A 55,263-nucleotide genomic window follows, 5' to 3' on the forward strand; every position below is an offset into this window, starting at 1 on the left:
GAAAATCCGGTCCCAGTGCGGGGATGAGGCGCGCCCGGCGGCGTTCATAGAACCTCCGCAAGGAAACCCGCGATTTCAATCGCGGGAGGAATTGCGGTTGGGCGAAGCGCACCCTGTGGTAAAATCAAGCCACTTGCATTCAAGTCGCTGTGCATGGCTCCCAATCCAATGGTGCGCACCAGGGTTCCCGGTGGCCGGCATCCCAGGTTACCGCAAAGCGGTGGGAGTACAGGATCTGTAGCCGCTCTCCACCGAGGCGCCAATATCGGCGGATTGGCGAGACTGCCGTCTCGCCAAGGGCTGCTGTAAACCGGCCTAATGTCGGGGATAGGCATTGTCTCGTCCTACGATAAAACCTGCGACTTCAGTCGCGGGTTGTTTACGAGGGGGAATCTCCTTCAATGGGTGGCGGAAGGCTGTCATGGAACGCCTCCCTGACGGCCTCTTCGGCCGCCCGGGACAAGCCGCGACGATCCGTGCCGTCGACAGGGATCGGCGGCATGAAACTGAGCGCCACGTCGACCCGCGGCATGGCCAGCAGGCGCAGGGCATGAGTGAGGAAATTCTGGTTATCCACGAAGGCCGCGGCATCATCCACCGGAGGCAGGTAGCGGATGGACACCGGCTGTACCGGACAGCCCGCGCTCTGGGCCGCCTGGAACAGCCGGGGATGAAAGCGTCGCACCTCCTTGCCCAGGGTGGTCGTCCCTTCCGGAAACACATGCACCGAGTGGCCGCCACCCAGATGCCCGGCCATCTGATCAGACACCTGGGAGGCGGCGCCGTTGACGCCGCGATGGATGAAGAGGGTGCCGTTACGCCCGGACAGCCAGCCGATCAGCGGCCAGCGCCGCACCTCCGACTTGGACAGGAAACCCACCGGGGCATACGCCCCCAGCACCGGGATGTCCAGCCAGGAGATGTGATTGGAAACGGACAGCACCGGTCCGTCGGAGGGTTGGCCGCGCACATGGATACGGACGCCGAAAAGACGACAGAAAACCCGGTACCACCACTGAATGACGCGCCGGAACCGCTGATCGGGCATCCCGGCCTCGTTGGGCCGTCCCAGCAGCAGGGTCAGGATCACGGCAATGAACAGGTGGAGGACCAAGGGGATCAGCCTATAGATGCATCTGAAGGTTTTCATGACATTCCGCGGTTAAGGGTGTCCGCAGAAAATGCCGCTGGTAGCGGGCGGGCACAAGCCCCGCATCCAGAAAAATGAACACGTCATCATCACTGGCGGCCAGGGACACGCTCAGCCCTGGGCGTGATACATTCCAGTCATTGGTCACGAGCGTGTCGGCGGTCTGCATGGCCTTGCGGTTCTCCATCGTCATGCGGCCATGCTAGGCGGCCCGCCTTTCAGGGATGTGAAGACACGGTGACGATTCCGTGACCCGGACAGGGCACGCAACCCAGGGGATAACGCGGATGGCCGTGGAGAAGAAAACCTGCCTCATGATCCTCCTCACCCTGCCGTTCTGGATCACGGCAACCGGCTGCCGTGCCCCGTGCATCCAGGGATCAATGGAGGTCGCCGCCGTGCGGGTACTGGCTGCCGGTACCCATTGCGGCCACGACGACCCCGCCCCGCGTGTCCGGATGGCCGATACCCTGGCCGACCTGGAGCGACTGCTGGCCGACACCGGCCTCGGACTGGCCGGCTCGCAACCCGATCCGGCCCGGGAACGGTTCATCCTGGTTCATCAGGGGCTTCGGCCCACCCTGGGCTATCGCTTGGAACTGGCCGGGGATCATGCCCGGCTGGAAGGGGAAACATGGGTCATCCGTGTCATCCACCATGAACCACCCCCGGATGCCGTCACCGCCCAGGCCCTGAGCAGTCCCTGCCTGCTGCTGGGCATGGAACGGACGCAAGACCGGCCGGTTCGCGTCGAGGACCAGGACGGCAATCCCATGCACGGCCCGTCGAAGTGAAGTCCGCGGACAACGGCTATAATGGGCGTTTTGCCGGAGTCCCCATGGAAACCCTCGACTACGTCCCCCTGCGCCTGAAGAAAAACGAAGAACGGCGCCTGCTGGCCGGCCACGCCTGGATCTTCAGCAATGAAGTGGACGTGGAGGCCACCCCCATCCGCCCCCTGGAACCGGGCCAGCCGGTGACCCTCCAGGACAGCCGGGGGCGCACCCTGGGCACGGGCTACGCCAACCCCAATTCCCTCATCTGTGCCCGCCTGGTGACCCGGGACGCGGATCACCCTTTCGGCCCCTCCCTGCTGGTCCACCGCCTCAAGGTGGCCCTATCCCTGCGGGAGCGTTTGTTCGAGGAACCCTTCTACCGACTGGTTCACGGCGAGAGCGACGGCCTGCCGGGTCTGGTGGTGGACCGCTACGGCGACGTGCTGGTGGCCCAGATCACCACCGCCGGCATGGAACGCCTGCGGGATGCCCTGCTGAGCGCCTTCGAGAAGGTGCTGCGCCCGAGCGCCGTGCTCTGGCGCAACGACAGCCCGGTGCGCAGCCTGGAAGGCCTGGACCTCTATGTGCAGCCCGCCACCGGTCCCATCCCGGAGACCGTGGAGATCACCGAAAACGGCGCCCGCTTCCAGGTCCCCCTGCTGGCGGGCCAGAAGACCGGCTGGTTCTATGACCAACGGGACAACCGGGTCTGGCTGCGGCGCCTCTCCACCGGGGCTCGGGTGCTGGACCTGTTCAGTTACGCGGGGGGCTGGGGCATCCAGGCGGCCATGCACGGGGCTGAACAGGTCACCTGCGTGGACGCCTCCGCCGATGCCGTCGCCCAGGTGGAAGCCAATGCCCGCCTGAACCGGGTGGATGACCGGGTGCAGGCCCTGGCGGGAGATGCCTTCGAGGTGCTGCGCCGACTGCGGGAGGAACGGGCCCGTTTCGATCTGATCATCGTCGACCCGCCGGCCTTCATCAAACGCCGCAAGGACCTCAAGGAAGGGACCGCCGCCTACCGGCGCATCAACCAGATGGCCCTGCAGGTCCTGGCCCGGGACGGCTTTCTCATCGCCTGTTCCTGCTCCCAGCACATGGCGGCCGATGCCCTGGAAAAACAGGTTCATGCCGCCGCCCGCCACGTGGACCGACAGATGCAGATCCTGTCCCGCGGCGGTCAGGCCAGTGATCACCCCATCCACCCGGCCATGCCGGAGACGGCCTATCTCAAGGCGATCCTCTGTCGCTGTATCGGACAATAACCACAGGTTAGAATCCACCGATGACGCCTACACATCCCTTCATCGATCCCGTGGCCCTGAGCCTGGGTCCCCTGCAGATCCACTGGTACGGCCTCATGTACCTGCTGGGCTTTGCCGCCTTCTGGGCCCTGGGCTGGCTGCGGGCCGGCCAGCCCTGGAGCCCCCTGAACCGGGAGCAGGTCTCCGACCTGCTCTTCTACGGCGTCATCGGCGTGATCGTGGGGGGGCGACTGGGTTATGTCCTGTTCTACAACCTGGACGCCCTGGCCGGTGATCCGCTGATGCTCATCCGGCTCTGGGAAGGGGGCATGAGCTTCCACGGCGGTCTGATCGGGGTGCTGGTCACCTGCTGGCTCTATGCCCGCAAGCTGGGTTGCCGCTTTTTGCAACTCACCGACTTCGTCGCCCCCCTCATCCCCATCGGCCTGGGGGCCGGACGCATCGGCAACTGGATCAACGGCGAACTCTGGGGCAAACCCACGGACCTGCCCTGGGGCATGATCTTCCCGGCCGCGGACCTGCTGCCCCGTCACCCCACCCAGCTCTACCAGGCGGCCCTGGAGGGGCTGGCCCTGTTCCTGATCCTGTGGTTCTTCTCCCGACGCTGGCGACCGGTGGGGGCGGTGTCCGGCCTGTTCCTGGCGGGTTACGGGGTGTTCCGCTTCCTGGTGGAATTCTGGCGCCTGCCCGACGCCCACATCGGTTATCTGGCCTTCGGCTGGCTCACCCTGGGTCAACTCCTCACCCTGCCCATGATCCTGGCCGGCGTCATCCTGCTGGCCTGGGCCCGACGGCGGGAGAAAGCACGTCATGCATAGTTATCTTCAGCTCCTGCAACAACTGCTGGAACAGGGCACGGAGAAATCCGACCGCACCGGCACCGGCACCCGTTCCCTGTTCGGTCACCAGATGCGCTTCGACCTGGCCCGGGGCTTCCCCCTGGTGACCACCAAGAAGCTGCACCTGAAGTCCATCATCCACGAACTGCTCTGGTTCCTCAAAGGTGACACCTCCACCGCCTATCTGCAGGCCAACGGGGTGCGCATCTGGGATGAATGGGCCACGGCGGACGGCGATCTGGGGCCGGTCTACGGTCGGCAGTGGCGGTCCTGGCCCCTGCCCGGCGGCGGTCACGTGGATCAGATCAGCCAGGTGGTGGAACAGATCCGCACCCGGCCCGACTCCCGGCGCCTGATCGTCAGTGCCTGGAACGTGGCGGACCTGCCGGACGAGGGAGTCTCTCCTCAGGACAATGCCCGCGCCGGACGCATGGCCCTGGCACCCTGCCACTGTCTGTTCCAGTTTTACGTGGCCGACGGGCGGCTGTCCTGCCAGCTCTATCAGCGCAGCGCCGACATCTTCCTGGGGGTGCCGTTCAACATTGCCTCCTACGCCCTGCTCACCCTCATGGTGGCCCAGGTCACGGATCTGGAACCGGGGGAGTTCATCCATACCTTCGGTGACGTGCACCTGTATCTGAACCACCTGGATCAGGCCCGTGAGCAGCTGGCCCGCGAACCCTATCCCCTGCCCCGGATGGCGCTCAATCCGGCGGTGAAATCCCTGTTCGACTTCCGTTACGAGGACTTCACCCTGCTGGATTACCAGGCCCATCCCCACATCAAGGCCCCGGTGTCCGTATGACCGATTCCCAACCGCTGCTCACCGCCGTGGTCGCCATGGACCGCAACCGGCTCATCGGCGCCGACAACCGCCTGCCCTGGCACCTGCCGGCGGATCTTGCCCACTTCAAGCGTCTGACCATGGGCGGCTGCATGCTCATGGGGCGCAAGACCTTCGAGTCCATTGGTCGCCCGCTGCCGGGCCGACGCAGTCTGGTGATGACGAGGGATCCGGATTTCCAGGCCCCCGGCTGCACGGTGGTCCACGACCTGGACCAGGCCCTGGCGGCCGCCGGGGCGGTGGAGGAGATCTTCGTCATCGGCGGGGCGGACCTGTTCCGGCATCTTTTGCCGTTGTGCCGGCGGATGCACCTGACGGTGATCGAGCATGCCTTCGAGGGAGACACCTTCCTGCCCCAGCTCAACGAGACCTGGCAGGAAGTGGCCCGGGAAGCCCATGATGCCGATGACAAAAACCCCTATCCCTACACCTTCCTGACCCTGGAGCGCCGCCTCTAGCCGGCTAGGACGGCGTACGGAGCCGACGCAGCAGGGCAGCCCCCGGCAGACTGAAGATCACGGCAAACAGCAATGCCGCCGCCACCACGATGGAAGGTCCGGCGGGGGTATCCCAGGTCAGGGACCCCCACAAACCGCCGGCCACGGCCAGACAGCCGATCAGGGCCGCGAACAGGGCCATCCGCTCCGGCGTGGACGACAACCGCCGGGCCGCCGCCGCCGGAATGATCATCAACGAGGTGATCAGCAAAATGCCCACCACCTTCATGGCCACGGCAATGACCAGGGCCATGAGCAGCATGAAACCCATGCTCACCAGGGTCACCCTCACCCCCTCCACCCGGGCCAGATCCTCATGCACCGTGATCGCCAGCAGGGGTCGCCACAGGGCCGCCAGCATCCCCAGGGCCAGCACGCCACCGAGGAAGATCCATATCAGGTCCTCATGGGACACCGCCAGGATGTCGCCGAACAGGTAGGCCATCAGATCAATCCGGACCCCTTCCAGAAAGGCCACCGCCACCAATCCCAGGGACAGACTGCTGTGGGCCAGGATGCCCAGCAGGGTGTCCGTGGCCAGCCGTCGCTGCCGCTGCAGCAGCATGAGCACCAGGGCCAGGGTTACACAGAGGATGACCACTGTCAGATTCACGTTCAGACCGATGAGAAAACCCAGGGCGACTCCCAACAGGGCGGAATGGGCCAGGGTATCGCCGAAATAGGCCATCCGGCGCCAGACCACGAAGGAACCCAGCGGCCCCGCCACCAGGGCCACGGCCATGCCGCCGAGCAAGGCCCGGACAATGAAATCATCCATGGTGCCGATGGGCCTCCGACCCGGGGCAGCCGCGCCCGGGCGGCCCTTCCCCCTCAAACGCCACCACGTCGCCGTGCAGATCATGGCGGTGATCGTGATGATGGGTGTACAGGGCCATGCCCGCCGGCATGGTCTTGCCGAACAGTTTGAGATAGGCGGGATCGCGGCTCACCACGTCCGGCTTGCCGGTACAGCACACATGCTGATTCAGGCAGATCACCGAATCGGCGGCGGCCATGACCAGGTGCAATTCGTGGGACACCATCAGCACCCCGCAGCCGTAGCGGTCGCGCAGGCGGGCGATGAGCTGGAACACCTCCCCCTGCCCGGCCACGTCAACCCCCTGGGCGGGCTCATCCAGCACCAGGAGATGGGGTTCCCGCAACAGGGCGCGGGCCAGCAGGATACGCTGCATCTCCCCGCCGGACACCGACTGTACGGGCTGTTCCAGCAGATGGGCGCAGCCCACTTCCGCCAGCACCCGGGCCAGTCGGTCCCTGGGGAAGCGCCCCCCCAGCCCAAGGAAGCGACGCACGGTGATGGGCAGGATCTCATCCACCTGGATGCGCTGGGGCATGTAGCCGATACGCAGCCCCGGCCGGCGCAGGACCTGGCCGCCGGTGGGTGAGAGCAGCCCCAGCAACACCTTGAGCAAGGTGGTCTTGCCGGCGCCGTTGGGACCGATGAGGGTGACGATCCGGCCGGCTTCCACCGCCATGTCCACCCCGTCCAGAATGCGCCGCCCCCCCGCCACCAGACCCACCTGCCGCGCCGCCACCAGGGCGCCGCGAGCCGGCACGGCATCATCACGGGATCGGATCAGACGGGACAGAGGGAACATGGCAACCGGACTCGGCGCAGAGAAAGGATGGAAGTGTTTTCCGGGAAGATTGTTATAGTATTACATAACCCACATCAACCATGGAGTCCATTCACCCATGCGCAGCCGCCGATTGCTTGCGGGCCTCACGGCCCTGGTACTGGTCATGCTCCTGCCGACGGTATTGCAGGCAGCCCCTCGGGTCGTGGTCAGCATACCCCCGATCCACAATCTGGTCAGCGGGATCATGGAAGGCGTGGCAGAGCCGGTGCTGCTGGTGCCCGGCGGGGCCTCTCCTCATGACTACGCCCTGCGTCCTTCGGACATGCGGCATCTGCAGTCGGCCCAGGTGGTGATCTGGGTGGGCCGCGACCTGGAAGGTTTTCTGGAGCGGCCTCTGGCCAGACTGCCGGAATCCGTGACAAAAGTCACCCTGCTCAAGGACGCCGACCTGGTGCGTCATGAACTACGGGAGGGAGGCATCTGGGATCGTCATGACCACGGCCACGGTCATGACCACAACCATGGTCACAGCCATAGCCATAGCCATAGCCATAGCCATAGTCACAGCCATGGTCACGATCATCACCATGACGTGGACAGCCATGTCTGGTTATCGCCCGAGAACGCGGCCCGTATCGTCCGCCATGTGGCCGACGTCCTGGCCGACAAGGACCCCGACCATGCTGACCGCTACGGGGAAAACCGGGATCGCATCCTGGCCCGCCTGGAGACTCTGGATGCCACGCTTCAGGCCCGGCTGGAGCCGGTGCGGGGACATCCCTTCATCGTGTTCCACGATGCCTATCAGTACTTTGAAAGACACTTCGGCCTGACCCCGGCGGGTTCGGTGACGGTGGATCCGTCCCGCCCGGCGGGTGCGCGCCGGATCCAGGAGATCCGTCAGCGGATTCAGGATTCCGATGCCATCTGCGTCTTCAGCGAACCCCAGTTCCGGCCGGCCATCGTGGAAACCCTGATCGACGGCACCGGGGCACGCACCGGCGTGCTGGATCCGCTGGGCGCGGACCTGCCGGCGGGCGTGGAAAGCTATTTCCACCTGCTGGAAAACCTGGGGCAGAGCCTGGTGGACTGCCTGAGTCGCTAAGCAACCCGGTCTTCAGGGGACGGCGACACCGATCCGGGCCGCCAGCGGCAGATCCGCCGCGGCGGCCTTGGACGGCACCGGGTGGATGACCTCGGTGCGGATATGGTCCGACCAGTGCAGCAGATGCAGATTGCCCTGGAAATCCTCGGTCAGGGCGGTGCAATGCTCCACCCAGTCGCCGTCGTTGCAGTAGAGCACCCCGTCGATGGACTCGATACCGGCCTTGTGGATGTGGCCGCAGATATAGCCATCGTAATCGCGATGCACCGCCTCGCGGGCCGCGGCCTCCTCGAAGTGACGCATGTAGCGCCGGGCCCTGGTCACCCGGTTCTTCACATGGGCGGACAGGGACCAGTAGGGATGCCCCATGTATCCCCGCCAGCGATTGTAATGCCGGTTCAGTCGCAGCAATACCTGATAGGCGCCGTCCCCCAGGGTCTTCACCAGCCGGTTGTGCCTGACCAGGGCATCGAACTCATCCCCGTGGCTGACCAGGAAGCGACGACCGTCGGCAGTCAGATGCTCCGCTTCCAGACGCACCTGGATGCCCTGGAATTCCGTCCCGGCAAAGACGCGCAGGGCGCCGTCATGGTTGCCCGGGATATAGATCACCCGGGTGCCCGCGTGGGCCTTGTCCAGGATCGCCTGGATCACGGCACTGTGCTCGGCGCTCCAGTACACCCGGCGGCGCATGCTCCACAGGTCGAAAATGTCTCCGACCAGATAGAGATGATCGCAGTGGGAGGATTCCAGAAAATCCAGCAGGTACTCGGCGCGACACTCCCGGGTACCCAGGTGGACGTCGGAAATGAAGATGCTGCGGCATTCGATGGCGGCCATGGCGGTGCTGTCCCCTGTTCGACACAGGGGACAGGGTGACCCGGCCGGATGACAGGACGATCACGGCACGGTGAAGGAAACATGGCACGGTGACTACGTGACCGGCCCCGGGCTCAGGGCTGGACCATTTCCAGATCCATCCGGATCTCGTCCAGCCCCTTGCGGGCGCACATCTCGTCGGTCTCCCCGGACGGGGCGCCGCTCACGCCGATGCCGCCGATGATCCGGCCCGCCGCATGGATCGGCAGTCCGCCGGCGGAGAACACCACACCGTCCACCTTGCCCACCTGGAAGGGCTTGGTAAAGCGGTCCTCCATCTCCGACAGGGGGCCATTGAAGGACATGGCCGTATAGGCCTTCTGTCGGCTGATCTCCAGGGTGAGATCCACCGCCAGGGTATCCCGCAGGACCACCTGGGTGTTGCCGCCACGGTCCACCACCGTGACCGCCACGTTGACGCCCGCCTCGCGGCAGGCCTCCAGGGTGGCCCAGGCCAGCCGCGAGGCGGTATCCAGGGTCATGACCTTGATGTTCATGGTCACCGGGGCCTCATCGGCCTGAAGGGGGGCGGCAACCAGGCCGAGGGTCAGGGCGGTGGCGGCCAGGGTGGCGGGCAGTTTCATCGACATCGGCTTTCACTCCATGGTGGTGGCAAGGACCGGCGGGGCCGGTCGGATGCCGGCCCCTTGTTGTGATGTCCTTGAGTGTAGACCCGAACGGCGGGAAATACCCAGTCGCCGGCAGACCGGCTCCCGTGGAGGCTTACAGGAGTACCAGCAGCCACACCACCACGGCATGGAGGATGGACAACAGCACCGCCGCCGACCCCATGTCCTTGGCCCGGGCCGAAAGATCATGGTAATCCCGACCGATGCGGTCGATGGCCGCCTCGATCCCGGAATTCAGCAACTCCACGATGAGGATCAGGAACAGGCTGCCGATCAGCAAGGCCCGCTCCACGCCGTTGTCCCCCAGCCACAGGGCCAGGGGCACCAGGACGATCATCGCCAGCAACTCCTGACGAAAGGCGGCCTCGTGGCGGAAGGTGCTGCGCAGCCCCTTCCAGGAATATCCGGCCGCCTTGATGATCCGGGTCAGGCCCCGGTTGCCGCTGTAGGCCATCAGCCGGCCTCGGGTTGCCAGGCCACATCCAGTTCCCTGGCGGCCCGTACCTCGTCAAAACGCCGGTTGGGCTGGGTATAGGGGGCACCCTTCACCTTCTCGGGCTCGGCTGCCGCCTCTTCCAGGATCTTCGCCATGGCCTCCACGTAGGCGTCCAGGGTCTCCTTGCTTTCGGTCTCGGTGGGCTCGATCAACAGGCACTCGGGCACCAGCAGGGGGAAATAGGTGGTGGGCGCATGGAAGCCGTAGTCCAGCAGACGCTTGGCCACGTCCATGGCGGTCACGCCCTGCGCCTTGGCCTGACGTCGCAGGGTGACGATGAACTCGTGGGTGGCACGACGTTCCGGGAAGGCCAGGTCATAGCCCAGTGACCGCAAACGGGCCATCACGTAGTTGGCGTTCAGGGTGGAGTAGTCCGCCACCTTGGGCATGCCCTCCCGACCCAGCAGACGCATGTAGACGTAGGCCCGCAGCAGCACCCCGGCATTGCCGGCGAAGGCGGACAGGCGGCCGATGCTCTGGGGCAGGTCCCGCTCCGTGAGCCAGCGATAGCGTTCCCCTTCCCGGCCCACCACCGGGATGGGCAGGAAGGGCTTGAGCCGCTCGCTCACACCCACCGCGCCGGCGCCGGGACCACCGCCCCCATGGGGGGTGGAGAAGGTCTTGTGCAGGTTCATGTGGATGACGTCGAAGCCCATGTCGCCGGGACGCACCTTGCCCAGAATGGCGTTCAGGTTGGCGCCGTCGTAGTACAGCAGGCCACCGGCGTCATGGACCACCTTGGCAATCTCGTGAATGCGGCGCTCGAACACCCCCAGGGTGGACGGGTTGGTGAGCATGATCCCCGCGGTGGCGGGCCCCACGGCGGCCTTGAGGGCCTCCATGTCCACGTCGCCGGAGGCGTCGGTGGGGATCTCGCGCACGGCGTAGCCGCACATGGTGGCGGTGGCCGGGTTGGTGCCGTGGGCGGCGTCGGGGACCAGGATCTCGGTCCGACCTTCATCCCCACGGGCCTTGTGATAGGCGTGGATCATGGCCACCCCGGCGAACTCGCCCTGGGCCCCGGCCATGGGGGTCAGGGACACAGCCTGCATGCCGGTGACGTCCTTGAGCATCTCCTGCAGTTCGAACATGCAGGACAAAAAGCCCTGACTCACCGACTCGGGGGCGTGAGGATGGCGACGCAGGAAGCCCGGCAGCATGGCCAGGCTGTTGCACACCCTGGGGTTGTACTTCATGGTGCAGGACCCCAGGGGATAGAAATGGGTGTCGATGGAGAAGTTCTTCTGGGACAGGCGGGTGTAGTGACGCACCACGTCCAGTTCGGACACCTCCGGCAGCGGCGCCGGACGACGGCGCCGGAAGCGCTCGGGCAGCGCGGCGACATCCGCGCGACCGGCCGGGGCCTGGCTGGGGGTCCGGCGACCGGGACGGGAACGTTCAAAGATCAGCATTGCCTGGCTCCTGCAAAGACATTCGATATGAGTTCAAAATTCCTTCCCCCGGGAAAACCGCCGACGGCCACCGTCTGCAGAGCACGCGTCGACAGCCCCTCCCCGAGGGAAGTTAAAAAAAGCCGATTGCCGTCATTCCCGCAAAGGCCCCCTTGGTCGTCACTCCCGCGAAAGTTCCCTTAGCCGACACTCCCGCGAAAGCGGGAGCCCAGGGGGGGCACCTCGCCACTGGATTCCCGCTTGCGCGGGAATGACGGGGGCAGACGCGGCAATCGCGGGTACACACGCGGGAATCACCGGCCCGGGACGGATCAGCCCAGTTTCGCGTAAGCCGCGTCGTAATCCGGTTCCTGGGCGATCTCGGGCACCAGCTCGGCGTGGACCACGTGATCATGGGTGTCCAGCACCAGCAGGGCCCGGGCGGTGATGCCCGCCAGGGGACCGTCCACGATCAACACGCCGTAATCCTTGGCAAAGTTGCGGGACCGCATCATGGACAGGGTCTTCACCTTGTCCACGTCCTCGGCACCGCAGAAACGACCCTGGGCAAAGGGCAGGTCCGCGGAGACCACCAGCACCACCACGTCATCACGATCGGCCACCCAGTCGTTGAATTTCTTGGTGGACAGGGCACAAACCCCGGTATCCAGGCTGGGGACCATGTAGAGGATCTTCTTCTTGCCGCCGAAGTCGCTCAAGTTGACATCGTTGAGTTCCTTGTCCACCAGGGTGAACGCGGGGGCGACACTGCCTACCTTCGGCAGATCACCGCAGGTATTGATGGGATTGCCTTGCAGGGTAATTCGGGCCATCGTTTTGACTCCTCGTGCTGGTTGGTCACATGACTGGATTCCCGCTTTCGCGGGAATGACTGCTTTGGAACATCCAGAGTGTAGCTGCCCGACATCGACATCCGGTGAATTCCGGGCCGATGCCGAATCAGCCCGCCAGGTCCGCCCGCGCCTGCTCCAGCACCGCCACATAGCGATCCAGGTCCGCCGCGGTCTTGGTCTCGGTGACACAGACCAGGATGGCATCGGACAGTTCGGGATAGTCACGCCCCAGGGCATGACCACCGAGCACGCCGGCCGCCGCCATGCGCTCCAGCAGGGCTTCGCCGTCCACGCCCACCCGCAACACGAACTCGTGGAAGCGCTCGTCGGTGAACGGGATTTCGAAGCCCCGCTCCCTGAGTCGAGCCACCAGCGACCCACAACCCTCGACGCAGGCCCCGGCCACCCGCTCCAGCCCTTCCGGACCCAGCAGGGCCATGTGGATGGTGGCGGCGGTCACCACCAGTCCCTGGTTGGTGCAGATGTTGGAAGTGGCCTTGGAACGGCGGATATGCTGTTCACGGGCCTGGAGGGTGAGCACGAAACCAGGGCGGCCGTCCGCATCCACGGTGCGGCCGACAATACGACCGGGCATCTGGCGCACGTGCTCCTTGCGGCAGCACAAAAAGCCGAAGTAAGGCCCGCCGGAGGACAGGGGCGCCCCCAGGGGCTGACCATCACCCACCGCCATGTCCACGCCCTGACGTCCCCACGCCCCGGGCGGGGTGAGCAGGGCCAGACTGACGGGATTGACCACGCCGATGGCCTGGGCGCCGTTGGCATGGGCCCAGTCGGTGAGGGCATCCACCTCTTCCAGCACACCGAAGAAGTTGGGCTGGGGAATCACCAGGGCGGTGATGTCCTCACCGGCAAAGGCCTCCAGGGCGGCCGGGTCGACCCGACCGGTGACCGGATCGAACGGGACATCCACGATCTCGATGCCCTGACTGGCCACGATGCTACGGGTCACGCTGCGGTAGGCCGGGTGCACCGTCAGGGGCATGAGCACCCGCTGGCTCTTCGAGCGGCGGTTGGCGCGCACGGCCATGAGCACCGCCTCGGACAGGGCGGAGGCACCGTCATACAGGGAGGCGTTGGAAATGGGCAGCCCCGTCAGGCCGGCCATCATGGACTGATATTCGTAGATGACCTGCAGGGTGCCCTGGCTGGCCTCGGCCTGGTAAGGGGTGTAGGCACTGTAGAACTCGCCCCGGGTGACGATCTGCCAGACCGCCGCCGGGATGTGATGTTCGTAGGCACCGGCGCCGATGAAGTTCAGACCCATGACATCCTGGGCGGCCCGCGCCTCCATGAGCCGGGTGATCTCCATCTCGCCGACGGCCGGCGGGATGGCGTTGAGTCCGTCCACCCGCAGGGCGGCGGGGATCTCGTCGAACAGTGTCTCGATGCTGTCGGCACCGATGGCCGCCAGCATCTCGCGCACGTCGGTGTCGGTGTGGGGAATGAAGGGCATGGTGATTCCGCTGCTGTCTGGGTGAAGGGGATCAGGGAAGGCCTGGATCAGCCTTCCGCTTCCAGGTGGGCGGCGTAGGCGTCGGCGTCCATGAGGGCTTCCACGGCAACGGCATCGGTAGGCTTGATGCGGAAAATCCAGCCATCACCATAGGCGTCGCCATTGACCAGTTCGGGGCTGTCGGCGAGTTGTTCATTGACGGCCACCACTTCACCGGCAACGGGGGCGTAGACGTCGGAAGCGGCCTTGACGGACTCCACCACGGCACAGGCACCGCCGGCATCCAGGTGGGCACCCACTTCCGGGGTTTCCACGAACACCAGATCACCCAGCAGTTCCTGGGCATGGTCGGAGATGCCGATGGTGAGGGTGCCGTCGGCTTCCTTGCGGACCCACTCGTGGGACGGGGCGTATCTGAGTTCTGCGGGGATGTTGCTCATGGGGACTCCTGATGAAGGGTTCGGGGGTTCGGAAAAATTGGGTTCGGGTTCGACGGAACACCGTCGGGATCAAAGATCGATCAGGGCCTTGCCGTGGCGCACGAACGGCGGCTTGACCACCTTCGCCGGGACCAGCTTGCCACGGATGTCCACCGTCACCCGCTCGCCGGCATCCGCCGGGATCCGGGCCAGGGCGATGGACACGCCCAGGGTGGGGGAAAAGCTGCCGCTGGTGGTCTCGCCCTGCCCGGCCTCGCCGGCGCTGACGCTCATGTGGCCACGCAGGACGCCCCGCCCTTCCAGCACCAGCCCCACCAGGCGCCGGTGCGCGCCGTCGGCCTGCTGCCGCTCCAGGGCCTGACGGCCGATGAAATCCCGGTCGGCGGGCGTCCAGGCCACGGTCCAGCCCAGGCCGGACTCCAGGGGACTGATCTGCTCGTCCATGTCGGTGCCGTAGAGATTCATGCCGGCTTCCAGGCGCAGGGTATCCCGGGCGCCCAGACCGATGGGACGCACACCGGCCACGGCCAGGGCCTGCCAGAAGCTCAGGGTGGCGGTCGCGGGCAGGATGACTTCAAAGCCGTCCTCGCCGGTGTAGCCGGTCCGGGCCACGAACCAGTCCCCGTCTTCCGTGGCGGTAAAGGGAGTCAGGGCCTCGGCCGGCGCCCGCAGGGACTCCGGCAGCAGGGGCAGGCACAGATCTCGGGCCGCCGGTCCCTGCACGGCGATCATGTCCAGATCGTCCCGCTCGCGGATCTCCACCGGGGCAAGGGTGCCGGAGAGCCTGGCGGCCACGTCGCGCATCCAGGCCAGGTCCTTGTCCCGGGTGGCGGCATTGACCACGACCCGGTAGCCGTCGGCGCGACGATAGGTGATGAGATCGTCCAGCACGCCCCCTTCCGGATTGAGCATGCAGCTGTAGAGGGCGCGTCCGGCGGCCTTGAGCTTGTCCACGTCATTGGCCAGCAGGTGGCGCAGGTAATCGCGGGCACCGGGGCCGTCCACGTCGACCACGGTCATGTGGGAGACATCGAACATGCCGGCCTGGCGGCGCACGGCGTGATGCTCGTCGATCTGGGAACCGTAGTGAACGGGCATGGACCAGCCGGCAAAATCCACCATGCGGGCACCAGCGGCCTCGTGGGTGGCGTGCAATGTGGTGCGGCGTAATGTCATCTTCGACTCCCGGTCAAAATGAAAAAGGGGCGGCCGACACCCTGTCTCGGGTATCGGCCGCCCCTCTGTCCTGAAACCTGAGAGATTAAACCCGTGCCGGGTTATCCCCTTCGGTGGGTCTGTCGGACCACTCTCCAGAGTCGATATCGGGCAGCGCGGTCCTTTTGCCTGAGCGTTTCCGGGCGGAAGTTGCGCCTTCGGCGCCTCCGGTGAGGGAGGTCTCTCCCACGCTGCCGAGGATGCCGGGGGGCATCCCTATCAAGGGGTGAACTATACCCCAGGCGTGCCGGAACCGGAACTGCCTTTTCGGCCCCTGTGTCAGACATCCGGTCGCCGGATCAGGGCGCGGGTCACCGCCGCGCGGCCCCGATGCCCCGGCCCCTCGTCCAGTTCGACGGCCAACTCCGCCAGTTCCATGAACTCGCCGCCGACAAAATCCTCCCGCAGCATCACCCCGTTGTAGAGCATGCCCGGGTCTCGGGGACCGCCGCTGTGATAATCCATCTGCTCCGGGTGAAAGGCCTCCATCAGCAACAGGCCACCGGGCTTGAGGGCCTCCAGCATGGCCTGATGCACCTGGCGCCGCTGGGTCGGGGGCAGGTGCAGATAGATGGAAATGATGTGGTCGTACCGCGCCCTGGGCCACTTCCAGCCCACCAGATCGGCCCAGATCGTCTCCAGGGTCACCCCCTGGTGCTGGGCCAGGGCCTGGGCCTTGGCCAGGGCCTGCTGGGAAAAATCCACCGCCGTCACCGACAGCCCCCGACCGGCCAGCCAGACCCCGTTGCGCCCTTCCCCATCCCCCACGGCCAGCACGCTCTGGCCCGGCTGGTAGAGGGGGTGATGGGCCAGCAAATAGGCATTGGGCGCGGTGCCGTAGACATACTCCGTTCCCGAATAGCGGTTATCCCAGAATTCTCTCATGGCAGCACGCCCCTGAAGGTTGAAACAGCAAAACGGATGCTCGCGATCGGTCCACCGTAGGGTAGCCTAACCAGGCGAGTACGGCAGGTCCGGTGAATCCAGCCCCAGGGCCCGTCTGGCCAAGGTCCTTTTCAGCGGGCCGGCGCGATCCGCCAGCATCAGGCCCAGATTCCGCCCCAGGGCCAGCGGCGGCAGCGCGCTGCCGAAGCCGTAGCGGAAGCACTCCATGGCACGCATCATGATGACATTGTCTCCCCGCCGGGCGCGCTCGTAACGACGCAGCACGCGGAATTCCCCCGGATCCCCCACCGCTCCATGCAGCAGCACCCCGGCCAGGGCCCGGGCATCCTGGAACCCCAGATTCACCCCCTGTCCGGCCAGGGGATGAATGGTGTGGGCCGCATCCCCCACCAGTGCCAGCCGGGGACGCACATAGTGACGGGCCTGGGAGCCCCGCAGCGGAAAGGCCGCCCGCTGACTGCTCTCCACCACCGCCCCCAGACGATGGTCCAAACCTTCCGCCAAGGCCTCGCGGAAGGCGACGTCATCCAGATCCCGCAACTGCTCGGCCCGTTCATCATCGGCCGACCAGACGACGGAGCAGCGGCCGTCCGACAGGGGCAGGAAGGCCAGCGGGCCGGTGGGCAGGAAACGCTGCCAGGCGGTCTCCTGATGGGGTAAGGCGGTGCGCACCGTGGCCACCAGGGCCTGCTGACCGTAGCGCCGACTGTCCAGATCGATCCCTGCCATCTCGCGGATGCGGGAGCGGGCGCCGTCGGCGCCCACCACCAGCGATGTCGTGATCCGGGCCCCGCTCTCCAGCGTCACCCGGGCCTCACGGGCACCGATGTCCAGGAGGGTCACGGCATCCGGGCAGAATCGGGTCACCCCCGGCGCCGCGTCCAGGGCATCCCAGAGTGCGCGCTGAACCACCCGGTTCTCGATGATGTGTCCCAGATCCGGCTCCCCCAGCTCCCGGGCCTCGAAACGGATGCAGCCACTGCCGCCCGCATCCCAGACCTCCATGGCCTGATAGGGGCTGATCCGCATGGCCCGCATCCCTTCCCACACTCCCAGCGCCCGGAACAGGCGCTGGGAGGCGCGATTGATGGCGGATACCCGCAGGTCATGCCCGCTGTCCGGGACAAAGGGGGGCGGTGGGCGCAGTTCCACCAGGGCCACGGCAAGACCGCCGCGGGCCAGGCTCAGGGCCAGGGCGGCTCCCACCATGCCGCCGCCGGCGATGAGGACGTCACAGGAGGTTGCCGACATGGAGGCTCCTTGTTCATCGGTTCCGGACATCTACAATCCCATCCCCGCCCGCGCCACCCCGTGCCGCAGCGGGCCGCACAGGTTCAGGGCCACCAGGGCCGCTCCCCGGACATGCCCGAACCCCGGCGTGGTGAAGAGCCGGGCCAGGGCATCGGTCACGCCCGTCACCCGGTCCAGGTCCGGCCGGCGTCGGACGGCATAGCGCTGCAACAACCCCGCGTCACCGGGGTCCGAGGCCTCCCGTCCGGCCCGGCACAGCAGATCCGCCAGGGTATCCACGTCCCGCAGTGCCAGATTGAAGCCCTGACCGGCCACGGGGTGGATGGTGTGGGAAGCATTGCCCACCAACACCAGCCGGGTGTCCGTATCCCGGACGGCACGCACCCGGGTCAGGGGATAGGCAACCCGCGCGCCCACCCGGCGCAGGCGTCCGAGGCGATGACCGAAACGGTCCTGAAGGATCCGCAGAAAATGCCCGTCATCCCAGGCCAGCGTCTCATCGAGCCGATGGACCGGACGGACCCAGACCAGGGCGCAGCGGGGACTGCCGTCCTCGGCGGGCGCCAGGGGCAGCAGGGCCACCGGCCCCTCGTCGGTGAAACGCTCGAAGGCCGTTCCCCGATGATCCAGCTCGGTGGAGAGATTGGCGATGATGCCCACCTGACCATAGTCACTCTCGTGGATGTCGATGCCGGCCAGGTTGCGAACCACGGACCGGGTGCCGTCCGCGCCCACCAGCAGGCGGGTCCGTATCGGCACGAGGGCCTGATCCAGACGGATCTGTACCCCCAGATGGTCGTCATGGCCGGTGTATCCGGTCACCCGCGCCGGCGTCATCAGGGTGACGGGCGCCGCGGCCAGGGCCGTCTGCAGGACCTGCCCCAGCACCCGGTTGACGATCACGTAACCCAGTGCCTCCACGCCTTCTTCCCGGTGGTCCAGGCGCACGTTGCCGAAATACCCCCGCTGGGAGACGTGGATGCGACGGATCGGTTCGGCATGGGGCGCCAGATCCGCCCACAGGCCCAGACGCTCCAGGATACATCGGGAACCCCAGGACAGGGCCGTGGCCCGCTCGTCATAACTGGGTTGCACCGGAGCGCCGGGAGGCTGCGCCTCGATGATGCCCACCCGGTAACCGCTGTCCGCCAGGCCCAGCCCCAGGGTGGCGCCCACCATGCCGCCGCCGGCGATCAGGATATCGAAATCGCTGTTCTGCACCGCGTCCTCCGCGTGCCGATCCCGGCACCCGATTATTTCAGTTGCCTGAACCCACCAGGGCCTGAACCTCGTCGACGCCCTTGGGGCAATCTTCGGTGAGGACCTGATGCCCGGCCCGGGTCACCGCCACGTCATCCTCGATGCGGATGCCGATATTACGGAATGGCTTGGGCACGCCCTTCTCCGTGGCCGGCAGGTACAGGCCCGGCTCGATGGTCATCACCATGCCCGGCTCCAGCAAACGCCAGGCCTCGCCCACCTTGTAGTCCCCCACGTCATGCACGTCCAGCCCCAGCCAGTGGCCGGTGCGGTGCATGTAGAAGCGACGATAGGCGCCGTCCTTGATCAGGCGGGAAGGCCGCCCCTTGAGCAATCCCAGGTGCACCAGCCCCTTGGTAAGCACCTTGACCGCCGCCCCATGGGGATCATCCCAGTGATTGCCGGGGACCACCTGGGCGATGGCCGCCGCCTGGGCCTCCAGCACCACCTCGTAGACCTGACGCTGATGCTCGGTGAAGCGTCCGTTCACCGGAAAGGTGCGGGTGATGTCCGCCGCATAACCCTGGTACTCGCAGCCGGCGTCGATCAGGACCAGATCACCGTCCCTGAGCCGCTCGTTGTTTTCGGTGTAGTGCAGGATGCAGCCGTTGACACCGCCGCCCACGATGGAGGCGTAGGCGGGTTCGGTCCCCGCCCGGCGGAACTCGTACAGCAGCTCCGCTTCCAGCTGATACTCCCACAGCCCCGGCCGGCAGGCGGCCATGGCGCGCTGATGGGCACGACTGGTGACCCGGGCGGCCTCCTTCATGGCCTTGAGTTCGGTGGCCGACTTGAACAGGCGCATGTCATGGAGCAGGTATTCCAGAGCCACGAACTCATGGGGGGGGTGGACGCCGGTGCGGGCCCGTTCACGGATGCCGTTGACCCAGTCGATCAACTTGCGGTCGAACTCCGGATGGCGACCCAAAGTGGTGTAGACCCGCTCACGGTTCTCCAGCAGCCCGGGCAGGATCTCGCCGATGTCGCCGATGGGGAAGGAATCGTCGGCACCGAAGCGCTCCACCGCCCCTTCCTGTCCGGCCCGGCGGCCATGCCAGGTCTCCTTTTCCTTGTCCCGTTCCCGGCAGAACAGGATGTACTCCCCCTGGGGTCGGCCGGGCACCAGCACCGCCACCGCCTCCGGCTCGGTAAAGCCGGTGAGATAGAGAAAATCGCTGTCCTGACGGTAGGGATATTCCACGTCATGATTGCGCACCCGGACCGGTGCGGCGGGGATGACGGCGATGCCGCCCTCCCCCATGGCACGCATGAGCTGGCGACGGCGACGGGCGAATTCTTTCATGGCGATGGCTTTGGGTTCCGGGTCATCAACAGGGGGGTCACTGCAGGCGGGAGGGGCCCTTGAGGGGCTGCAGTTCCTCGCTCACCAGCAGCACGCCCACCCGCACGTATTCCAGGATCTCCACATAGGCGGTCTCGCTGGCCTCGTCGTCGTCCACCTCGAAACCGGCGCCGGCAATATCGGAAAGATCCTTGAGGATTTCCGCCGAATCGGCGGGCAGCTTGGCCGGGTCGGTGACGCCGGCCACCGCCAGGCCATAGAGGAAGCCCTGGCACCAGTGCCCCAGGGCGTCCACCCGGGTGGAAAGGGCATCGTCCTCGTCCGGCAACAGCATCTGGAACCCGAGCAGGGCATCGGCCAGTTGGGTGCGGGTTTCGGCAAAGACTTCATCCAGCAGGCGCCGAGCCTCCCCTTCCGGCGGCGGCGTCTCGCCGGCCTCGGGAAAGATCTCCTGCAGCCAGCGCACCTCGCCGGACCCCAGATTGGCACTGAGCATGCCGCAGAGCGTGCCGTGGGCCTCGGCGGCATCGGCCGTGGCGCCCGCCCCCCGCAGGGCATCCTGTAAGGCTTGATAATCGGGCATCATGGGGCAAGGCTCTCCAGTCGTGGTGGCCGGACCTCCGGGGCCGGGATCCGATACATGGACGCAGTCTAGCAAGCCCGACGGCGCCAGCACCATGCCGCCGCCGATCCTTGTTGACGGCCCCGAGGCGGAGTCCTAGTATTGAGCCCATGACATACACCGCTCACAATGCCTCGGCGGATTCCGCCCTGAAAGACCTGGAGTCCCGGGTCGAGGCGTTGCTGCGGGTCTGCGAACTGCTGCGGGACGAGAACCTCAGGCTGCGCCGCCAGAACGAACTGCTGCTGGCGGAACGGGCCCAGCTCTCGGAACGGGGTGAGCAGGCACGCATGAAGGTGGAGTCGATGATCAACCGATTGAAGTCCATGGAGCAGGCGGTATGACGGAACCCCGCTCTGAACCGGTCACGGTTCAGATTCTGGGCAAGGAATACCGGGTGGCCTGCCCTGAAGATGAGCGCAATGCCCTGATTGCCTCGGCCAGCCTGCTGGATCGCCGGATGAAGGAAATCCGCGATGGCGGCAAGGTCGTGGGCGGAGACCGGATCGCCGTGATGGCGGCCCTGAACATTGCCCATGAACTGCTGGCCCTGAAGCGGCAGAACGCCGGCCTGGATCAGCGCATGCGCGCCCTGCAGGAACGGGTGGATTCGGTCCTGCAACACGAACGATCGACGGATTCATGATGTACGGTCCCGGCGGCGGGGCCACGAAAAAAAGGTTTTACGGTTTGGGCACCTCTGAGGTGTGCGTGAGCGGCTGGGTAATATCCTTGAGCCTAATCAACTACCCCGGGAGCCATTCTGCGATGTCTTGTTGTGCATGTCCGCCCCGTAGCGGAAAGCCTGTAGAGATCGCGTCGGCCCCCACTTGAACCCCTGGTTCAAGGTCGAAAGCTCGCCACGGCACTCTCGGAGCGTGCCCTCTTCATTTCCATGACACGCGCCGACCTACGCAGACAGCTTCGCGCCCGGCGTCTGGCGCTCTCCCCGGCCGAACGGGCCCGGCATGCCCGTGCCATGGCCAGGCACCTGATCCACCACCCCCTGTTCAGCGCCGCCCGGCGCATCGCCGTCTACCTGCCCGACCGGGGCGAGGCCGACCCCGGCCCGCTGGTCCGGGCCGCCCGCGCCGCCGGCAAGGACCTCTACCTGCCGGTGCTGGCACCACTTCACCCCCGGCTGCTCTGGTTCGTGGCCTGGGAACCCCATACGCCCCTGATTCCCAATCGCTTCGGCATTCCCGAACCCCCCGTTCGCCGCCGCCGCTGCCTGCCGGCCCGTCACCTGGATCTGGTCATCACCCCCCTGGTGGGCTTCGATCGCCGGGGAAACCGGCTGGGCATGGGTGGCGGCTTCTATGACACCACCTTCCGCCATCTCAACCGCCACCGTCACTGGCGCCGCCCCCATTTGGTGGGAATGGCCTATGCTTTTCAGGAAGTGACGGCGCTACCCCATGCGTCCTGGGACGTGCCCCTGCACGCGGTGGTGACCGAACAGGGCCTGATCACCTGCCGGCCCCACCCCGAATTGAACACCAAGGATTGCCCATGTCCTACTGGCTGATGAAGTCCGAACCGGATGTCTTCGGTATCGACGACCTGGAACGGGTGCGGGTGGAACCCTGGGAAGGGGTGCGCAACTACCAGGCCCGCAACATGATGCGGGACGAGATGCAAGAAGGCGACCTGGCCTTTTTCTACCATTCCAACTGCAAGGTCCCCGGCATCGTCGGCATCCTGAGGATCGTGCGGGCCGGCTATCCGGACGACAGCGCCTGGGACCCGGAACACACCTACCATGACCCGCGCAGTACCCCGGACAACCCCCGCTGGTATCGGGTGGACGTGGGCTTTGAACGCAAGTTCAGGGACGTCATTCCCCTGGCGGACCTGAAGGCGGCCCCCGCGCTGAGCGACATGCCCCTGGTCAGGCGGGGCAACCGGCTCTCCATCATGCCGGTGACCGAGGCGCAGTGGGAATTCATTCTGTCCATGGCGGACTAACATCCTGCTGTTCTCACAACCTGCTTGCCCTCTCGTCCCCGGCCCTTCATTTCTCCCCCGGGAAACAGAAGATCGACATGACCCATTCAGGAGGCCGATGCCCATGACCCTGAACGAACTCATCATCTACCTGGACGCCCACGCGGGATTCGATCTGCTGGACGGCATGCCCGAGGACACCCTGGAACGGGCGCGGCGCGGGACGCACAGGCACGCCATCGCCGGGGAGATCATCGCCGCCCTGGGCACCCTGGACGCGGCGGGCACGGGACAGGGGGAGGTGGAACGCAGCGCCGCCGTGAAGGTGCTCAGCCCCCTGCGCCTGAAATACATGGCCGACGACGCCCCGGTGGCGGGCTTTCGCATGGTGGAGAAGATCATCACCACCATCGATGAGGCCTTCAACGAGGAGGCCCTGGGCAAGCGCGGGTAAGACCCGGCCGGCGGATCAGCCCAGGAACAGCCGGTAGACCGGGTTATCGGTCTCCTCCCAGTGGACATACCCCAACTCCTTGAGGAACCCCTCAAGCCGGGCCTTGTCCTGGTCCGGCACCTGCATGCCCACCAGCACCCGGCCGTAGGCGGCGCCATGGTTGCGGTAATGGAACAGACTGATGTTCCAGTCCTGCCCCATGTGGGCGAGGAAGTTCATCAGTGCCCCCGGGCGCTCGGGAAACTCGAAGCGGTAGACGATCTCGTCCCCTGCCCGGGCCGAGTGCCCGCCCACCATGTGGCGCAGATGGACCTTGGCCACCTCGTTGTCGCTCAGATCCTCGATGGGGTAGCCCTTGTCGCGCAGATCCTGCAGCAGGGTGCGGCGTTCCGTCTCGCCGCCGCTGAGTTGGACCCCGACGAAAATATGGGCCTGCTCGGTATCCGCGTAGCGGTAGTTGAACTCGGTGATCCCGCGCTTGCCGATGGCCTTGCAAAAGGCCCGGAAACTGCCCGGCCGCTCCGGAATGGTGGCGGCGAACAGGGCTTCCCGCTGCTCCCCCAGTTCGGCCCGTTCGGTCACGTGACGCAGACGATCGAAGTTGATGTTGGCACCGCTGAGCACCCCGGCCAGACAGGCGTCCTTGAGCCCTTCCCGTTCCACGTATTTCTTGATGCCCGCGATGGCCAGGGCACCGGCCGGCTCGGCCATCACCCGGGTGTCATCGAAGATGTCCTTGATGGCGGCACAGATCTCGTCGGTGGACACCAGCAGCATCTCGTCCACATGGTCCCGGGCCAGGCGATAGTTCTCCTCACCCGCCTGACGCACGGCCACCCCGTCGGCGAAGATGCCCACCTGGTCCAGTATCACCCGCTGCTGTTTTTCCAGGGCCTGCTGCATGCAGGGGGCGTCGTGGGGTTCGACCCCGATCACCCGGATATCGGGGCGCAGGGCCTTGATATAGGCCGCCATGCCGGCGATCAGGCCGCCGCCGCCCACGCTGACGAACACCGCCTCCAGGGGGTCGGGATGCTGACGCAGCAGTTCCATGGCGATGGTGCCCTGGCCGGCGATCACATCGGGATCATCGAAGGGATGGACGAAGGTGTAGCCGTGCTTCTCGATCAGTTCCAGGGCATGGGCATAGGCATCGTCGTAGGAATCCCCGTGGAGGATGGCCTTGGCCCCCAGAGCGCGGACCGAGTCCACCTTGATGGAGGGGGTGGTGGCGGGCATGACGATCACCGCCTTGATGCCCAGGGTCTTGGCCGACAGGGCCACCCCCTGGGCATGGTTGCCGGCGGAGGCGGCGATGACCCCCTTGCGGCGGGCTTCCTCGGACAACTGGACGATCTTGTTATGGGCGCCGCGCAACTTGAAGGAGAAGACCGGTTGCAGGTCCTCGCGCTTGAGCAGGATGCGGTTGCCCAGGCGCCGGGAAAGCGTGGGCATCAGGTCCAGTGGGGTTTCCCGCGCCACGTCGTAGACCCGGGCGGTGAGTATCTTCTGCAGGTAGGGATAGGCTGACATCATCTGAAGATACAGGGGCGAGTCCATCCCCGGCAAGATGCATGCCTTGCAGTGGGTTTTACAGCCTCAAGGACCGCTCCCCGGGGAGTGGTTCTCGCGCCATGGCCCTGGCAGACGTGCGACACCGCCTGTCTCATGTAGAATCCCCCCCGACAACCAAGGAGGCATCCTCATGAGCAATCAAGATCAGATGAAGAAGGCCGCCGCCGAAGCGGCCCTGGAATACGTGGAAGACGGCATGGTCGTCGGCATCGGCACCGGCTCCACCGCCAATCATTTCATCGACCTGCTGGCGAAGATGAAGGGCCGCATCGACGGCACCGTGGCCTCCTCCGAGGCCAGCGCCGAGCGCCTGCGCGGTCACGGCATCCCGGTGCTGGACCTGAACGCCGTCGGCCCCATTCCCCTGTACGTGGACGGTGCCGACGAGGCCACCCGGCACCTGCACCTGATCAAGGGGGGCGGCGGCGCCCTCACCCGGGAAAAGATCGTGGCGGCCGCCAGCGAACGCTTCGTCTGCATCGCCGACGACTCCAAACTGGTGAACGTGCTGGGCACCTTCCCCCTGCCGGTGGAGGTCATTCCCATGGCCCGCAGCCACGTGGGCCGGGCCATGCTCAAGCTGGGCGGGCAACCGGAACTGCGTCACGGCTTCACCACCGACAACGGCAACCTGATCCTGGATGTGTTCAACCTGGACATGACCGATCCGGTGGCCCTGGAGACGGAGATCAACCAGATTGCCGGCGTGGTCACCGTGGGCATCTTTGCCCGGCGCCCGGCGGATGTGCTGATTCTGGGCGGCAAGGACGGGGTGAAGACCCTGACCTGAGGGGGGTTCCGTTTTCCCCTCACCCCAACCCCTCTCCCGCAAGGGGAGAGGGGCTTTTTTGTCAGAGCAGTACCTTCTCGATACCCCCGCTGCGGGCCTGCTCGATGAAGCGGGCCTGCCACTGCTCTCCCAGCAGGGCATTGGCCATCTCCACCACGATATAGTCCACCTCCGTCCCGGTATCTTCCCGGTAGCGGGACAACCCCTGCTGACAGGCCGGGCAGGAAGTCAGCAACTTCACATTGCCGCCGGCGGCCACCGGCGCGCCGGTCAGCGACGTGATGCCCTTGTGGATTTCCTCCTGCTTGCGGAACCGCACCTGGGTGGCCACATCCGGGCGACTCACCGCAAAGGTCCCCGCCTCGCCGCAGCAGCGGTCCGACAGGGTCACCGGCCGGCCCAGCAGATTCCCCGCCACCTGCAGCGGCGCGTGGGTCTTCATGGGGGAATGGCAGGGATCGTGATACAGGTATTCCACCCCCGGCGCGGCCTCCAGCGTCACCCCCTTCTCCATCAGATACTCATGGATGTCCAGCAACCGACAACCGGGGAAGATGCGCTCGAACTCGTATTTCAGCAACTGATCCATGCAGGTGCCGCAGGACACCACCACCGTCTTGATGTCCAGATAGTTCAGGGTGTTGGCCACCCGATGGAACAGTACCCGATTCTCGGTGGTGATCGCCCTGCCCTTGGCCTCCTCGCCGGCGGATTCCTGGGGGTAGCCGCAGCACAGATACCCCGGCGGCAGCACCGTCTGGGCACCGGTGCGGTAGAGCATGGCCAGGGTGGCCAGGCTCACCTGGCTGAACAGGCGCTCCGAGCCGCAGCCGGGGAAATAGAACACCGCCTCGCTCTGCTCCGGCGCCACCGCCGGGTCCCGTACGATGGCTACGTGACTGGGGTCTTCCAGCCCCAGCATGGCCCGGGTGGTGCGCGAGGGCAGACCCGCCGGCAGGGGCTTTCTCACCATGTGGATGACCCGGGCGGGGATCGGTGCCGGTCCCGTGGTGGCGGCGGGCCGACCATCGTCCAGCAGGCCCAGGCGCTGGAACATCCGGTGCCCCAGGCGCTGTCCGGCAAAGCCCCACTGGGCCAGGGCGGTGCGCATCAGCTTGATGGTGGCCGGGTCCTTGATGTTGAGGAAGGCCATGGAGACCTTGGCCGCCAGACTGGTCCGGCGCTGGCCGCGGGCCTTGAGGATGCGTCGCATGCGGGCCGTCACGTCACCGAAGTCGATGTTCACCGGACAGGGCTTGAGGCATCGGTGACAGATGGTGCAGTGGTCCGCCACGTCGTTGAGTTCATCGAAATGACGCAGGGACAGGCCGCGGCGGGTCTGCTCCTCGTAGAGGAAGGCCTCAATGATCAGGCCCGTGGCCAGGATCTTGTTGCGGGGCGAGTACAGCAGGTTGGCCCGGGGCACATGGGTGGTGCAGACGGGCTTGCACTTGCCGCAGCGCAGGCAGTCGCGGATGTCGTCGTTGAGTGCCCCCAGTTCGCTCTGCTCCAGGATCAGGGCCTCCTCCTGCACCAGACGCAGGGAGGGGGTATAGGCCCGCGACAGCCCGGAACCGGCCTGCAGCTTGCCCCGGTTGAAGCGGTCCATGGGGTCCACCCGGCGCTTGTAGTCGGCAAAGGCCTTCAGCTCCGGCTCGCCCAGGTACTGGATCTTGGTCAGGCCGATGCCGTGCTCCCCGGAGATGACGCCGCCCAACGCCCGGGCCAGGGCCATCACCTGGTCCACGATGCGCTCGGCCTCGTGCATCATGGCGTAGTCGTTGGAATTGACCGGGATATTGGTGTGCACGTTGCCGTCACCGGCGTGCATGTGCAGGGCCACGAACAGGCGGCTGGTGAGCACCCGGTCGTGGATGGCCTGGATGCTCCGGCGCACCGGTTCCAGGTCGCGGCCGTCGAAGATCTCCCACAACCGGGCCTCGATCTCCCGCCGGTAGGAGATCACCAGACTGCGACGCAACAGCAGCTGGATCAGCCGGTCGCCGGGGCGGCGGTCCGCCCGGGACGGCGCGTCCAGCAGATCGTCCATGGCCACGGCGTCGCTCTCCAGGTGGTCCAGGATGGCCTGCCAGCGCCCCCGCACCGCCTGCACATGGTCTTCCGCGGCCCGGCGCAGCCCCTCGAACCAGCCCCGGGCCTCCTCGCTGCCCAGGGCCAGGGATTCCAGCAGCGCGCGATGATCCTTGCCCAGGCAGGCCAGGATCTCGTCGGCCATGCGCAGCTTGTTGGTGAGGGACTGGTGGATGTTGATGCGCTCGATCCCCTCGCTGTACTCCGCCAGCCGGTCCAGGGGGATCACCACGTCCTCGTTGATCTTGAAGGCGTTGGTATGGGCGGCAATGGCGGCGGTCCGGCTGCGGTCGGCCCAGAACCGCTGGCGGGCCTCGGGGCTCACGGCGATGAAGCCGTCGCCGTTGCGGGCATTGGCCAAACGCACCATCTTCGAGGCGGCCAGGCCCACCGCCTCCTCGTCATCACTGGCGATGTCCGCCAGGAGCACCATCTTGGGCCGCTCCCGTCGCGCCCCCTTCGGGGTATAGCCCACGGCGCGCACATAGCGCTCGTCCAGGTGTTCAAGCCCGGCCAGCTGCACCTTGGGGTCGGCCTCCAGGGCGTCCTTGATCTCGACGATGGCGGGCACCGCCTCGTGCAGATCGGTGCCGTAGAACTCCAGGCTGATGGTGCGCATGTGGGCCGCCATGCGATGGACCACGAACACGGCGGAGGTGATCAGGCCGTCGCAGCCTTCCTTCTGAATCCCCGGCAGATCCTGCAGGCGCTTGTCGGTGACGTCCTTGCCCAGCCCCACCTTGCGGCAGGCCCGGCCCGGGAAGGAGATGACCTGGGGTTCTCCGTCGGGGGTCACGCCGTCGGCCTGGAACCGGGTGATGCGAAAGCTCACGGTCTCCTGATCGTGGATCTTGCCCAGGTTGTGATTGAGGCGTTCCACCTGGATCCAGCGGGCCTCCGGGGTGACCATGCGCCAGGACACCAGGTTGTCCAGGGCCGTGCCCCAGAGCACCGCCTTTTTGCCGCCGGCGTTCATGGCGATGTTGCCGCCGATGGTGCAGGCATCCTGGGAGGTGGGGTCCACGGCAAACACATGGGCGGCGCGCCCCGCGGCCTCGGACACCCGGCGGGTCACCACCCCGGCCTCGGCGCGGAGGGTGGCCACGGGGCCTTCCACCCCGGGCAGTTCCACGAACTCCACCTCGCTCAGGGCTTCGAGCTTTTCCATGTTGATGACCGCGGCATCGGCGGTCAGGGGCACGGCGCCGCCGTTGTAGCCGGTGCCGCCCCCCCGGGGAATGACGGTCAGACCCAGTTCAAAGCAGGTCTGGATGACCCCGGCCATCTCCGCCTCGGAATCCGGGGTGATGACCACGAAGGGCAGTTCCACGCGCCAGTCGGTGGCGTCGGTGACATGGGAGACCCGGGCCAGACCGTCGAAGTGGATGTTGTCCTTGCGGGTGACCTTGCCCAGCAGGCGGCGGGCACGGGCGCGCAGGGCCTTTTGTTCCGGGAACCAGGCCTCGAAGCGGCGTACCGCCTGACGAGCCTGTTCCGCCAGGTCCAGGGCCAGCTGATTGCCCTCGGCCCGGGCGATGATCTGGTCCACCCGGTGATCCAGGGCGTGGATCAGGGCGGTGAGTCGCTTCTGGTTACCCAGCAGGTCGTCCTGGATATAGGGGTTGCGGGTGACCACCCACATGTCCCCCAGCACCTCGAACAGCATCCGGGCGGAGACGCCGGTCCGTCGGCGGGCGCGCAGTTCGTTGAGCACGTCCCACATGCCTTCGCCGAGGAAGCGGATGACGATCTCGCGGTCGGAGTAGGAGGTGTAGTTATAGGGGATTTCGCGGATGCGGGTACTTGCGGTCATGGCTGGCGGGGATCACTGCGGGAGGGGCACCTATTCTAGCACCCCGGCCGGTATGAGGTGAGAGGCGGGGAAAAGCAAAAAGGGTGCGGAGGTTTCCCTCCGCACCCTTTGAACTTCCCGTGCATGCCTTCCGGTCAGGCGACCCTGGGCAATGCCATCGGCATGGGACCGATGATTAGAAGTTGTGGGTCACGCCGACCTGGAAGCCCCAGACATTTTCACCAGGAGCAGCAGGCACCACACCCTTGCCCTTACCGGTGGCGTTGCCGCCCAGTTCGTACACAGCGTTGTCATCGTTGCGCACGGTAGCGTAGGTGGCATACAGGCCGGTGCGGCGGGTCAGATCGTAGCCGGCGCCGATGGCGAACAGCTGGGCGCCGCTATCGTCACGATCATCGTCGCCCGCATTGGCGTAGGTGCCCATCACATAGGCCTGACCGAACTGGTACTTGGCGCTCAGGAAGAAGGCGTCACGATCGCCCAGCCCAGTGATACCGGAGTCGATGTTTTCATACATGGCGCTCAGGGTCAGGGCGTCGATGGTGTAGGCGCCGCCGACCTTCCAGGCCTTGCCGTCATCGCCGGTGCCGGCCCAGTCATTCAGCTGCTCATAGGCCACGGCCACGTACATCGGACCCTGGGTGAAGGTACCAGCCAGGGAGAAGGCGTTACGCTCATTGGCGTCGCTGCCAAAGCCATTACGACTATCGCCGCCAGAGCGGGTATCCGTAGTGTAGGAAGCCATGAACTGCAGGCCGTCGAAGTTGGGGCTCAGGTAGATCGCGGTGTTGCGGTTGCGATTTTCAAAACGAGTCAGCCCATTAACATCATCATCGCCGCCAAAATTGGTGGCATCGCCATTAAACCCGAAGGAACCCATGATGGAGTTGTAGTCACCCAGGGTATCGGCAAAGGGGTCCAGACGCAGGGTAGAGATCTTGTAAGGGGTGTCATGACGGCCCAGGCGCACTTCACCGAATTCGCTGGCCACACCCAGATAGGTGTTACGGGTAGCCAACTCACCACCACCGTTGGCGGCATCAAAGCCGGCTTCCATCTGGAACACGCCGCGCAGGCCCGCGCCCAGGTCCTCGGAACCGCGCACACCGATGCGGGAGGAGTTGGAGGCCAATTGGTGGCTGGAGGCGTCACCATCGTCGACCCGGTCCATGGACACATTCAGACGGCCGTACAGGGTGGTGTCGGCCATGGCGGCGGCGGGCAGGCCCATGGCCGCGGCTACTGCGAATACGAGCACTTTCTTTTGCATGTTTACGTTCCTCTGCAGAGCTTTGTTGTATAAGGGTCTGACCGTGTCAGCCGATTACCACTAAGCAGAAGCCGTGCCAAACACTAACCCACTGATTTTAAAAGTGTAAAAAAACAACACACCATGACATATCGCATGACAATGTCATGACACGTCATGACAGAAATGGAGATTGTTGTTTTTTTGAAACATCCAAGCGGATGCCCCGGTCGCGAACGCCGCCCACGGAACCTACCTCTACACCCGGATCTGGAATTTTTCCAGATAGCGATAGAGAGTGCGCTCACTGACGCCCAGATGCCGGGCGGCTTCCGCACGGTGGCCACCGGTAGCCGCCAGCGCCGCGCGGACACCGGCTTCGGTGCAGACGCTACGGGAACCACGACGCGGGGAGGCCACCGACACCGCTTCGCCGGCCTGAGACTGGAAAGCGATGTGTTCGGGCAGCAACGGCCCGGTACCGGCCAGGATCGCCGCCCGGGTCATGATGTTCTTCAGCTCGCGCACATTGCCCGGGTAGTGATAGGACACCAGCAGATCGGCCACCGGCACGGACAGGGGCAGATGCAGTGCCCCACCGTCCGCCTGCCGCAGGAAATGTTCCGCCAGGGCGATGACGTCTTCCCGCCGCTCCCGCAGGGGGGGAATGAAGACCGGAAAGGCGGACAGGCGGTAATAGAGGTCTTCCCGGAACCCACCCTGCGCCACCATGGCCGCCAGGTCCCGGTGGGTGGCGGCCACCACCCGGGCATCCACCGGGATGTAATCGGTGCCGCCCACCCGGCGGATACGGGAGGTTTCCAACACCCGCAATAGCTTGCTCTGCATGGACAGGGGTAACTCCCCCACCTCGTCGATGAACAGCGTCCCCCCCTGGGCCGCCTCGAACAGGCCGACCTTGCGCCGGTCCGCGCCGGTGAAGGCGCCCTTTTCATAGCCGAACAGCTCCGCCTCGATGATCTGTTCCCCCAGAGTGGAACAGTCCACCACCACCAACGGCCCCTGGGCGCGACCGGAACAGTGGTGCAGATAATCCGCCACCCGCTCCTTGCCCACGCCGCTCTCCCCCAGCAGCAATACGGTGGCACTGGTGGGCGCCACCCGCTCCACCATCCGCATCAGCTCCAACATGGGGAGGGACTGCCCCACCAGGCGCGCCCCCTCCGGTGACGCGGGGGCCGCCTCCGGGTCGGGATGCAGCAGCAGACCGAAAAAGTCGCCGTGCTCGCCCCGCCCCCGGGAAATCCGGACGCTCAGACGCCGGCGCCCCCGTCCTCCCGGGATCTGCACCGGAAGAGGCTCCATCGCGGATCCCGCGGTGACCAGTGGACAGCCCCCCTCCCCGGCACAGCCACCCGGCACCCCCTGAAAGAATTCATGACAGCCCATCCCCCGCAGATCCTCGCGGGAGAGGGACAGACAGCGCAGGGCCGCCGCATTGGCGGCCAGCAGGCGATGGTCGCCGTCGAAGATCACGAAGGCATCGGGGATCAGTTCGACCACTTGGTCGAGGGTGGGCGCGGCAGCGGGGTTGGGGCGGTTATTCAGGGTCAGCATGCGGGGTTTTGTTCCATCGGATGCCCGGGTATCGGGCAGTCTATCATCCACGGCCAATGTTCAGACGGCATCGGCAACAGAGGACGTGTCCCCTTCGCGGCCGAGGGCCGCCCCCACGTCCGTACCCTGGACTGTTCATCACAATTTCACGGGGGTTTAACTGACCTTTAATCACCAGAAGACATAGTCGCCCCGGGTTTTGAGGCACAGGACGCTGTCTCTTTTTTACAACATCACTTGGGGAGCCTATTTCATGCAGCACAAGAAGCTTATCGCGGCGATGGTCGCCGCCGGCCTGTCCATGCCTGCCCTGGCGGTTGCCGACATCACCATCTACGGTCGCGCCCACCTGTCCGCCGACATTCTGGATGACGGCAAGGATTACAACGAGTTCAACGTCTCCAGCAACTCCAGCCGCCTGGGTATGAACTACCATCCCTAAACCGCTTGAGCGGTTGTAGGCATGGTTTCCGGTTTCGATGATCTGTGCGCAGTTGGGCGCTTGCCCTTCTGCGACTGACCCTGATCTCCACCGGCGTAGCCGTCCGGGAACGGCGGTTCGGGGCGCACCGCCCCTACCTGTTGAAGAGATTTGCACTGACCGATCACCGTTGTGACGCCGCGTCGGGCAATCACCCGGCTGGCGTTGTGGTCGGCATGATCGGTCTGCCCGCAGCGTTGACAGACAAATCGGCTCTGACTGAGCCGATTGTCGGGATGAATGTGGCCGCAAACGGCACATTCCTGCGAGCTATGGTGCGGCGGCACCACGAGAAACAGCACGTTGTTTCTCGGTGCCTTGTACTGGGCATAGGTTCTGATCTTGCCCCAGGCGCTATGGAGGATGCCCTTGTTGAGCCCCGCCTTGGCGCGGGCACCGTTGGGTGCGTGGTGCCCCCGCTCGTCGGTCTTTGCCTTCGGGCGACGACTCATGGAGGCCACCTTGAGGTCTTCCATGACCACGAGCCTCACCCCCGGCGCCATCACCAATGCGTGACTTGTCTTATGGGCAAAGTCCTTGCGCACGTTGTTGGCGTAGGTGTGGGCGCGGGCCACGCGCTTTTTGGCCTTGTGCCAGCCGGATGAGCCCTTGGCACGTCGCGCCATGCGCCGCTGCCAGCGAAGGCGCTGGCGTTCCTTGCGGGCCATTCGCTGCTTTTGCACCGGGTCGAAGGCATACACCGATCCCGTGCTGGCGTAGGCAAGCACCGCCACGCCGCGATCCACGCCGATGGTGGCCGCGTGCAATGAAGCCTCATCCCACTGCGATAACTCGGCCTGGATCTCTGCAGGGCGCGGATGGATCACATCATCCTCGGTGGCAAATGACACATGCCACTGACCGGCGTTGATGCTGATGACGATGGATGCGGGCAATGTATGGGGCCGATCCGCAACGTAGCGCAACCGACCGAGCGGGTGCTTTTTCGTGCCGACCCGAAGGTGATAACCCCCTTCGCCATCATCCTCGAAAGCAAATAACTCCCGCGTCAGCCAGACGCCTTGTTCGCCACCTTTTCCATGAATCGTTGGACGACCGGATAATTTCTGGAAGAAGCGACTGTAGGCTTGTTTCCATCGAACCGCGCCATTGCGTAACACCTGGGAGGGCACTTCACGCAACCACGCCGTATCGGGGCCGATGAACTGGCTGTATTGTTGGTCGATGGGTGGTTTTTGCCCGGTCAGCGACAAGGCTTTTCGGGCAAAGGCACGAAAATAACGGTCTTCTCTGACCTTGCTGTTATAGATGAATCGCTGACAGCCAATCCAACGCAGCAGGATATTTTCCTGCTGGCGACCGGGATAGCAACGAAAGCGATGTCCGATCATGCCCATGCCTGCTATCGTTCCATGAAAACCACCAAGGCGCAACCATGGAAAGTAGCACTAAATCTCGTTCTCACGCCGTTTATAACATTAAGCTGCATGTTGTTTTTGTGACCAAGTACCGTCGCCCTTGCCTGCATGAAGAACTGAGGGACTACCTGGCGTCTGGCCGCCTCCTACCGGATCACCTCGGACTTCCGCCTGGCAGGCTTTTATCAGCAGACGGAAAACACCCGCGGCGTGAAAGGTCAGGAGGCGGATGTCTTCGGTATTGCCGGTCAGTACCGCATCAGCCCCTCCGTGTACCTGAATGCCCACTGGTTCACCCTGGACTCCGATCTGGAGAAGCGGGATGCCAACCTGTATGCCATCGGTCTGGAATATCGGGTGGACAGCGCCCTGCGCTTCTACGGCAATCTGGCCTTCATGGATAATGACGACAATTCCGGCCTGACCCCCTGGGGCGCGGCCCGCAGTGCCGCTCCTTCCACCGCGGAAGGAGTGAATGCCCGCGGCGAGACGGCCACCGCCTTCTCTCTTGGCATGCGGTACGACTTCTAAGGGATGATGCCTTTTCGGGCAGGGACGCCCGCCTCTGCTTCAGCGCGCATGTGACGCGCCTGCCCGGATTCCATCCGGGCTTTTTTTTGGTTCGAACCTGGTGGCTCCTTGAATCACATCCATGAAAAAGGCCCCGCGAGGGGGCCTTTTTCATGGATGTGGCTGGGGGACCAGGATTCGAACCTGGGTTGACGGAGTCAGAGTCCGTAGTCCTACCGCTAGACGATCCCCCAATAAAACCGAGGCGTAAATCTACAGCATGACGGGGTGTTGAATCAAGCCCCGAAATAAAAACTGAAAAACCATCCCCCACGAGGCCATCCTGATGGATAGCCCCGGGGTGACTGCAAGCCGTCCCCGTCGTCGGGGATCAGCGCTTGCTGAACTGAGTCGCGCGACGTGCCTTGCGCAGACCGACCTTCTTACGCTCGACCTGACGGGCGTCGCGGGTCATGAAGCCGTGGGTGCGCATGGCGCCACGCAGCTTCTCGTCGTATTCCACCAGAGCGCGGGCAATACCCAGACGGATGGCACCGGCCTGACCGTTGGCACCGCCGCCCTTCACCGTGGCCACGATATCGAAACGATCCAGGCTTTCGGCCACTTCCAGCGGCTGACGGACCACCATGCGGGAGGTCTCACGCCCGAAGTAGACGTCCAGGGGCTTGTTGTTGACGGTGATCTCGCCCTTGCCGGGGCGGAGAAAAACCCGCGCAGAAGCCTCTTTGCGGCGTCCGGTTCCGTAGTTCTGGGTTGTTGCCATCTCTTGACCTGCTCTATGTGCTGCCCGGCCACGCAAGGCGGCCGGATCAGGGTGTTGTTCAGATTTCCAGCGGCTGGGGCTGCTGGGCGGCGTGGCTGTGCTCGGCTCCGGCATACACCTTGAGCTTCTTGAACATGGCCCGGCCCAGGGGGTTCTTGGGCAACATGCCCTTCACCGCGATCTCGATGAGGCGCTCGGGGGCGTTCTCACGGATCTGCTGCGCGCTGGCGGACTTCATGTGACCGACGTAACCGGTGTGCCGGTAGTACATCTTGTCGGTTTCCTTGTTGCCGCTGAGGCGCACCTTGGAGGCATTCACGATCACGATGTAGTCACCGGTATCCACGTGCGGGGTATACACGGGCTTGTGCTTGCCGCGCAGGCGGCGAGCCACTTCGCTGGCGAGCCGGCCGAGGGTCTTGCCGGAGGCATCAACCACGTACCAGTCGCGGGTGACTTCAGCGGGCTTGGCGCTAAAGGTCTTCATTCCTGAACTCCAGGGTGCACATGAATCACGGAAAGCGCGCAATGATAACGGGGAAGTGCCCGGGTGACAAGGGGGGATTCCGTTCAAATCCACCAGGTCGTCCCGGTCATCACCTTGGCGGTCACCGGCATCACCAGCTTGCGCAGGGGCCAGGGCAGGACTTCCCCGCCCAGGGACATGGCCAGTTCGCCATGATGGGCCTCGTCGATCTTCATCTGCTCCAGTACCGCCCGGGTCGGCGCGTCCTCGGGGACGACCCGGGCCAGATGTTCATCCAGATGACGGATCACCTGCTGCTCCGTCTCGTGCACGAAACCCAGGCTCCACTTGTCGCCCGCCGCTCCGGCCAGGGCGCCGATGGTGAAGGCGCCGCCATACCACAGGGGGTTGAGGAAGCTCTTGTGGGTGCCCAGGGCCGCCAGACGGCGTTCGCACCAGAGCAGATGATCGTTTTCTTCCCGGGCGGAGCGTTCCATGCGCTCGCGCACCTCGCCGCCACGGGCAGTGAGGGCCTGCCCCTGGTAGAGCCCCTGGGCGGCCACCTCCCCCGCATGATTGATGCGCATGAGGCGACCGGAGAGGACGCGGGCGTTGTCATCCAGTTCCGGTTCCACCACCGACCGGGCCGGGTCCGGGCGCTCGGTGGCGCGGGGACGGCCGAACAGGGTGCACAAACCTTCATCAATGGCAGACAGCAGGCGATCGGTGGGGCTCAGTTGGCGCATGGAGGGCTGACACGGGCTGTGGGCATGTCTATGAAGATACTGCAAGTTCAGCAGCAGGCAAACCTGCTAAAGACAGGGGTTTTCAGGACGAGTACCGACCGTCCCCAACCGTGATGAGGCAACAATCTTTCGATACCACCAATTCGCCGGCAAACCAATTCCCTCAAGGGCTTCCAACCGATGGGGAAGCACCCCCGAGCGCGAAGGAGGAACGAGTTCTATGAACCGGGCGGCAATCCACAACGACTGTCAATGAGCTGAGCAAGACTCATGACCGATATCGCCAGCTTGCGGCGCCGGATACCGGCCGCCAGGTGCAGGCCGCAGCCCACATTGGCGGTGACGAGCACGGCCGGCGCCAGCGCCGCAAGGGCATCCAGCTTGGGAGCCAGCAGCCGGTCGGCCATCTGTGGATGGGTCAGCATGTGACTGCCGGAACCGCCGCAACAAAAGGCGTTGTCCGGCAAGGGAGTCAGCTCCACACCGGGCAGGCGCCGCAGCAGGGCCTCCATCCATCCGTGCTCGCGCAACCCGTACCGCAAGGTACAGGGCGTATGGAAGACCACCTTGAGGGGAGTCTCGATCAGTTGCAACGGCGCCAGGTCCACGTCCGCCAGCAACCGGCACAGGCCGGTCACCCGCTCACCGAATCCGTCGCCGCCGCCGGCCCGCAGATGGACACGACAGCCGCTGTTCAGACTCAGGACAGGCCCCTCACGCCCGGCGAAGACCGCCCGATTGCGGCCCGCAAGCTCCGCCGCGTCCCCGGCACGACCGGCATGATGATCCAGCGCCCCGCAGCATACCTGCCCTTCCGGCAGCACGACCCGGTAACCCAGGCGCCCGAGCAACCGGGCGGCGGCCTCCAGCGAAGGCCCGTCAAAGGTCTCCGCGGTACAGCCGGCGAACAGGAACACCGTGCCCCGCACGTCGTCCACCGCGGCATCCGCCGCGGCCGAACGCCCCACCAAAGACGCCCGCGGCGGGGGCGCCACATCCGGCAGAAAGGACGCCGCGCGGGCCGCGCCCGGTCGATCATCCGCGCCCAGGCGGGCGGCCAGCCTGCCCAGACCCAGGCGCCCGGCCACCCGCAGCCCCTCGGATGCCGCGCGTCTGGCGCCCCCATGACGCAGCAGATACCCACCCACCAGACCGGCCCCTCGCGGCGGCGGGATCAGGCTCGCCCGCGTCGCATCCATCAAACTGCCGAAGGGCACGCCGGAAGGACAGACCGCCTCGCAGGCACGACAGCCCACACACCCCTCCAGGTGTCGGCGCACTGCCGCGTCATCTCTCAGGGCGCCGCTCATCAGCCCCTGCATGAGGGTGATGCGGCCACGGGGGGAGTCGCCCTCATCCCGGGTGACCCGGTACGTGGGGCAATGGGGCAGGCACAGACCGCATTTCACGCAGCGGTCGGTATCCCGCAGGATATCGTCATGGTTCATGGCGGAGCGCACTTGAAAAGCGGCGGCATCAGGGCCGTCCTCCAGTGGGTGAGGCGGGATCTGTTAGAGTGTCCGGCCAGATTCACCCGCGGACACTCCGATCAATCATGTTTTTCAGAACACTGTCGCCCTATTGTATCAGCCTGCTCCTGTTCACCCTGCCGCTCCAGGCTGGAGAATGGGGTGACAACGAGGGCTGGAGTGGACAGGCGGAACTGGGGGCGATCCTGACCAGCGGCAATACCGACTCCGACAGCTTCAACGCCCGCACCAGGATTCGTCACGAGCAGATGCTGTGGCGCCACACCCTGCAACTGGAGGGACACCTGGCCTCGGAGGACGGCACCACCACCAAGGAGCGCTATCTGGGGGCCTTCCAGAGCGATCACAAGGTCTCCGACCGGGATTACCTGTTCGGCGCCCTCAGGGCGGAACGGGACCGATTCAGCGGCTACGAGTATCAGCGCAGCCTGGCCGCCGGCTATGGTCGCCGGGTGGTGGATTCACCACGCACACGCCTGAATCTGGAGGCCGGCGCCGGTCTGCGTCAGGACAAGCTGGAGGACGGCAGGCAGGAAGACGAAGCCATCCTGCGCCTGGTGGGCGCGCTGGATCATCGCATCGGCGACAATGCCCGCTTCACCGAAGACCTGCTGATCCAGGCCGGCGACGACAATACGGAAATCGAATCCGTGGCCGCCCTGCGCATGCGCATCAATGCCAAGTTTTCCATGCGCCTGTCCCTGACGGTCAGGCACAATACGAACGTACCGGAAGACCGCAAGAATACCGACACCACCACGGCGGTGAATCTGGTCTATGACCTGTGGTAGGAATCCCGTTGACCGTCCCTCCTGATCTGGAACCGGAAAACAAGATGAGCCATTTCAAACGACACATCTTCTTTTGCACCAACTGCCGCGAAGACGGCAACTGCTGCGAACATTTCGAGGCCTCCCGACTGCGCGATCATGCCAAGAAGCGGGCCAAGGCCCTGGGCATCCATGGCCAGGGCGGCGTGCGGGTGAACGCCGCCGGCTGTCTGGATCGTTGCAATGAGGGGCCGGTGGCCGTGGTCTATCCGGAAGGGGTCTGGTACACCTTTGTCGATGAAAAGGATATCGACGAAATCGTGGACGAGCACCTGCAACATGGTCGGGTGGTGGAACGCCTGCGAATCTAGATCCCGCCGGGCGGACCGAGACTTAAACCATTGGTCCTCGATGGAACACCGCCCGTCGTCCTGCATGAAAAAAATGTCCGTCCGCCTTGACATGTGCAGTGCAGCATACGATAGTTAGAACCATATCGTCTCGCGGATCTCTCCGCATTCGGTATACTCCTCCATCCTCCTTTGGTGGTTTTGGCGCGGCCCCCTCAAGCCGCGCTTTTTTTTGCCGGTGGCCTTGGGTTCCCGCGGGCGCGTATAATTCCCAGTCTTTTTGTCATCACCAGACTGGCCGAGCCCATGACCCAAGCAATTTCCCGACCCGTGACCCGCGCGCTCATCAGCGTTTCCGACAAGACCGGCCTGCTGCCCTTTGCCCAGGCACTGGCGACGCGGGGCATCGAGATCCTCTCCACCGGCGGCACCGCGAAACTCCTCATGGAAGAAGGCATCCCGGTCAAGGAGGTCTCCGCCCATACCGGTTTTCCCGAGATGATGGACGGCCGGGTCAAGACCCTGCACCCGAAGATCCACGGCGGTATCCTGGGGCGTCGGGGCATGGACGACGAGGCCATGCAGACCCACGACATCCCCCCCATCGACCTGGTGGTGGTAAACCTCTACCCCTTTGAAGCCACCGTGGCCCGCCCCGGCTGCAGCCTGGAAGACGCCATCGAGAACATCGACATCGGCGGCCCGGCCATGGTACGTGCCTCGGCCAAGAACCATGCCCATGTGGGCATTGTGGTGGACCCATCCGACTACGACCGGGTGCTGGAAGCCCTGACCGCCGGTGACGGCAACCTGCCCCATGCCCTGCGCTTTGAACTGGCGGCCAAGGCCTTTGCCCATACCGCCCGCTATGACGGCGCCATCGCCAACTACCTGACCGGCGTGCAGGACGCACAGACCCGGGCCCCCTTCCCCGGCACCCTGTCCCTGCAGTTTGAAAAAAGCCTGGACCTGCGCTACGGCGAGAACCCCCATCAGTCCGCCGCCTTCTACCGGGAACGTCATCCCGCCGAGGCCGGCGTGGCCACCGCCCGCCAGATCCAGGGCAAGGCCCTGTCCTTCAACAACATCGCCGACACCGACGCCGCCCTGGAATGCGTGAAGCAGTTCGAGGCCCCGGCCTGCGTCATCGTCAAGCACGCCAACCCCTGCGGCGTGGCCGTGGCCGCCGACATCCTGGCCGCCTATGACCTGGCGTTTGCCACCGACCCCACCTCCGCCTTCGGCGGCATCATCGCCTTCAACCGCCCCCTGGACGGCAAGACCGCCGAGGCCATTGTGGCGCGTCAGTTCGTGGAGGTGATCATCGCCCCCGAGGTCTCCCCGGAGGCCGTCAAGGCCGTTTCCGGCAAGCCCAACGTGCGTCTGCTGGCCTGCGGCCAGTGGGGTGAAGCCGGCGGTGGCTGGGACTTCAAGCGGGTCAACGGCGGCCTGCTGGTTCAGGACCGGGATCTGGGCCAGGTCAGCGAATCCGACCTGAAGCTGGTTTCGGAACGCGCCCCCACCGACCAGGAGAAGGCGGATCTGCTGTTCGCCTGGCGGGTGGCCAAGTTCGTCAAGTCCAACGCCATCGTCTACGCCCGGGACGGCCGTACCATCGGCGTCGGCGCCGGCCAGATGAGCCGGGTGTACTCCGCCCGCATCGCCGGCATCAAGGCCGCCGACGAGAACCTGCAGGTCTCCGGCTCGGTGATGGCCTCGGACGCCTTTTTCCCGTTCCGCGACGGCATCGACGCCGCCCACGAGGCCGGTATCACCGCCGTGATCCAGCCCGGCGGCTCCATGCGGGACGAGGAAGTGATTCAGGCGGCCAATGAGCACGGCATGGCCATGCTGTTCACGGGCATGCGACATTTTCGGCATTGATTCTTGGGGCTAACGAGGAGAACACGATGAAAATTCTCATCATCGGCGGCGGTGGCCGCGAACATGCCCTGGCCTGGAAGGCGGCCCGGTCGCCCCGGGTGGACACGGTCTTCGTGGCCCCCGGCAATGCGGGCACGGCCCGGGAAGCGGGCTGCCGCAACCTGGACATCGGCGCCGAGGACATCCCCGGTCTGCTGGCCTTTGCCCGGACGGAAGGCATCGACCTGACCATCGTCGGCCCCGAAGCCCCCCTGGTGGCCGGGGTCGTGGACGCCTTCAGGGCCGAGGGCCTGGCCATTTTCGGCCCGACGAAGGACGCCGCCCGCCTGGAAGGCTCCAAGGCCTTCTCCAAGGACTTTCTCGCCCGCCACCGGATCCCCACGGCCGCCTACGGCAGCTTCACGGATCTGGACGAGGCGCTGGCCTACCTGCGCGCCCAGGGCGCGCCCATCGTGGTCAAGGCTGATGGACTGGCCGCCGGCAAGGGCGTGATCCTGGCCCGGACCCTGGCGGAAGCGGAGGCCGCGGTGCGCGACATGCTGGCGGGCAACGCCTTCGGCGAGGCCGGTCACCGAGTGGTGATCGAGGAGTTCCTCAGCGGTGAGGAGGCCAGCTTCATCTGCATGGTGGACGGCGAGCATGTGCTGCCCATGGCCACCTCCCAGGACCACAAGGCCCGGGACAATGGCGACCAGGGTCCCAACACCGGCGGCATGGGCGCCTACTCCCCGGCCCCGGTGGTCACCCCCGAGATCCATGAGCGCATCATGAACCAGGTGATCCTGCCCACGGTGCGGGGCATGGCGGCCGAAGGCACCCCCTACACCGGCTTTCTCTATGCCGGGGTGATGATCGATGCCCAGGGCATCCCCAAGGTGCTGGAATTCAATTGCCGCTTCGGCGACCCGGAAACCCAGCCCATCATGATGCGGCTGCGTTCGGACCTGATCGAACTGGTGGAGGCCGCCCTGGCGGGTCGCCTGGACCGGACAGAGGCCGACTGGGATCCCCGCGCCGCCCTGGGCGTGGTGCTGGCGGCCGGCGGCTATCCCGCCGATTACCGCAAGGGGGACGTGATCCGGGGCCTGCCGGATACCGATGCCGAAGACGCCAAGGTGTTCCATGCGGGCACGACCCTGAAGGACGGCCAGGTAGTCACCCAGGGCGGACGGGTACTGTGCGCCGTGGGACTGGGCGAGCGGGTCAGTGATGCCCAGGCCCGGGCCTACGCGCTGACGAAGCAGCTGAACTGGGATGACGTCTACTACCGAACCGATATCGGGTATCGGGCCGTGGCCCGGGAATGATCCCCCGGGCGCCGCACCCCATCCGGCAACGGCGGCCGGGCTGAAGCCCGGCCGCCGCAGTGGCGCCATCGGTGGCCACTTCACCCGCGATTTTATTTTTCATTCAGGATAGGTTAGTAAGTAGACATATCCAACAGACTCACGCCTCGGGAGCAGGAGCCTCATGAAAACCCTGGAAATGGTCCACGAATACGACCCCCGCCCCCTGCCCTGCGACAAGGACTCGCTCAAGGAGTCCATTCGTGACGCCCTGATCCACATCGTCGGCAAGGATCCCCTCACCGCTACCCCCCGGGACTGGCTACACGCCGTCTCCTTCGCCGTCCGGGAACGCATCATCGAGCGGCGCATGTATACCAAGCGCCTGTTCGACCAGGAACAGGTCAAGCGGGTCTATTACCTGTCCATGGAATACCTCATCGGCCGCATGCTGGTGAACAGCCTCATGAATCTGGGTTTCTACGAAGCCTGCTGCGAGGCCCTGGAAGAGATGGGGGTGAGTCTGCACGAAATCATCGACATGGAGTCCGACGCGGCCCTGGGCAACGGCGGCCTGGGCCGGCTGGCCGCCTGCATCCTGGACTCCATGGCCAGCCAGTGCCTGCCCGGGTACGGCTACGGCATCCGCTATGAGTTCGGCATGTTCCACCAGGGCATCGAGAACGGCGAGCAGGTGGAGCATCCGGACAACTGGCTGCGCTACGGCAACCCCTGGGAATTCCCCCGGCCGGAAAAGATCTTCCCCGTGCATTTCTACGGCTACGTGGTGGAACACCGGGAACGGGGACAACCCCGCTATCACTGGGAGGACGGCGAGGAAGTCATCGCCATGGCCTATGACTACCCGACCCCCGGCTTCGGCAACAAGAACGCGAACAACCTGCGGCTCTGGGCCGCCAAGGCCACCCGGGACTTCGATCTGGATTATTTCAACGAAGGCGACTACATCCGCGCCGTGCGGGAGAAGATCGAGTCCGAGACCATCTCCATGGTGCTCTACCCCAATGATGCCACCGCCATCGGCCGGGAACTGCGCCTGAAGCAGGAGTACTTCTTCGTCTCCGCCTCCATCCAGGACATCCTGCACCGACACGCTGAACTGGGCTATCCCATCGAGTCACTGCCGGACAAGGTGGCCATTCAGCTCAACGACACCCACCCCGCCATCGCCATCGCCGAACTCATGCGACTGCTGGTGGACAGCCATCAGCTTCCCTGGCAAAAGGCCTGGGAGCTGACCCGGGGCGTGTTCTCCTACACCAACCACACCCTGATGCCCGAGGCCCTGGAAACCTGGCCGGTGACGCTCATGGAGCGGGTGCTGCCGCGCCACATGCAGATCATCTACGACATCAATTTCCACTTCCTCAACGAGGTCCGTCACAACTTCCCCGGAGACAACGACATCGTCCGTCGCTTGTCCATCATTGATGAAAACCATGGTCGCCAGGTACGCATGGCCCATCTGGCCGTCGTCGGCAGTCACATGGTCAACGGCGTGGCGGCCCTGCATACGGAACTGCTGAAAAAGCACCTGTTCAACGACTTCTACCGTCTGTGGCCGGACCGGTTCGTCAACATCACCAACGGCATCACGCCCCGGCTCTGGCTGAACCAGGCCAACCCGGCACTGGCGGACCTGATCACCCGACATATCGGCAACAACTGGACCATGGATCTGGAACAGCTCAGGAGGCTGGAACCCCTGGTGGACAACAGGGACTTCCGCCGCGAATTCCAGCAGGTGAAACGACGCAACAAGGAACGTCTGGCGGAACTGGTGAAGCGGCAGATGGACATCACCATCAGCCCGGACGCCCTGTTTGATATCCAGATCAAGCGGATCCACGAGTACAAGCGGCAGCTGCTCAACGTGCTGCATGTGATCACCTTCTACAACCGGATACGGGAAGGGCGCGCCGAGGAGCAAGTGTCGAGGGTCACCCTGTTCGCCGGCAAGGCGGCCCCCTCCTATACCCGGGCCAAGCAGATCATCCGGCTGATCAATGACGTGGCCGACGTGGTGAATCATGACCCCATGAACCCCAAGCAGCAGGTGGTCTTCCTGCCCAATTACGATGTGAGTACCGCCGCCGTGATCATTCCGGCAGCCGATCTTTCGGAGCAGATTTCCACCGCGGGCACCGAGGCATCCGGCACCGGCAACATGAAACTGGCCCTGAACGGCGCCATGACCATCGGCACCCTGGACGGGGCCAATATCGAGATCCGGGAGGCGGTGGGCGAGGAGAACATCTTCATCTTCGGCATGAATGCCGAGGAAGTGGAACGGCTCAAGCGGGAAGGCTATCGACCCCGGGATTTCTATGAGTCCAACGACGAACTGCGTCGGGCCCTGGACATGATCCGTGACGGTTTCTTCTCACCCCAGGAGCCGGGGCGTTACCGGGATCTGGTCAATAATCTGCTGACCGAGGACCAGTACATGGTGCTGGCGGATTATGCGGACTATGTCCGCGCCCATGAGGCGGTGGATGCCCTGTACCGCGATCCGGAGGCCTGGATGCGCAAGGCGATGCTGAACACGGCACGGATGGGGTATTTCTCCATCGACCGCACGGTGATGCAGTATGCGCAGGAGGTCTGGGGCATCTCCCCGGAGGGGTGGGTCTGAGGGGGGCTTCACTGGATCCCCGCTTGCGCGGGGATAACCACATCCGTCACTCCCGCGAAAGCGGGAGTCCAGAGCGGGCCGCCCAGGAAGCATGGAGGCGGCAACAGCCCTGAAGTGCAGCCTCAGCTGCGCTTCATCATGTCGAAGAATTCGTTGTTGGTCTTGGTGGACTGCAGACGACCCAGCAGGAAATCCATCGCTTCCAGTTCATCCATCGGGTGCAGGAACTTGCGCAGGATCCACAGCTTCTGCAACTCTTCCGGATCGGTGAGCAACTCTTCGCGACGGGTGCCGGAGCGGTTGATGTTGATGGCCGGGTAGACACGCTTCTCGGCAATCCGGCGGTCCAGATGGACTTCCATGTTGCCGGTGCCCTTGAACTCCTCGTAGATCACCTCGTCCATCTTGGAGCCGGTATCGATCAGGGCGGTGGCCAGGATGGTCAGGCTGCCCCCTTCCTCGATGTTGCGGGCGGCACCGAAGAAACGCTTGGGACGATGCAGGGCATTGGCATCCACACCACCGGTGAGCACCTTGCCGGAAGACGGCACCACGGTGTTGTAGGCCCTCGCCAGACGGGTGATGGAATCCAGCAGGATTACCACATCCCGCTTGTGTTCCACCAGACGCTTGGCCTTCTCGATGACCATCTCGGCCACCTGCACATGGCGGCTGGCCGGCTCGTCGAAGGTGGAGGACACCACTTCACCCTGCACCATGCGCGACATCTCCGTCACTTCCTCGGGACGTTCGTCGATCAGCAGGACAATGAGATAACATTCGGGATGGTTGGTGGTGATGCTCTGGGCAATGTTCTGCAGCATCAGGGTCTTGCCGGCCTTGGGCGGGGAGACGATCAGACCGCGCTGACCCTTGCCGAAAGGCGCCACGATGTCGATGACCCGGGCGGTGATGTCTTCGGTGGAGCCGTTGCCCCGCTCCATGCGCATGCGCTGCGAGGCATGCAGCGGCGTGAGGTTCTCGAACAGGACCTTGTGCTTGGCGGCTTCCGGCGGCTCGAAATTGATCTTGTCCACCTTCAGCAGCGCGAAGTAGCGCTCGCCTTCCTTGGGAGGGCGAATCTTGCCGGAGATGGTGTCGCCGGTGCGCAGGCTGAAGCGGCGGATCTGACTGGGGGAGACATAGATGTCGTCCGGCCCGGCCAGGTAGGAACTGTCCGCCCCCCGCAGGAACCCGAAACCATCCTGCAGGATCTCCAGCACTCCGTCTCCGAAGATGTCCTCACCGCTCTTGGCGTGAGACTTCAGGATGGCGAAGATGATGTCCTGTTTTCGCGCCCGCGCCATCCCTTCAAGTTCCATGGACTGCGCGAGTTCTACCAGCTCGGAGGCCGATTTACGCTTGAGTTCGGTGAGGTTCATATAGAGGTTCGAGGGAGGGGTTGTCTATGAAAGTTTTCAGGCGGACAGGGCGGACCCACAAGGAATGGCCTGGGAAACCGGTTTCAGGTTCGGTCGGATCTGAATTCGAGAAGGGATGCCACCCGAGCGGGCGGCCGGCAAGACATGAATGACTTTTTATGTCCGTTACGTTAACACGCAATCCACAGGGCGTCCAGCCCGTTTTATACGGGTTGGACGCCGGGGGGCTCTCAGATATTCTGGTCGATGAAGGCGGTGAGCTGGGACTTGGACAATGCCCCCACCTTGGTCGCCTCCACATTGCCGCCCTTGAACAGCATCAGGGTCGGAATGCCACGAATGCCGAACTTGGGAGGGGTGGCCGGATTTTCGTCAATGTTCAGCTTGGCCACCTTGAGCTTGCCGTCGTACTCCGCGGCAATCTCGTCCAGAATCGGGGCGATCATCTTGCAGGGACCGCACCACTCCGCCCAGTAGTCCACAAGTACCGGCTGCTCGGACTTGAGGACATCGTCCTCGAAGCTTGCGTCCGTGACATAGGTGATGTTTTCACTCACTACAATTGACCTCCGGTTAGAATGTCGGCGTCGCCCCGCGGGGTATCAGGTTCCGGACGGCACGACGCGCCGCTAAATTGAATCCCATTCGGATCGGCATTTCAAGTCTACTTCAATGATATCGCGAGGAAAGGCCCCATCTCCATGACGGACCAACATCTTTCCGAGACCAGTTTCTCAAAACTCGATCTTCCCGAGCCGGTACGCCAGGGCCTGGAAGACGCCGGGTTCTCCCATTGCACCCCCATCCAGGCCCTCGCCCTGCCCCACGCCCTGACGGGCAAGGACGTGGCCGGCCAGGCCCAGACCGGCACCGGCAAGACCGGGGCCTTCCTGATCACCGTCCTGACCCATCTGATCCGGCATCCCGCCCCGGCGGACCGACGCCCGAATCAGGTCAGGGCCCTGATCCTGGCCCCCACCCGGGAACTGGCCATCCAGATTCACAAGGATGCCCAGGTGCTGGGCGCTCATACCGGCCTGACCCTGGGACTGGCCTACGGCGGCACCGATTACGACAAGCAGCGCAAGCAGCTGGCCGACGGCGTGGACATCCTCATCGGCACCCCCGGGCGCATCATCGACTACTTCAAGCAGAAGGTCTTCGATCTCAGACGCTCCCAGGTCCTGGTGCTTGACGAGGCCGACCGCATGTTCGATCTGGGCTTCATCAAGGACGTGCGTTTCTTGCTGCGCCGCATGACTCCGGCCACCGAGCGCCAGTCCATGCTGTTTTCCGCCACCCTCTCCTGGCGGGTGATGGAACTGGCCTACGAGCACATGAACAACCCGGTGAAGGTGCAGACCCGGGATGAGCAGGTCACCGCCGAACGGGTGCGCCAAGTGATCTACTACCCCGGTAACGAGGAGAAGATCCCCCTGCTGCTGGGGATCATGAAGCGCTCCAGCCCGGACCGTTCCATGGTGTTCGTCAATACCAAGCACATGGCGGAAAAGGTCACGGCCTGGCTGCAGGGCAACGGCATCCGTGCCGCCCTGCTGTCCGGCGATGTCCCCCAGCGCAAGCGCCAACGGTTGCTGGCCCAGTTCGAGACCAGCGAATTCCAGGTCCTGGTGGCTACCGACGTGGCGGCCCGCGGGCTGCACATCCCCGATGTGTCCCATGTGTTCAATTTCGATCTGCCCCAGTCCGGCGAAGACTATGTCCACCGCATCGGCCGTACCGGCCGGGCCGGGGCGGAAGGCGACGCCGTCAGCTTTGCCTGTGAAGACTCGGCCTTCTACCTGCCGGAGATCGAATCGTATATCGGCTTCAAGATCGTCTCCGAGGCGGTGGATCCCGACCTGCTGCTCAAGGACCTGCAGCCGCCGGCGAAGATCGAGCGCAAGCGCGGCGGTCCAGGCGACCGGGGCAAGGACGGCGGCCGCGGCGAGCGCCGCCCCCGTTCCGATGCCGGCAAGTCCAGGGGTGGCGGACGCCGCAAACCCGGACCGAAAACCGAAGGCGACACACCGGCATCTTCCACGAGGACCGAGGACGCACCCGCGCCGGCCGGCCCGGCGGCGGAAGCCCCCCTCAAGCCCAGACGTCGCAGACGGCGCAAGCCGGCCGGGGAAGGCACGCCGGAGCGTTGAGAGGCTGAGGGAGGCTCGTTGCCGAGCCTCCCTCAAGCTTGCCTCAAGTCCGCTGCAACCCGTGATACAACATCACCCCATGACGGGCCTCGGCAAAGAACAGCCATCGCTCCAGCCCGATCCCGGCCAGGGCCGATACCAGCGCCAGGGCCAGCCAAAGGGATGATCCACCCGCCAGCACCATCCCCATCAGCAACAACGGCAGCAGGAAACCGAAGCCGAATACACCCAGTCGCACCCGGAAAATACGCCGCGCCCCCGGATCAAATCCGAATTCACGGGTCAGGAACGTGCCCGCCGTATGCCCCTGGTCCAGCAGCCGGACCCGCGCCTGGGTAAACCCGGTGGCGGTATTGAGGCTGGGACCGGTCACCTCCCGAATCCACAGGTAATACAGCCCCTTCATCACCCCGGCCAGCAGCAGGAGCCCCAGGGCCAGCAGCACCAGACCCTCGCTGCGCCCGCCGAAACCGGCATGGACCGCCGCCAGGGCCGTTGCCCCCAGGGCCAGCCCCAGCAGCAGGTAATTCGCCGGTGTCAGGGCGGTATTCCACTGACGGATGGTCTTGAGGCTGGCGTAGATCATGCCGGTGGTAAACACGGTGAGCAGGGCCAGGAACAGGGCCATGCCGCCGACCACCATCATCAGGGGACCGACCTCCACGCCGGCCCGCAGGATCTGCCACAGATAGATCAGGGCAAAAGGATAGAAGCTCAGGGCGCAGACCGCCTCCCGCGACAGCCAGGAGGTGCGCACCCGCATCACGGCGCGCCAGGCGTTCTTCGGGTTGTGCAGATGCAACGTGGACGAAAACAGGCCGAAGGTGATCAGGGCCAGGGCCAGCCCCAGCTGGGTCATCAGTTCACCATGCCCCGGCACGGGATACAGACCGGTGAGGTGCAGCAGCGTCACCAGACTGAACAGGCCGTACCCGGCCCCGGAGAGAACGGTGAAGAAGATCACTGAAAGTGCGGGATGCATGGGGGTTCACCTGGCAATGGCCTTGTTGACCCAGTCCTTCACGCTGGACATGAGACTGCCGCGCCGGACATCCGCCGTGGGCACGGCCGGGGCGCTGCGGGGCGGCAGATAGGTATTGGTGGGCTCGTAGCCCAGTTCCGGCATCAGTTTGCGCCCGCCCCGCTCCCGGGACAGACGGCTCACGGTGGAGTCCGGGTCATCGAAGTCACCGAAGTGTCGGGCATGGGCCGGACAAGTGATGACGCAGGCGGGCTGACGGTCCTCCGGCGCCAGGGCGTCATCGTAGATGCGGTCGATGCACAGGGTGCACTTCTTCATCACCCCGTCCCGGGGATCCAGTTCCCGGGCGCCGTAGGGGCAGGCCCAGGCGCAGAGGCTGCAACCCATGCATTTGTCCTGATCCACCAGCACGATGCCGTCTTCCCCGCGCTTGTAGGAGGCCCCGGTGGGACAGACCGTGACGCAGGCGGCATCGTCGCAGTGCATGCAGGAGAGGGGCATGTTGACGGTCTTGGTATGGGGGTAGTCGCCCACTTCGTAGTGACGCACCCGGTTGAACCATACGCCGCTGGGGGCGGCCCCGTAGGGGGACTCATCGGTCAACGGCCCCGTGGTGCCGGAGGTGTTCCACTGCTTGCAGGCCACGGCGCAGGCATGACAGCCCACGCAGGTGTCCAGGTCAATCACCAGGCCGAGTCGCATGTATCGGGTACTCCTGAACAAAATCGCACAACACAATCACGCCCTTCCCTTCCCACGGGTCAGCACATCCCACAGACTGCGCCGCAGGTTCACCCGCCGATGGGTCTGGTATCGCACCTGATCCGGTGAATCGGGCATCCCCGGCAGCGGTCTGACCGGCTCGAACTGGGGCCAGGCACCGACCTCTCCCGGCTTGGCCGGAGTGATCCTGACCCGCAGGTCATACCAGGCGGCCTGCCCGGTGATCGGGTCCGAGTTGGTCACGTTGTCCAGCCCGTCCCCCCGCTGCGGGAGCAGCTCCGAGATCAGGTGATTGAGCAGGAAACCCTTGCGGGATTCGTCCGCATCCCGCGCCAGTCCCCAGGCCCCGGACTGCTTGCCCAGGGCGTTCCAGGTCCAGACCGTATCCGGCTCCACCCCCTCCATCAGCTTCACCTGCACCCGGATGCGTCCATGGTGGGATTCCACCCACACCCAGGACTGGTCCGCGATGCCCATGGACGCCGCCCGGCCCCGGTTCATATAGAGAAAATTCTGGGCACAGATCTGGCGCAGCCAGGCATTCTGGGAGTCCCAGGAGTGGTACATGAACATGGGACGCTGGGTGATGGCATGGAAGGGATAGGCCTCCAGGTCCACCCTGCCCTGCTCCAGCGGGGCGTACCAGATGGGCAGCGGATCGAAATGGTTCACCAGACGGGCCTTGTGCTCCGGCCGCTTCGGCATGGGGCCGTCATACAACCCCTGCCCCGCCAGCTTGAAACGCTGCTGGGTCTCGGAATAGAGCTCCAGGACGATGGGGTCGGTGGATCCCACCCAGCCCGCGTGGCGGGCCAGTTCGAGATAGTCCCGGTTGCAGAATCGGTAGTATTTCTGACTGTCTTCCAGATGATGGACAAAGAAGCACTGATGATCCGCGTACTCCTGCCACTGGTTCGGGTTGGGGTCGCCCCGCAGGCTGTTCTGACCCTGGGCACCGCGCCAGCCGGCCAGAAAACCGATGCCCGGCTCTTTCTGGAAATTGACGATGAAGTCCTGGTAGGACGTGTAGCGGCGGGCGCCGTCCCCGGTGGTGAAGGCAGGGAAACCCAACCGACCCGCCAGTTCCACCAGCACTTCCTGCCAGGGACGCACGTCCCGGTCCGGCTCCAGGATGGGCTGGCGGATGGAATCCGCCGCCGCGTGGGGTTCGGAGATGGGCCGATCCAGCATGGAAATGGTGTCGTGGCGCTCCAGATAGGTGGTGTCCGGCAGCACCAGATCGGCGAAATTGACGATCTCCGCGTGGAAGGCGTCGGAGACCACCAGAAACGGAATCCTGTATTCCCCGTCCTCCCCCTTCTCCCGCAGCATGTCCATCACCTGGGCGGTGTTCATGGTGGAATTCCAGGACATGTTGGCCATATAGAGCATCAGGGTGTCGATGGGATAGGGATCCCCCTTCACCGCGTTGGTGATGACCATGTGCATGAGGCCGTGATTGGCCATGGGGGCGTCCCAGGAATAGGCCTTGTCCAGACGCAGGGGATTGCCCTCGGCATCGATCACCAGATCCTCGGGGCCGGTGGGAAAACCCAGGGGCGGGCGCTTGAGGGGTGTGTTGGGTGCCATGTCCCGGGCCGGCTTGATGCCCGGGGGGATGTGCTTGGGATAGGGCGGTTTGGACAGATGGCCGCCGGGCACGTCGATGGTCCCCAGCAGGATCTGCAGCAGGTGGATGGCCCGGCAGGTCTGGAAGCCGTTGGAATGGGCGGAGATGCCGCGCATCGCGTGCATGGACACGGGACGACCCACGAAACGATCATGGGTGCGACCGTAGGCATCGGTCCATTCGCATTCGATCTCGATGCTCTCCCTGAAGGCCACATGGGCCATTTCCAGGGCCAGTCGCTCGATCTGCTCGGCGGGCACGCCGCAACGTGGGGCGATGTTTTCCGGGGCGTATTCGTCGTCCAGATAGCGCTCCGCCAGCAGGCTCATGACGGTGCGCACGGGACGGCCGTCGGGCGCGATGTAGTCGCCGAACAGGGCCGGCTGGATCTCCGGCAGGGAGGCGTCCACCACATCCCCCAGTTCCAGGTCCCAGGCCAGGGGGTTGCCGTCCCGGTCCCGCAGGATCAGGCCGTGGCCCTTCTGGCCCGGGGTGTCCACCACCAGCCAGGGGGCGTTGGTGTAGCGTACCAGGTAGTCCCAGTCGAAGCGGTCATGGCGCAGCAGGACGTGGACCATGGACAGGGCCAGCAGGCCATCGGTACCGGGACGGATGGGCACCCATTCATCCGCCACCGCCTGATAGCCGGTACGCACCGGGTTGATGGAAACGAACTTGGCGCCCCGGCGCTTGAGGGTGTCGATACCGGCCTTGATGGGGTTGGAGGCATGGTCTTCGGCCACGCCCCAGAGCATGAAGTATTTGGTGCGCTCCCAGTCCGGGTCGCCGAACTCCCAGAAGGCATGGCCCATGGTATAGAGGCCGGCGGCGGCCATGTTGACGGAGCAGAAACCGCCGTGGGCGGCCCAATTGATGGTGCCGAACTGGGCCGCCCACAGGCCGGTGAGGGCCTGCATCTGATCACGCCCGGTGAAGAAGGCCAGCTTTTTGGGATCGGTGGCGCGGATACGGGCCAGACGTTCGGTGAGCTGATCGAGGGCTTCGTCCCAGGAGATGGGTTCGAACTCGCCGCTGCCCCGCTCGCTACCCGGCTTGCGGCGCATGGGATATCGCAGGCGGGCGGGAGACTGCTGCTTCATGATGCCCGCATTGCCCTTGGCGCAGAGCACCCCCTTGTTGACCGGGTGGTTGCGGTTGCCCTGGATGAAGCGGACCTGATTATTTTCCACCGTGACCTTGATCCCGCAGCGGCAGGCGCACATATAGCAGGTGGTGTACCGGGTCTGCTGCCGGTCGTGGTCTTCGAACGCGGGTAATGCGGTCATGCCCGTCACCTGTCTTGAGTGAATCTTCATGGATTCCTTTTAGCAGGAACCCGGACAGTGTGCGGTTTTGAGGGGGTCAACTCAAAGGGAAGTTTTTGATTCAGGTATAAGCCCGTGGGAGCCGGCAGGCCGGCTCCCACGGGAAATGCTTACACCGGTTTTTCGGTCTGCCGCAACCGGATACCCAGTTCCCGCAGTTGGGCTTCGCTGACCGGGGCCGGGGCCTGGGTCAGGGGGCAGGCGGCGGTCTGGGTCTTGGGGAAGGCCATGACGTCACGGATGGACTGGGCACCGGTCATGAGCATGACCAGACGGTCCAGACCGAAGGCGATGCCGCCGTGGGGCGGGCAGCCGTACTTGAGGGCATCCAGCAGGAAGCCGAACTTCTCCCGGGCCTCGTCTTCGCCGATGCCCAGCAGACCGAACACCGCCTGCTGCATGGCCATGTTGTGGATACGCACGGAACCGCCGCCCACCTCGGTGCCGTTGAGCACCATGTCGTAGGCGCGGGAGACCAGCTGGCCCGGATTCTCGGACAGGGCCGCCATATCGTCTGTGCGCGGCGCGGTGAAGGGATGATGCAGGGCCACCCAGCGGCCTTCCTTCTCGTCCAGCTCGAACATGGGGAAATCCACCACCCACAGGGGCCGCCAGCCCCGCTCCACCAGGCCCCGGTCGTGGCCCAGCTTGACCCGCAGCGCCCCCAGGGACTCATTCACCACCCGGGCCTTGTCGGCGCCGAAGAAGATCAGGTCGCCGTCCTCGGCACCGGTGCGGTTGAGGATCTCCACCACCACCGTATCCGGCAGGAACTTGAGGATAGGGGACTGCAACCCCTCGCGCCCGGCGTTGATGTCGTTGACCTTGATATAGGCCAGACCCTTGGCACCGTAACGACCGACGAAGCTGGTGTAGTCGTCGATCTCCTTGCGGGACACCTCGCCGCCCTTGGGCAGGCGCAGGGCGGCCACCCGACCGTTGGGATCCTTGGCCGGGCCGGAGAAAACCTTGAACTCCACCTCGGCCATCACGTCGGTGAGATCCACCAGCTCCAGGGGAATGCGCAGATCCGGCTTGTCGGAACCGTAGCGGTGCATGGCCTCGGCATAGGTCATACGCTGGAAGGGGGTGTGCAGGGGCACTTCCAGCACCTGGGCGAAGAGTTCGCGCACCATCTCTTCCATGAGTGTCATGATGGCCTCTTCATCCATGAAGGAGGTCTCGATATCCAGCTGGGTGAATTCCGGCTGGCGGTCGGCGCGCAGGTCTTCGTCGCGGAAGCAGCGCACGATCTGGTAGTAGCGGTCCAGGCCGGACATCATCAGCAACTGCTTGAACAGCTGGGGCGACTGGGGCAGCGCAAAAAAGCTGCCGGGGTGGGTGCGGCTGGGCACCAGGTAGTCGCGGGCACCCTCGGGGGTGGCCTTGGTGAGCATGGGGGTCTCGATGTCCAGGAAGCCGTGGGATTCCAGGAAGCGACGCAGTACCCCGGTCACCTGGGCGCGCATGCGCAGGCGGGTCTGCATGATCGGACGGCGCAGGTCCATGTAGCGGTAGCGCAGGCGGGTTTCCTCGCCCACTTCGTCCTCGTCCAGCTGGAAGGGCGGCGTCTCGGCGGCGTTGAGCACGGTCAGTTCGGTGCCCAGCACCTCGATGGCGCCGGTGCGCAGATCGGTGTTGACCGTGCCCTCCGGACGACGGCGGACCTTGCCGCGCACCTGCAGCACGTATTCACTGCGAACCCGCTCGGCGGTCCGGAACACCTCGGCCCGATCCGGATCGAACACCACCTGCACCAGACCTTCCCGGTCCCGCAGATCGACGAAGATAACGCCCCCATGGTCACGGCGACGGTTGACCCACCCGCACAGGGTCACCTCCTGGTCGAGCAGGGATTCATCGACGGTGCCGCAATAATGAGTACGCATGTCTTGCCTTCGCTGGTTGATTCGGTTCTGGGGAAAACGGCTAATGGTAAGGGGTACGATGCGCCGGAGTAAACGCCCGGGCG

At 65.0% G+C, this 55,263-nt stretch carries 51 protein-coding genes, 1 tRNA gene, 1 other RNA gene, 2 pseudogenes and 1 riboswitch (1 of these 56 only partly in view); of the genes and pseudogenes, 21 read left to right on the forward strand and 34 right to left on the reverse strand.

The window, feature by feature from the left end; all coding sequences use genetic code 11:
- The 3 genes from ACLF6L_RS12070 to ACLF6L_RS12080 form a co-directional block, all read right to left on the reverse strand.
- Nucleotides 1-48, reverse strand: partial view of a glycosyltransferase family 4 protein gene (locus tag ACLF6L_RS12070; RefSeq protein ID WP_412851756.1) — the beginning only. Its footprint begins 1,191 nt before the window's first position; only the first 48 of its 1,239 coding nucleotides appear in the window; its start codon is at nt 46-48; its stop codon lies beyond the left edge, outside the window.
- 331 nt (nt 49-379) lie between these two features.
- Nucleotides 380-1,150 carry a lysophospholipid acyltransferase family protein gene (locus ACLF6L_RS12075; protein WP_412851757.1) on the reverse strand — a complete coding sequence of 257 codons (771 nt, stop codon included), beginning with the start codon at nt 1,148-1,150 and terminating at the stop codon, nt 380-382.
- A complete protein-coding gene (locus ACLF6L_RS12080; RefSeq protein WP_412851758.1) occupies nt 1,125-1,343 on the reverse strand; it encodes a hypothetical protein in 219 nt (72 codons plus the stop codon). The genes ACLF6L_RS12075 and ACLF6L_RS12080 overlap by 26 nt, the downstream gene beginning before the upstream one ends.
- 121 nt (nt 1,344-1,464) lie before the next feature.
- On the opposite strand from ACLF6L_RS12080, the gene ACLF6L_RS12085 reads away from it, so the two are divergent.
- Genes ACLF6L_RS12085 through ACLF6L_RS12105 form a run of 5 tightly spaced genes read left to right on the forward strand, consistent with a single transcriptional unit; the run spans nt 1,465 to nt 5,332 of the window.
- Complete coding sequence (locus ACLF6L_RS12085; RefSeq protein WP_412851759.1) at nt 1,465-1,944, forward strand: protease complex subunit PrcB family protein; 480 nt, start codon at nt 1,465-1,467, stop codon at nt 1,942-1,944.
- A gap of 44 nt (nt 1,945-1,988) precedes the next feature.
- Complete coding sequence (locus ACLF6L_RS12090; protein ID WP_412851760.1) at nt 1,989-3,191, forward strand: class I SAM-dependent rRNA methyltransferase; 1,203 nt, start codon at nt 1,989-1,991, stop codon at nt 3,189-3,191.
- Nucleotides 3,192-3,211: 20 nt separating this feature from the next.
- Nucleotides 3,212-4,009 (forward strand): prolipoprotein diacylglyceryl transferase, encoded by a 798-nt coding sequence (gene lgt / locus ACLF6L_RS12095; RefSeq protein WP_412851761.1) that lies wholly within the window; start codon nt 3,212-3,214, stop codon nt 4,007-4,009.
- Nucleotides 4,002-4,835 (forward strand): thymidylate synthase, encoded by an 834-nt coding sequence (locus ACLF6L_RS12100; protein ID WP_412851762.1) that lies wholly within the window; start codon nt 4,002-4,004, stop codon nt 4,833-4,835. Before lgt ends, ACLF6L_RS12100 begins: the two co-directional genes overlap by 8 nt.
- The gene (locus ACLF6L_RS12105) at nt 4,832-5,332 is read left to right on the forward strand and encodes a dihydrofolate reductase (protein ID WP_276315640.1); all 501 of its coding nucleotides are present in this window, start codon (nt 4,832-4,834) and stop codon (nt 5,330-5,332) included. The genes ACLF6L_RS12100 and ACLF6L_RS12105 overlap by 4 nt, the downstream gene beginning before the upstream one ends.
- A 4-nt stretch (nt 5,333-5,336) precedes the next feature.
- Here the strand turns inward: ACLF6L_RS12105 and znuB are convergent, their stop codons facing one another.
- The gene (znuB, locus tag ACLF6L_RS12110) at nt 5,337-6,149 is read right to left on the reverse strand and encodes a zinc ABC transporter permease subunit ZnuB (RefSeq protein ID WP_090202843.1); all 813 of its coding nucleotides are present in this window, start codon (nt 6,147-6,149) and stop codon (nt 5,337-5,339) included.
- Nucleotides 6,142-6,990: a zinc ABC transporter ATP-binding protein ZnuC gene (gene znuC / locus ACLF6L_RS12115; RefSeq protein ID WP_008931124.1), complete on the reverse strand. Its 849-nt coding sequence runs from the start codon at nt 6,988-6,990 to the stop codon at nt 6,142-6,144. The genes znuB and znuC overlap by 8 nt, the downstream gene beginning before the upstream one ends.
- Before the next feature lie 97 nt (nt 6,991-7,087).
- On the opposite strand from znuC, the gene znuA reads away from it, so the two are divergent.
- Entirely contained in the window at nt 7,088-8,077 is a 990-nt protein-coding gene (gene znuA, locus ACLF6L_RS12120; RefSeq protein ID WP_412851763.1) for a zinc ABC transporter substrate-binding protein ZnuA, read from the forward strand.
- 12 nt (nt 8,078-8,089) lie between these two features.
- On the opposite strand, the gene ACLF6L_RS12125 is transcribed toward znuA, so the two are convergent.
- The 13 genes from ACLF6L_RS12125 to ACLF6L_RS12185 form a co-directional block, all read right to left on the reverse strand.
- Nucleotides 8,090-8,917 (reverse strand): UDP-2,3-diacylglucosamine diphosphatase, encoded by an 828-nt coding sequence (locus ACLF6L_RS12125; RefSeq protein WP_238615766.1) that lies wholly within the window; start codon nt 8,915-8,917, stop codon nt 8,090-8,092.
- 113 nt (nt 8,918-9,030) lie between these two features.
- Nucleotides 9,031-9,546 (reverse strand): GlcG/HbpS family heme-binding protein, encoded by a 516-nt coding sequence (locus ACLF6L_RS12130; protein ID WP_050814189.1) that lies wholly within the window; start codon nt 9,544-9,546, stop codon nt 9,031-9,033.
- A 133-nt stretch (nt 9,547-9,679) separates the two neighbouring features.
- Complete coding sequence (locus ACLF6L_RS12135) at nt 9,680-10,039, reverse strand: diacylglycerol kinase (RefSeq protein ID WP_238615765.1); 360 nt, start codon at nt 10,037-10,039, stop codon at nt 9,680-9,682.
- Nucleotides 10,039-11,493: an aminomethyl-transferring glycine dehydrogenase subunit GcvPB gene (gcvPB, locus tag ACLF6L_RS12140; RefSeq protein WP_412851764.1), complete on the reverse strand. Its 1,455-nt coding sequence runs from the start codon at nt 11,491-11,493 to the stop codon at nt 10,039-10,041. The genes ACLF6L_RS12135 and gcvPB overlap by 1 nt, the downstream gene beginning before the upstream one ends.
- A 311-nt stretch (nt 11,494-11,804) precedes the next feature.
- Nucleotides 11,805-12,305: a thiol peroxidase gene (gene tpx, locus ACLF6L_RS12145; RefSeq protein ID WP_412851765.1), complete on the reverse strand. Its 501-nt coding sequence runs from the start codon at nt 12,303-12,305 to the stop codon at nt 11,805-11,807.
- A gap of 127 nt (nt 12,306-12,432) precedes the next feature.
- The gene (gcvPA, locus tag ACLF6L_RS12150; protein ID WP_412851766.1) at nt 12,433-13,800 is read right to left on the reverse strand and encodes an aminomethyl-transferring glycine dehydrogenase subunit GcvPA; all 1,368 of its coding nucleotides are present in this window, start codon (nt 13,798-13,800) and stop codon (nt 12,433-12,435) included.
- Nucleotides 13,801-13,847: 47 nt separating this feature from the next.
- A complete protein-coding gene (gcvH, locus tag ACLF6L_RS12155; protein WP_238615762.1) occupies nt 13,848-14,240 on the reverse strand; it encodes a glycine cleavage system protein GcvH in 393 nt (130 codons plus the stop codon).
- 69 nt (nt 14,241-14,309) lie between these two features.
- The gene (gene gcvT, locus ACLF6L_RS12160; protein ID WP_412851767.1) at nt 14,310-15,416 is read right to left on the reverse strand and encodes a glycine cleavage system aminomethyltransferase GcvT; all 1,107 of its coding nucleotides are present in this window, start codon (nt 15,414-15,416) and stop codon (nt 14,310-14,312) included.
- Between the two features lie 146 nt (nt 15,417-15,562).
- Nucleotides 15,563-15,654, reverse strand: a riboswitch (glycine riboswitch).
- Nucleotides 15,655-15,734: 80 nt separating this feature from the next.
- Nucleotides 15,735-16,340: a class I SAM-dependent methyltransferase gene (locus ACLF6L_RS12165; RefSeq protein WP_008931133.1), complete on the reverse strand. Its 606-nt coding sequence runs from the start codon at nt 16,338-16,340 to the stop codon at nt 15,735-15,737.
- A 66-nt stretch (nt 16,341-16,406) separates the two neighbouring features.
- A complete protein-coding gene (locus tag ACLF6L_RS12170) occupies nt 16,407-17,612 on the reverse strand; it encodes a UbiH/UbiF/VisC/COQ6 family ubiquinone biosynthesis hydroxylase (RefSeq protein WP_238615760.1) in 1,206 nt (401 codons plus the stop codon).
- Between the two features lie 30 nt (nt 17,613-17,642).
- Nucleotides 17,643-18,833 (reverse strand): 2-octaprenyl-6-methoxyphenyl hydroxylase, encoded by a 1,191-nt coding sequence (ubiH, locus tag ACLF6L_RS12175; RefSeq protein ID WP_412851768.1) that lies wholly within the window; start codon nt 18,831-18,833, stop codon nt 17,643-17,645.
- A 37-nt stretch (nt 18,834-18,870) separates the two neighbouring features.
- On the reverse strand, nt 18,871-20,175 hold the full coding sequence (pepP, locus tag ACLF6L_RS12180; protein ID WP_238615758.1) for a Xaa-Pro aminopeptidase: 1,305 nt from the start codon (nt 20,173-20,175) through the stop codon (nt 18,871-18,873).
- Nucleotides 20,176-20,212: 37 nt separating this feature from the next.
- Nucleotides 20,213-20,761, reverse strand: coding sequence for a UPF0149 family protein (locus ACLF6L_RS12185; protein WP_008931137.1), 549 nt, complete (start codon nt 20,759-20,761; stop codon nt 20,213-20,215).
- A gap of 146 nt (nt 20,762-20,907) precedes the next feature.
- Here ACLF6L_RS12185 and ACLF6L_RS12190 point away from each other — a divergent pair, with 146 nt between their 5' ends.
- The 6 genes from ACLF6L_RS12190 (at nt 20,908) to ACLF6L_RS12215 (ending at nt 23,198) form a co-directional block, all read left to right on the forward strand.
- Entirely contained in the window at nt 20,908-21,141 is a 234-nt protein-coding gene (locus ACLF6L_RS12190; RefSeq protein WP_008931138.1) for a TIGR02449 family protein, read from the forward strand.
- Complete coding sequence (locus ACLF6L_RS12195; protein ID WP_008931139.1) at nt 21,138-21,443, forward strand: cell division protein ZapA; 306 nt, start codon at nt 21,138-21,140, stop codon at nt 21,441-21,443. Before ACLF6L_RS12190 ends, ACLF6L_RS12195 begins: the two co-directional genes overlap by 4 nt.
- Nucleotides 21,444-21,491: 48 nt before the next feature.
- A non-coding RNA gene (gene ssrS, locus ACLF6L_RS12200) (6S RNA) lies at nt 21,492-21,678 on the forward strand.
- A gap of 14 nt (nt 21,679-21,692) precedes the next feature.
- The gene (locus ACLF6L_RS12205; protein ID WP_008931140.1) at nt 21,693-22,325 is read left to right on the forward strand and encodes a 5-formyltetrahydrofolate cyclo-ligase; all 633 of its coding nucleotides are present in this window, start codon (nt 21,693-21,695) and stop codon (nt 22,323-22,325) included.
- Nucleotides 22,310-22,765: an EVE domain-containing protein gene (locus ACLF6L_RS12210; protein WP_008931141.1), complete on the forward strand. Its 456-nt coding sequence runs from the start codon at nt 22,310-22,312 to the stop codon at nt 22,763-22,765. The genes ACLF6L_RS12205 and ACLF6L_RS12210 overlap by 16 nt, the downstream gene beginning before the upstream one ends.
- A gap of 103 nt (nt 22,766-22,868) precedes the next feature.
- Complete coding sequence (locus tag ACLF6L_RS12215; RefSeq protein WP_008931142.1) at nt 22,869-23,198, forward strand: hypothetical protein; 330 nt, start codon at nt 22,869-22,871, stop codon at nt 23,196-23,198.
- A gap of 15 nt (nt 23,199-23,213) precedes the next feature.
- On the opposite strand, the gene ilvA is transcribed toward ACLF6L_RS12215, so the two are convergent.
- Nucleotides 23,214-24,731: a threonine ammonia-lyase, biosynthetic gene (ilvA, locus tag ACLF6L_RS12220; protein WP_238616134.1), complete on the reverse strand. Its 1,518-nt coding sequence runs from the start codon at nt 24,729-24,731 to the stop codon at nt 23,214-23,216.
- A 172-nt stretch (nt 24,732-24,903) separates the two neighbouring features.
- Here ilvA and rpiA point away from each other — a divergent pair, with 172 nt between their 5' ends.
- Nucleotides 24,904-25,563, forward strand: coding sequence for a ribose-5-phosphate isomerase RpiA (gene rpiA / locus ACLF6L_RS12225; protein ID WP_008931144.1), 660 nt, complete (start codon nt 24,904-24,906; stop codon nt 25,561-25,563).
- A 61-nt stretch (nt 25,564-25,624) separates the two neighbouring features.
- Here rpiA and ACLF6L_RS12230 read toward each other — a convergent pair whose 3' ends face one another.
- The 3 genes from ACLF6L_RS12230 to ACLF6L_RS12240 form a co-directional block, all read right to left on the reverse strand.
- Nucleotides 25,625-29,467 carry a DUF3683 domain-containing protein gene (locus ACLF6L_RS12230; protein ID WP_412851769.1) on the reverse strand — a complete coding sequence of 1,281 codons (3,843 nt, stop codon included), beginning with the start codon at nt 29,465-29,467 and terminating at the stop codon, nt 25,625-25,627.
- Between the two features lie 175 nt (nt 29,468-29,642).
- A complete protein-coding gene (locus ACLF6L_RS12235; RefSeq protein ID WP_412851770.1) occupies nt 29,643-30,737 on the reverse strand; it encodes a porin in 1,095 nt (364 codons plus the stop codon).
- A gap of 237 nt (nt 30,738-30,974) precedes the next feature.
- Nucleotides 30,975-32,294 (reverse strand): sigma-54 interaction domain-containing protein, encoded by a 1,320-nt coding sequence (locus ACLF6L_RS12240; protein WP_412851771.1) that lies wholly within the window; start codon nt 32,292-32,294, stop codon nt 30,975-30,977.
- Between the two features lie 253 nt (nt 32,295-32,547).
- On the opposite strand from ACLF6L_RS12240, the pseudogene ACLF6L_RS12245 reads away from it, so the two are divergent.
- Nucleotides 32,548-32,718 (forward strand): annotated as a pseudogene (locus ACLF6L_RS12245) (porin); the annotation flags it as partial.
- Between the two features lie 14 nt (nt 32,719-32,732).
- On the opposite strand, the gene ACLF6L_RS12250 reads toward ACLF6L_RS12245, so the two are convergent.
- Nucleotides 32,733-34,127 carry an RNA-guided endonuclease InsQ/TnpB family protein gene (locus ACLF6L_RS12250; RefSeq protein WP_412851772.1) on the reverse strand — a complete coding sequence of 465 codons (1,395 nt, stop codon included), beginning with the start codon at nt 34,125-34,127 and terminating at the stop codon, nt 32,733-32,735.
- Nucleotides 34,128-34,283: 156 nt separating this feature from the next.
- On the opposite strand from ACLF6L_RS12250, the pseudogene ACLF6L_RS12255 reads away from it, so the two are divergent.
- Nucleotides 34,284-34,685, forward strand: a pseudogene (locus ACLF6L_RS12255) (porin); the annotation flags it as partial.
- 159 nt (nt 34,686-34,844) lie between these two features.
- Here ACLF6L_RS12255 and ACLF6L_RS12260 read toward each other — a convergent pair.
- The 5 genes from ACLF6L_RS12260 to ACLF6L_RS12280 all read right to left on the reverse strand — a co-directional run bounded on the left by ACLF6L_RS12260 (nt 34,845) and on the right by ACLF6L_RS12280 (nt 38,108).
- Nucleotides 34,845-34,918, reverse strand: a tRNA-Gln gene (locus ACLF6L_RS12260).
- A gap of 137 nt (nt 34,919-35,055) precedes the next feature.
- The gene (rpsI, locus tag ACLF6L_RS12265) at nt 35,056-35,448 is read right to left on the reverse strand and encodes a 30S ribosomal protein S9 (RefSeq protein ID WP_008931148.1); all 393 of its coding nucleotides are present in this window, start codon (nt 35,446-35,448) and stop codon (nt 35,056-35,058) included.
- 58 nt (nt 35,449-35,506) lie between these two features.
- Nucleotides 35,507-35,935, reverse strand: a complete 429-nt coding sequence (rplM, locus tag ACLF6L_RS12270) for a 50S ribosomal protein L13 (RefSeq protein ID WP_008931149.1) — start codon at nt 35,933-35,935, stop codon at nt 35,507-35,509.
- Nucleotides 35,936-36,018: 83 nt separating this feature from the next.
- Complete coding sequence (gene coq7, locus ACLF6L_RS12275; protein WP_238615751.1) at nt 36,019-36,660, reverse strand: 2-polyprenyl-3-methyl-6-methoxy-1,4-benzoquinone monooxygenase; 642 nt, start codon at nt 36,658-36,660, stop codon at nt 36,019-36,021.
- A gap of 218 nt (nt 36,661-36,878) precedes the next feature.
- Nucleotides 36,879-38,108, reverse strand: coding sequence for a (Fe-S)-binding protein (locus ACLF6L_RS12280; RefSeq protein ID WP_412851773.1), 1,230 nt, complete (start codon nt 38,106-38,108; stop codon nt 36,879-36,881).
- A 107-nt stretch (nt 38,109-38,215) separates the two neighbouring features.
- Between ACLF6L_RS12280 and ACLF6L_RS12285 the strand changes: the two genes are divergently transcribed.
- The 5 genes from ACLF6L_RS12285 to ACLF6L_RS12305 all read left to right on the forward strand — a co-directional run bounded on the left by ACLF6L_RS12285 (nt 38,216) and on the right by ACLF6L_RS12305 (nt 45,096).
- Nucleotides 38,216-38,941: a YdiY family protein gene (locus tag ACLF6L_RS12285; protein WP_412851774.1), complete on the forward strand. Its 726-nt coding sequence runs from the start codon at nt 38,216-38,218 to the stop codon at nt 38,939-38,941.
- Between the two features lie 44 nt (nt 38,942-38,985).
- Nucleotides 38,986-39,291 carry a (2Fe-2S) ferredoxin domain-containing protein gene (locus ACLF6L_RS12290; RefSeq protein ID WP_040404944.1) on the forward strand — a complete coding sequence of 102 codons (306 nt, stop codon included), beginning with the start codon at nt 38,986-38,988 and terminating at the stop codon, nt 39,289-39,291.
- A gap of 285 nt (nt 39,292-39,576) precedes the next feature.
- Nucleotides 39,577-41,154: a bifunctional phosphoribosylaminoimidazolecarboxamide formyltransferase/IMP cyclohydrolase gene (gene purH, locus ACLF6L_RS12295; RefSeq protein ID WP_412851775.1), complete on the forward strand. Its 1,578-nt coding sequence runs from the start codon at nt 39,577-39,579 to the stop codon at nt 41,152-41,154.
- 26 nt (nt 41,155-41,180) lie between these two features.
- Nucleotides 41,181-42,461: a phosphoribosylamine--glycine ligase gene (gene purD, locus ACLF6L_RS12300; RefSeq protein WP_412851776.1), complete on the forward strand. Its 1,281-nt coding sequence runs from the start codon at nt 41,181-41,183 to the stop codon at nt 42,459-42,461.
- Nucleotides 42,462-42,624: 163 nt separating this feature from the next.
- The gene (locus ACLF6L_RS12305) at nt 42,625-45,096 is read left to right on the forward strand and encodes a glycogen/starch/alpha-glucan phosphorylase (RefSeq protein ID WP_412851777.1); all 2,472 of its coding nucleotides are present in this window, start codon (nt 42,625-42,627) and stop codon (nt 45,094-45,096) included.
- Nucleotides 45,097-45,218: 122 nt separating this feature from the next.
- Here the strand turns inward: ACLF6L_RS12305 and rho are convergent, their stop codons facing one another.
- Together rho and trxA are read right to left on the reverse strand one after the other, a co-directional pair.
- Nucleotides 45,219-46,478 carry a transcription termination factor Rho gene (rho, locus tag ACLF6L_RS12310; protein ID WP_238615745.1) on the reverse strand — a complete coding sequence of 420 codons (1,260 nt, stop codon included), beginning with the start codon at nt 46,476-46,478 and terminating at the stop codon, nt 45,219-45,221.
- A 230-nt stretch (nt 46,479-46,708) separates the two neighbouring features.
- On the reverse strand, nt 46,709-47,035 hold the full coding sequence (gene trxA, locus ACLF6L_RS12315) for a thioredoxin TrxA (protein WP_008931158.1): 327 nt from the start codon (nt 47,033-47,035) through the stop codon (nt 46,709-46,711).
- Between the two features lie 144 nt (nt 47,036-47,179).
- Here trxA and rhlB point away from each other — a divergent pair, with 144 nt between their 5' ends.
- Nucleotides 47,180-48,631, forward strand: coding sequence for an ATP-dependent RNA helicase RhlB (rhlB, locus tag ACLF6L_RS12320; protein WP_412851778.1), 1,452 nt, complete (start codon nt 47,180-47,182; stop codon nt 48,629-48,631).
- Nucleotides 48,632-48,674: 43 nt separating this feature from the next.
- On the opposite strand, the gene ACLF6L_RS12325 is transcribed toward rhlB, so the two are convergent.
- The 4 genes from ACLF6L_RS12325 to aspS form a co-directional block, all read right to left on the reverse strand.
- Complete coding sequence (locus tag ACLF6L_RS12325) at nt 48,675-49,613, reverse strand: dimethyl sulfoxide reductase anchor subunit family protein (protein ID WP_412851779.1); 939 nt, start codon at nt 49,611-49,613, stop codon at nt 48,675-48,677.
- A 6-nt stretch (nt 49,614-49,619) separates the two neighbouring features.
- A complete protein-coding gene (locus ACLF6L_RS12330; RefSeq protein ID WP_008931161.1) occupies nt 49,620-50,315 on the reverse strand; it encodes a 4Fe-4S dicluster domain-containing protein in 696 nt (231 codons plus the stop codon).
- Nucleotides 50,316-50,351: 36 nt separating this feature from the next.
- Nucleotides 50,352-53,252: a molybdopterin oxidoreductase family protein gene (locus tag ACLF6L_RS12335; protein WP_238615742.1), complete on the reverse strand. Its 2,901-nt coding sequence runs from the start codon at nt 53,250-53,252 to the stop codon at nt 50,352-50,354.
- Nucleotides 53,253-53,401: 149 nt separating this feature from the next.
- Nucleotides 53,402-55,180, reverse strand: a complete 1,779-nt coding sequence (gene aspS, locus ACLF6L_RS12340) for an aspartate--tRNA ligase (RefSeq protein WP_412851780.1) — start codon at nt 55,178-55,180, stop codon at nt 53,402-53,404.
- Nucleotides 55,181-55,263: the final 83 nt, after the last annotated feature.

Source organism: Ectothiorhodospira shaposhnikovii (assembly GCF_047222355.1).
Taxonomy (GTDB): domain Bacteria; phylum Pseudomonadota; class Gammaproteobacteria; order Ectothiorhodospirales; family Ectothiorhodospiraceae; genus Ectothiorhodospira.

What these genes read in the sequence shown, in the direction of transcription:
- ACLF6L_RS12075 (WP_412851757.1), bottom strand. Translation starts at nt 1,150, where the DNA reads ATGAAAACCTTCAGATGCATCTATAGGCTGATCCCCTTGGTCCTCCAC.
- ACLF6L_RS12080 (WP_412851758.1), bottom strand. Translation starts at nt 1,343, where the DNA reads ATGACGATGGAGAACCGCAAGGCCATGCAGACCGCCGACACGCTCGTG.
- ACLF6L_RS12085 (WP_412851759.1), top strand. Translation starts at nt 1,465, where the DNA reads ATGATCCTCCTCACCCTGCCGTTCTGGATCACGGCAACCGGCTGCCGT.
- ACLF6L_RS12090 (WP_412851760.1), top strand. Translation starts at nt 1,989, where the DNA reads ATGGAAACCCTCGACTACGTCCCCCTGCGCCTGAAGAAAAACGAAGAA.
- lgt (WP_412851761.1), top strand. Translation starts at nt 3,212, where the DNA reads ATGACGCCTACACATCCCTTCATCGATCCCGTGGCCCTGAGCCTGGGT.
- ACLF6L_RS12100 (WP_412851762.1), top strand. Translation starts at nt 4,002, where the DNA reads ATGCATAGTTATCTTCAGCTCCTGCAACAACTGCTGGAACAGGGCACG.
- ACLF6L_RS12105 (WP_276315640.1), top strand. Translation starts at nt 4,832, where the DNA reads ATGACCGATTCCCAACCGCTGCTCACCGCCGTGGTCGCCATGGACCGC.
- znuB (WP_090202843.1), bottom strand. Translation starts at nt 6,149, where the DNA reads ATGGATGATTTCATTGTCCGGGCCTTGCTCGGCGGCATGGCCGTGGCC.
- znuC (WP_008931124.1), bottom strand. Translation starts at nt 6,990, where the DNA reads ATGTTCCCTCTGTCCCGTCTGATCCGATCCCGTGATGATGCCGTGCCG.
- znuA (WP_412851763.1), top strand. Translation starts at nt 7,088, where the DNA reads ATGCGCAGCCGCCGATTGCTTGCGGGCCTCACGGCCCTGGTACTGGTC.
- ACLF6L_RS12125 (WP_238615766.1), bottom strand. Translation starts at nt 8,917, where the DNA reads ATGGCCGCCATCGAATGCCGCAGCATCTTCATTTCCGACGTCCACCTG.
- ACLF6L_RS12130 (WP_050814189.1), bottom strand. Translation starts at nt 9,546, where the DNA reads ATGTCGATGAAACTGCCCGCCACCCTGGCCGCCACCGCCCTGACCCTC.
- ACLF6L_RS12135 (WP_238615765.1), bottom strand. Translation starts at nt 10,039, where the DNA reads ATGGCCTACAGCGGCAACCGGGGCCTGACCCGGATCATCAAGGCGGCC.
- gcvPB (WP_412851764.1), bottom strand. Translation starts at nt 11,493, where the DNA reads ATGCTGATCTTTGAACGTTCCCGTCCCGGTCGCCGGACCCCCAGCCAG.
- tpx (WP_412851765.1), bottom strand. Translation starts at nt 12,305, where the DNA reads ATGGCCCGAATTACCCTGCAAGGCAATCCCATCAATACCTGCGGTGAT.
- gcvPA (WP_412851766.1), bottom strand. Translation starts at nt 13,800, where the DNA reads ATGCCCTTCATTCCCCACACCGACACCGACGTGCGCGAGATGCTGGCG.
- gcvH (WP_238615762.1), bottom strand. Translation starts at nt 14,240, where the DNA reads ATGAGCAACATCCCCGCAGAACTCAGATACGCCCCGTCCCACGAGTGG.
- gcvT (WP_412851767.1), bottom strand. Translation starts at nt 15,416, where the DNA reads ATGACATTACGCCGCACCACATTGCACGCCACCCACGAGGCCGCTGGT.
- ACLF6L_RS12165 (WP_008931133.1), bottom strand. Translation starts at nt 16,340, where the DNA reads ATGAGAGAATTCTGGGATAACCGCTATTCGGGAACGGAGTATGTCTAC.
- ACLF6L_RS12170 (WP_238615760.1), bottom strand. Translation starts at nt 17,612, where the DNA reads ATGTCGGCAACCTCCTGTGACGTCCTCATCGCCGGCGGCGGCATGGTG.
- pepP (WP_238615758.1), bottom strand. Translation starts at nt 20,175, where the DNA reads ATGAAAGAATTCGCCCGTCGCCGTCGCCAGCTCATGCGTGCCATGGGG.
- ACLF6L_RS12185 (WP_008931137.1), bottom strand. Translation starts at nt 20,761, where the DNA reads ATGATGCCCGATTATCAAGCCTTACAGGATGCCCTGCGGGGGGCGGGC.
- ACLF6L_RS12190 (WP_008931138.1), top strand. Translation starts at nt 20,908, where the DNA reads ATGACATACACCGCTCACAATGCCTCGGCGGATTCCGCCCTGAAAGAC.
- ACLF6L_RS12195 (WP_008931139.1), top strand. Translation starts at nt 21,138, where the DNA reads ATGACGGAACCCCGCTCTGAACCGGTCACGGTTCAGATTCTGGGCAAG.
- ACLF6L_RS12205 (WP_008931140.1), top strand. Translation starts at nt 21,693, where the DNA reads ATGACACGCGCCGACCTACGCAGACAGCTTCGCGCCCGGCGTCTGGCG.
- ACLF6L_RS12210 (WP_008931141.1), top strand. Translation starts at nt 22,310, where the DNA reads ATGTCCTACTGGCTGATGAAGTCCGAACCGGATGTCTTCGGTATCGAC.
- ACLF6L_RS12215 (WP_008931142.1), top strand. Translation starts at nt 22,869, where the DNA reads ATGACCCTGAACGAACTCATCATCTACCTGGACGCCCACGCGGGATTC.
- ilvA (WP_238616134.1), bottom strand. Translation starts at nt 24,731, where the DNA reads ATGTCAGCCTATCCCTACCTGCAGAAGATACTCACCGCCCGGGTCTAC.
- rpiA (WP_008931144.1), top strand. Translation starts at nt 24,904, where the DNA reads ATGAGCAATCAAGATCAGATGAAGAAGGCCGCCGCCGAAGCGGCCCTG.
- ACLF6L_RS12230 (WP_412851769.1), bottom strand. Translation starts at nt 29,467, where the DNA reads ATGACCGCAAGTACCCGCATCCGCGAAATCCCCTATAACTACACCTCC.
- ACLF6L_RS12235 (WP_412851770.1), bottom strand. Translation starts at nt 30,737, where the DNA reads ATGCAAAAGAAAGTGCTCGTATTCGCAGTAGCCGCGGCCATGGGCCTG.
- ACLF6L_RS12240 (WP_412851771.1), bottom strand. Translation starts at nt 32,294, where the DNA reads ATGCTGACCCTGAATAACCGCCCCAACCCCGCTGCCGCGCCCACCCTC.
- ACLF6L_RS12250 (WP_412851772.1), bottom strand. Translation starts at nt 34,127, where the DNA reads ATGATCGGACATCGCTTTCGTTGCTATCCCGGTCGCCAGCAGGAAAAT.
- rpsI (WP_008931148.1), bottom strand. Translation starts at nt 35,448, where the DNA reads ATGGCAACAACCCAGAACTACGGAACCGGACGCCGCAAAGAGGCTTCT.
- rplM (WP_008931149.1), bottom strand. Translation starts at nt 35,935, where the DNA reads ATGAAGACCTTTAGCGCCAAGCCCGCTGAAGTCACCCGCGACTGGTAC.
- coq7 (WP_238615751.1), bottom strand. Translation starts at nt 36,660, where the DNA reads ATGCGCCAACTGAGCCCCACCGATCGCCTGCTGTCTGCCATTGATGAA.
- ACLF6L_RS12280 (WP_412851773.1), bottom strand. Translation starts at nt 38,108, where the DNA reads ATGAACCATGACGATATCCTGCGGGATACCGACCGCTGCGTGAAATGC.
- ACLF6L_RS12285 (WP_412851774.1), top strand. Translation starts at nt 38,216, where the DNA reads ATGTTTTTCAGAACACTGTCGCCCTATTGTATCAGCCTGCTCCTGTTC.
- ACLF6L_RS12290 (WP_040404944.1), top strand. Translation starts at nt 38,986, where the DNA reads ATGAGCCATTTCAAACGACACATCTTCTTTTGCACCAACTGCCGCGAA.
- purH (WP_412851775.1), top strand. Translation starts at nt 39,577, where the DNA reads ATGACCCAAGCAATTTCCCGACCCGTGACCCGCGCGCTCATCAGCGTT.
- purD (WP_412851776.1), top strand. Translation starts at nt 41,181, where the DNA reads ATGAAAATTCTCATCATCGGCGGCGGTGGCCGCGAACATGCCCTGGCC.
- ACLF6L_RS12305 (WP_412851777.1), top strand. Translation starts at nt 42,625, where the DNA reads ATGAAAACCCTGGAAATGGTCCACGAATACGACCCCCGCCCCCTGCCC.
- rho (WP_238615745.1), bottom strand. Translation starts at nt 46,478, where the DNA reads ATGAACCTCACCGAACTCAAGCGTAAATCGGCCTCCGAGCTGGTAGAA.
- rhlB (WP_412851778.1), top strand. Translation starts at nt 47,180, where the DNA reads ATGACGGACCAACATCTTTCCGAGACCAGTTTCTCAAAACTCGATCTT.
- ACLF6L_RS12325 (WP_412851779.1), bottom strand. Translation starts at nt 49,613, where the DNA reads ATGCATCCCGCACTTTCAGTGATCTTCTTCACCGTTCTCTCCGGGGCC.
- ACLF6L_RS12330 (WP_008931161.1), bottom strand. Translation starts at nt 50,315, where the DNA reads ATGCGACTCGGCCTGGTGATTGACCTGGACACCTGCGTGGGCTGTCAT.
- ACLF6L_RS12335 (WP_238615742.1), bottom strand. Translation starts at nt 53,252, where the DNA reads ATGACCGCATTACCCGCGTTCGAAGACCACGACCGGCAGCAGACCCGG.
- aspS (WP_412851780.1), bottom strand. Translation starts at nt 55,180, where the DNA reads ATGCGTACTCATTATTGCGGCACCGTCGATGAATCCCTGCTCGACCAG.